A 57671-nucleotide genomic window follows, 5' to 3' on the forward strand; every position below is an offset into this window, starting at 1 on the left:
TTGGATACTTGACCGATACTTAAAAATTCGTCCTTATCCACTACATTCTCCAAAATCTAAACTTAAAGTGAACTTTAAGTATGAATTTTATCCAAACAGCATTCTAAGCACAAACATTTTCGAATTTTTTCCGGAAAAATCATAAAAAAACTTATCCAGGCTCTTTACTTCAAGTTCACTTTAACTTGTAGAATATGCTTACCGAAATAAAGTAAGGGTGTTCTATAATGTTATTAGAAAAGATCAGCACCGGCTCTAGCCTCCGATTAGGAATTATACTAGCGAGTACCAGAAAAGGAAGATTCGGAGAAACTGTCGCAAAATGGTTCGAAGAGATCTCTAGACAAGATTACAGATTTGATACGGATTTAATCGATCTTTCTGAATTTTCTTTACCTTGGGACATGTCGAAGGATATGGACTCGGACCTTCCTTTATTCTCGGAAAGAATAGCAGAAGCGGATGCTTTTGTAGTAATTACACCGGAGTATAACCACGGATATCCTGCTTATTTAAAGTTGGCAATTGACTCACTTCATGAAGAGTGGAATGCAAAGCCTCTTGGATTTGTTTCCTATGGAGGAAGTTCCGGCGGTTTAAGAGCGGTAGAACAACTTCGCAATGTATTTGCAGAATTGAGGATGACTACCATTCGAGACTGTGTTAGTTTTCATTGGGCTCATGCCAGGTTCCATAACGGAAGACCTACAGAGGAATTTCGTTATGCATCTTCGGCTGAGAAATTATTGAATGAATTGTATTGGTGGGGAAACGTTTTGAAACAAGCTAGAATGAATTTCCCACAATCCGTTCTTAGGTCCTGATTTTAAGGAATAAATATGAAATTTACGTTTAGTAAATACCAAATCTTTGTAGTCGCCTTATTGGCATTTATCCAATTCACAGTGGTTCTTGATTTTATGATCTTATCTCCATTAGGAGTTCAGGTCATGGAGCAACTAAAAATATCCACAACCAAGTTTGGACTGGTAGTTTCTGCTTATGCATTTAGCGCAGGGATTTCCGGGATCTTGGCTGCCGGTTTTGCAGACAGATTCGATCGTAAAAAGATGCTTCTATTCTTTTATAGCGGTTTCGTTTTAGGAACTGTTCTTTGTGGGATCGCACCAAATTACGAATTTCTACTATTTGCAAGGATAGTAACCGGCCTTTTCGGTGGAGTAATCGCTTCTATCAGTTTCGCGATCATTGCGGATCTATTTCCTATGGAAGCCAGAGGAAGAGTGATGGGGCTTGTGATGACTGCATTTGCCGCTAGCCAAGTTTTCGGTCTTCCGATCGGTGTGTTCTTTTCCAACATTTGGGGATGGCAGTCTCCTTTCTGGATGATCGCTCTCATTAGTGGTCTTGTGGGAGTAGGGGCGTTATTTAAGTTGGAGCCGATCGTTTCTCATTTGGGTGAAAAAACGGAGAATAAAGCGATCAAACACTTGCTTGTAACTGCGGGAAATTCAAATTATCTTCCTGGATTTTTAGCTACAATGCTTCTCGCGACCGGTGGATATATGCTTATGCCTTTCGGTTCTGCATTCAGTGTTCATAATTTAGGAATTACTTTAGAAGATCTTCCTTTAGTTTATTTTGTGACTGGGGTTGTAAGTATGGCTGCCGGTCCTTTGATCGGTAGAGCGGCAGACAAATTCGGAAAATATCCTATATTCTTGATTTCTTCTCTAATTGCTTGCGGGATACTTTTTTATTACACCGCAATGGGGATTACTCCTCTTTGGTTTGTAATATTGATCAACTCTGCGTTATTCGTAGTGATTACTGGTAGAGTAATATCTGCCCAAGCATTAAATTCTGCGATGCCTGAACTGAGAGACCGAGGTGCCTATATGGCGATTAGTTCCTCTCTGCAGCAGTTATCCGGAGGGATTGCTTCTTATGCGGCGGGATTGATCGTGGTCCAAACTCCAAGCGGATATATCCAAGGTTATCCAAACCTGGGTTACGTTGTGATTGTGGCTATTTTGATCACTGTAGCGATCATGTATAAGGTAAATGAATACGTTTCCTCTAAACATCCTGCACCTGTAAAAAGTGCCGAAACTGAATTGGTCTCGGAAACTTAAAAGATTGCATTTAATTCCGGAATACTGATCCTTCTTACTTTATGAGCGACATAGAAGTAACCGTACTCAGTACTCCGGAAAATTATAAAACAATCCTTCGTAGCAAAAATCACGATGTCATTGCCGACGAATCAAAAGAAGATGGGGGAGGAGATCTGGGACCTTCTCCACATGAGTTCCTTCTTCTTTCCTTGGGAGCTTGTACAGATATCACTATCAGAATGTATGCTCAAAGAAAGAAGATGGATCTGAAGGAAGTGATCGTAGAACTGAACCTCACTAAAGGAACAGACCATACTGAGATCCAAAGAATTGTAAAATTAGAAGGGAATTTGAGCGAGCAGGAAAGAGAAAGACTTTTGCAGGTTGCAAATGCTTGTCCAGTCCACAAAACTCTGACCCATCCAATCCAGATAGAGACTAAACTGGGTTAAAATAAAATTTTTCCAAGCCTTCTTAAACCCTGTTTCCGGAAACGAAGGTGCGGAAAACCAGGTCCAATCAATCGAAAAGCCTTTCGATTCCATGAAATTTACCATCTCTAAACTTCTATACTTCTTCTTATTTTTAAACTTCTCATTTTTAATTTCCTGTCTTTCGTCCGTAAAAGATCCAAAAGACGAGTTTGTATATGTACAAAACATACAAGGCAAAACGGAAGAAGAATTAGAATTAAACGCGAAACGTAAAATTTTAGAGAATGGACTGGGGGAATTTGTCCAAGGAACTTCTCAAGTTATAAACGGCAAATTAAAGGAGACTATCGTAAATTCTTCCGTAGAAGGATTTGTATTAGAATATTCTAAAATTGGTCCCACTCGAAAATCGGCTAGCGGCCTTTTGGAAATAGATGCCAAAGGGAAAGTGAACCAAAAAGCAGTCCAAGATGCTTTGAAAGAAAGATACAAGGATTTGGGAAAACCTAAATTTTTAGTATTTATTGAAGAGAGAATATTCGGAAAACAAAATATAAGGGAGAAGGTTGGGATCACTGAAAACGAGATTATACGAGTTTTCTCGGATTTCGACTTTTTAGATAAGAAACAATTCTATCGTGTTCTTTTTAAAGAGGGAAAAAAGGACCTTGGTACTTTTTCGGAAAATTCCTTTGAAGATAAAATATTATCTTTGGCTTCCGAATCGGATGCTCAGATTTTGCTCGTGGGTCAAACAGAGGTCACTGATCTGGGAAGGATAGAAGATACGGGACTTCATTCTTACCAATCCGTTCTTAGATTCAAAATTTTCGACGTGAATACTGCTCGTATCATCGCAGCAGATAATTCTTCCGGGGTTTCTCCTCATATCAATCCGAATACAGGTATCCAAGAATCCATAAAAAGATCAGTGGAAAAAGCTTATCCTAAAATAAAAGAGCAGATCTCTGATAAATGGAAACCTGGGAATCTGATCCGTATCAAAATAGAAGGATTGAGTTACGATGATTATATAGATAAGGATGTGCAAGGGATTATACGAACCATCCAAGGAGTCAATCGTGTGTCTGAAACTTCCGGTTCTGATCCGAATAAAGGAATTGTTTTAGAAATAGAAGCGTTATATAACGGCGGAGCTCTATATCAAAAATTAAGGGAAAGGAAAGAAGATTTCGGTCTGGAATTTTCGGGGAAAGAGATAAAGTCCACTTATATCCATTTATTCTTTAAAAAATAGGAATATTCTCCAATATTTATATCAATACTACTTTTGATCTAATGTATTACTATTTTATTTTTCTGCGTTGTTAGGTGAAAAAACGGATTGAAAGATAAAATTTTTAATTAGATAATCGCGGGGTGCAAGGCTTTTCGAATATCGACCAAGAGCCGAGTTACGGTTCCTTCTCTGAACCTTTTCCTCGCGAATCCGAAGGATTTTCTGCGGAAGATCCTATTGATAGATCCAATCAAGAAGACCAAAACACAAAAGACGAACTCTTAAAAAAGATATCGGTTTTAAATCTTCTGCAACAGGTGGCTACTGCTGCAAACGAAGCAAATGATGTGGAATCAGTGCTTCAATTTTCTGTAGATAGGATCTGTGTGATTGCAGATTGGAAATTAGGTCTCGTATGTTTAGTATTAGAAGAATCTGAAAGACCAGAATATTCTTCCATCTCCTTCTCAAGGGAAGAAAAATTCCTAAAAGAGTTTAGGAATTTATTAAGAACCAAATCCAAAAAACAAGAATCTATTCTTACTGAAAAAGTTAGGAGCGTTAGGAAACCGATACTACTCGAGAATTATCCTTCTTATTTAAAAGGAGATATAAAAGAACTTTCGTTGAAAGCAGGTATCAAAGAAGCGATTGGAATTCCAATTTTAGTAAAAGAAAACCTAGTTGGCGTTTTGGAATTTTATTCCGGAAATGAATCTACTGACCCTTCTTTTTTCGAAGCCGTTTCTCATATTAGCTCTCAGATAGGTAGGGTATTTGAAAGAAGGGAGGCGGAAAATCATCTCAAAACCTCCGGAGAACAATTAAGAGCATTATCTGCAAGATTACAGGAGGTCCGAGAGGAAGAAAGACTCTTGATTGCGAGAGAGGTCCACGATGAGTTAGGGCAATTATTAACTGTTCTTAAAATAGATCTTACATTATTAAAAAATAATTTTCAAAAATCAAAAGTTTCCGATTCAAAATTAGTATCCGAACTTCTATCCATGATCAAGGTTGCCGACTCAGGAATTGAATCTGTACAGAGGATCGCCACAGAGCTTAGACCCTTGATTTTAGAGGATTTGGGGCTTTTGGAAGGAATAGAATGGTATGCTAAAGATTTCGAGAAAAGATCGGGAATTCGCTGCGAAATCAAGATCCCTGCAGGAATTCTACCTTTAGAAAAAGACCCATCTATCGCATTATTCCGCATTTTCCAAGAAGCATTGACTAACGCAGCAAGGCACTCCAAGGCAAGTTTTATCCAGGTTTCCTGCTTGGAAGAAGGCAGATTTCTCATTCTAAAGATCCAAGACAATGGACTAGGAATTGATCCTAAAAAAATAGCCCAATCCAAATCTCTCGGATTGATCGGAATGAGAGAAAGAGCAGTCGTGCTTGGTGGAGAAGTTTCCATCACAGGCGAATTAGAAAAAGGCACAAGTGTGATCGTAAAAATACCAATCTCAAATCAAAATAAGGAGGATTTCTTATGATTTCCACATTGATTGCTGATGATCATTTATTGATCCGAGAAGGTTTAAGGAAGATCTTATCGGAAGAGGAGGATATAGAGATCGTTTACGAGGCGGAAAACGGACAACAGGTTTTGGATTATCTTGCAAGTCAATCCGTGCAAGTGCTGATCCTGGATATCAATATGCCTTTGATGAGTGGTTTGGATATATTAAAATATGTTCATAAACTTTCTCCTGATACACGGGTTCTGATCTTAAGTATGTATCCGGAAGATAGATTTGCAGTGCGTGCTTTGAAAGCTGGGGCATCCGGTTATATCACTAAGGCAAGTGCCGGAGATGAACTTATCTCCGCAGTTCGTAAGGTGATAGAAGGTGCTAGATATATTAGTCCGGAAGCAACTGAGATGTTAGTAAGAGAACTTTCTAAACCAACGGATAGGCTTCCTCATGAAACTCTTTCGGAAAGGGAATTTCAGATACTTATGCTTTTGGTGAAAGGTAAGAATGTTCGATCTATTTCCGAAGACCTTGGTTTAAGTGTGAATACAGTAAACACATATAGAGCTAGGATTTTTGAGAAGATGAGTTTGAAGTCCACACAAGAACTTGTTCGTTACGCTTACGATCATAAACTTTTGGAATAATTTACAAGATTAGGAGCAACTTGTTTTTGTAATATTTGTAAGTCTCTGTCACATTTCTTGTGACAGAAAAATTCTTCGTTTAACTTAGTCCGTACGATCTATTTATGAAATAATTTTTGTTGTTATTCCCTGTATTTTACGTCATCATTCTCCTTTGTGCTCATTAACCTTTTATTATAGGTTTAGGTCCTACCATGAAGAATGCCCCAACAATAGATCCCAAACAAGATAAAGATTCTATCAATCCAAAACAATTATTGGAAGTTCTTACTTCGTTTAAGCGAGGGGACTTCTCTAAACGAATGCCTTTGGACCAAGTAGGGATCGCAGGTAAGATCTCAGACTTAATAAACGATATCATGGACCAAAACGATAGAATGGTCAAAGAGTTTGAAAGGATCAGTAATGAAGTTGGACAAGAAGGAAAAATTTCTCAAAGGGTGAGCGGGATTTCTTCTACGGGTTCTTGGGGAACTTGTATGAATTCTATCAACTCTCTCATTGGAAATTTGGTACAGCCAAATACGGAAGTGATGAGGGTGATCGGTGCAGTGGCAGGCGGGGACCTTTCTCAAAATATGTCTTTGGAAATAGAGGGAAGACCTCTTAAAGGAGAATTTTTTAGAACTGCAAAGATCGTAAACATCATGGTGGACCAGTTGAACTCATTCGCTTCGGAGGTGACCCGGGTTGCAAAAGAGGTAGGAACAGAAGGAAAGCTTGGTGGTCAAGCGGACGTTCGAGGAGTAGCAGGAACCTGGAAAGACTTAACGGATAGTGTGAACTCCATGGCGTCTAACTTAACCGGTCAGGTGCGTGATATTGCGGAAGTTACCAAAGCGGTTGCGACAGGTGACTTGTCCAAGAAGATCACAGTGGACGTTAAAGGAGAGATCCTTGAACTTAAAAACACAATCAACACGATGGTGGACCAGTTAAACTCATTCGCTTCCGAGGTAACCAGGGTTGCTCGAGAAGTGGGAACAGAAGGTAAGCTTGGTGGTCAAGCAGACGTTCGAGGAGTTGCAGGAACTTGGAAAGACTTAACGGATAGTGTGAACTCGATGGCCTCCAACCTTACAGGCCAGGTTCGTAATATTGCCGAAGTTACTACAGCGGTAGCTCGAGGTGACTTATCTAAGAAGATCACAGTGGATGTTAAGGGAGAGATCATAGAAATTAAAAAAACAATAAACACGATGGTGGACCAGTTAAACTCATTCGCTTCCGAGGTAACGAGGGTTGCTCGAGAAGTGGGAACTGAAGGAGAGCTTGGTGGTCAAGCAGACGTTCGAGGAGTAGCCGGAACCTGGAAAGACTTAACGGATAGTGTGAACTCGATGGCCTCCAACCTTACAGGCCAGGTTCGTAATATTGCCGAAGTTACTACAGCGGTAGCTCGTGGTGACTTATCTAAGAAGATCACAGTGGATGTTAAGGGAGAGATCTTAGAATTAAAAGATACCATTAACACGATGGTGGACCAGTTAAACTCATTCGCTTCCGAGGTAACCAGGGTTGCCCGAGAGGTAGGAACTGAAGGAGCATTAGGTGGTCAGGCAGATGTGCAGGGTGTTGCGGGGACTTGGAAAGACTTAACAGATAGTGTGAACTCGATGGCTTCCAACCTTACAGGTCAGGTTCGTAATATTGCCGAAGTTACTACAGCAGTTGCTCGAGGCGACTTATCCAAGAAGATCACAGTGGATGTTAAGGGAGAGATCCTAGAACTAAAGGATACCATTAACACGATGGTGGACCAGTTGAACTCATTCGCTTCCGAGGTAACGAGGGTTGCTCGAGAAGTGGGAACGGAAGGAAAACTTGGTGGTCAGGCGGATGTGCAGGGTGTAGCGGGAACTTGGAAAGACTTAACGGATAGTGTGAACTCGATGGCTTCCAACCTTACAGGTCAGGTTCGTAATATTGCCGAAGTTACTACAGCGGTTGCAACAGGTGACTTATCCAAGAAGATCACAGTGGATGTTAAGGGAGAGATCTTAGAGTTAAAAGATACCATTAACACGATGGTGGACCAGTTGAACTCATTCGCTTCCGAGGTAACCAGGGTTGCTCGAGAAGTGGGAACAGAAGGTAAACTTGGTGGTCAAGCAAACGTTCGAGGAGTAGCGGGGACTTGGAAGGACTTAACAGATAGTGTGAACTCCATGGCTTCCAACCTTACGGGTCAGGTTCGTAATATTGCCGAAGTTACTACAGCGGTTGCAACAGGTGACTTATCCAAGAAGATCACAGTGGATGTTAAGGGAGAGATCCTAGAACTTAAAAACACAATCAACACGATGGTGGATCAGCTGAACTCATTCGCTTCGGAGGTGACCCGGGTTGCAAGAGAGGTGGGTGCAGAAGGTAAACTGGGTGGACAGGCTGACGTTCGAGGAGTTGCAGGAACCTGGAAGGACTTAACGGATAGTGTGAACTTCATGGCCGGTAACTTAACCGGTCAGGTGCGTGATATTGCAGAAGTTACCAAGGCGGTTGCGACAGGTGACTTGTCCAAGAAAATCACAGTGGATGTTAAGGGAGAGATCCTAGAACTCAAAAACACAATCAACACGATGGTGGATCAGTTGAACTCATTCGCTTCCGAGGTGACCCGGGTTGCAAAAGAGGTAGGAACGGAAGGTAAACTGGGTGGACAGGCAGACGTTCGAGGAGTTGCAGGAACCTGGAAAGACTTAACGGATAGTGTGAACTCGATGGCCTCCAACCTTACAGGCCAGGTTCGTAATATTGCAGAAGTTACTACAGCGGTAGCTCGAGGTGACTTATCCAAGAAGATCACAGTGGATGTTAAGGGAGAGATCTTAGAGCTCAAGGATACCATTAACACGATGGTGGACCAGTTAAACTCATTCGCTTCCGAGGTAACGAGGGTTGCCCGAGAGGTGGGAACGGAAGGAGAGCTTGGTGGTCAGGCAGATGTTCGAGGAGTAGCGGGGACTTGGAAAGACTTAACAGACAGTGTGAACTCGATGGCTTCCAACCTTACAGGCCAGGTTCGTAATATTGCCGAAGTTACTACAGCGGTAGCTCGAGGTGACTTATCCAAGAAGATCACAGTGGATGTTAAGGGAGAGATCTTAGAATTAAAAGATACTATTAACACGATGGTGGACCAGTTGAACTCATTCGCTTCCGAGGTAACGAGGGTTGCAAGAGAGGTAGGTACAGAAGGTAAACTGGGTGGTCAGGCAAATGTGCAAGGGGTCGCAGGTATCTGGAAAGACTTAACAGATAGTGTGAACTTTATGGCAAATAATCTCACCACTCAGGTAAGGGGTATCGCTAAGGTCGTAACCTCGGTTGCGAATGGAGACTTAAAGAAAAAGTTATATTTAGAAGCAAAAGGAGAGATCGCAGAACTCTCGGATACGATCAACGATATGATAGATACCTTAGGACTTTTCGGAGACCAGGTAACTACAGTTGCAAAAGAAGTAGGTATCGAAGGAAGATTAGGAGGCCAAGCAAGTGTGCCTGGTGCTGCCGGTCTTTGGAGAAACCTTACGGATAACGTGAACCAGCTTGCTTCCAACTTGACTACTCAGGTAAGGGCGATTGCAGAAGTGGCAACTGGTGTGACCAAGGGAGATCTATCTCGAACAGTTACTATCCAGGCTGCAGGTGAGGTGGCTGCCTTATCCGATAACATCAACGAAATGATCCGAAACTTGAGAGAGACTACTCGGATCAACACGGAGCAAGACTGGTTAAAAACAAACCTTGCGAAATTCACAAGACTATTACAGGGGCAAAGGAATTTAGTTAACGTAAGTAAACTTATATTATCCGAACTTGCACCGCTTGTTTCCGCACAACATGGAGCATTCTTCATAACGGAAAACGTAGAAGAAGGCCCATTACTTAAACTACTTGTAAGTTATGCTTACCAAGAAAGGAAAAATGTATCCAATCGTTTCTACCCGGGAGAAGGTCTGATAGGCCAATGTTTCCTGGAAAAAGAAAGGATACTTGTTACTCAAGTCCCTTCCAGTTATATCATGATCAATTCGGCTTTGGGAGAAGCTCCTCCTATAAATATAGTCGTCTTACCAGTGTTATTCGAAGGAGAAGTTAAAGCGGTAATTGAACTTGCTTCCTTCTCCAATTTCACTCCGATCCATTTGAACTTCTTGGATCAGTTGACTGAAAGTATCGGGATCGTATTGAACACGATTGCGGCAGGTATGAGAACGGAAGAACTTCTGATCCAATCCCAAACTCTGACAGAAGAGTTACAAGGACGACAAGAAGAATTGACCAATACAAACCAACGATTGGAAGAACAAGCCAAATCCTTGAAGGCTTCCGAGGATATGCTCAAGGACCAAAGGGAGGAGTTGCAGGAAAAGAACGAAGAGTTGGAAGAAAAAGCAAGATTACTCGCCAAAAAGAACAGCGAGGTGGAAAGGAAGAACAGAGAGGTAGAACAGGCAAGACATTCATTGGAAGAAAAAGCTCGCCAGCTCGCTCTCACTTCCAGATACAAATCTGAGTTCTTAGCAAACATGTCCCACGAGTTAAGAACTCCTTTGAACAATATGCTGATCCTCTCTCGTTTATTGTATGATAACGAAAGTAAAAATTTATCTGAAAAACAAACTGAATATGCAAAAACAATCCATAGTTCCGGAAATGATCTATTGCAGTTGATCAATGATATATTAGATCTTTCTAAAATTGAATCCGGTAAGATGAGTGTGGATCTGGATTCGGTTTCTATAGAAGAGTTAGGAGGATATTTGGATCGTTCCTTTAGGGAGACTGCAAGGAATAAGGATCTAAAATTCCAAGTAGAAATAGATTCCGAACTTCCTTCCAGGATCACTACCGACTTGCAGAGATTGCAGCAGATCCTCCAAAACCTTCTATCAAACGCATTCAAATTTACTCATAAAGGTGGAGTAAAATTGAGAATAGAATCATCCCCCGGCGGCTGGAGTAAGGATCATAAGATCCTAAGCCAAGCGGGAGGTGTGATCGCATTCTCTGTGATAGACACAGGTATTGGAATTTCTTCAGAGAAGCAGGGACTGATCTTTGAAGCATTCCGACAAGCTGACGGTAGTACAAGTAGGAAATACGGAGGAACAGGTCTCGGACTTTCCATTAGTAAAGAGATTACTCGTATCTTAGGTGGAGAGTTGAAACTTGAAAGTGAACCGGAAGTAGGAAGTAAGTTCACCTTATACCTTCCATTAGATTATATCCAGGTGGAAGAAAATCCAATCGAACCTGATTCAATCAAATGGTCTGAAAATCCGGACAATGATTATTCCGGTTCGAGTGATTCCTATGTAAGAAGTAAGATCAAAGCAACTCGAAGAGTTCTGGAAGATGAAACTCAAAACGAATCCAAAGAAAAGGTTTTGATCATAGAAGAAGATGAGACATTCGCGAAATCACTCTTAGAGATCGCTAAAAGTAACGGTTTTAAAGGAACGGTTGCGTTGGATGGAAAAAGTGGGATCTCTGCATTACAGGAATCCTCTTTTAATGCTGTCTTGTTGGACGTCCAACTCTCGGATATGGATGGAAGTTTGATCCTGAATTGGCTGAAACGAAATCCTAAGCTTAGACAACTTCCGGTTCATGTTCTTTCTGGAGAGAATGATTGGAGAAGAAGTTTGGAAATAGGAGCGATCTCTCATTTAAGAAAGCCTGTAGGAATAGAATCCTTAAACGAGGCATTCGAGAAGATCAAAACCTATCTGCATAAAACGGACAAAACACTTTATGTTTGTGGAATAGAGAAAGAACACTCCGAATTCCTAAAGGACAAACTTACTAGTAAGGATCTGATATTCAAGAGTTTAGAGTCTGGCCAGGAACTTTTGGAAATTCTGCAAAAAGAGATCCCTGATTGTATTTTGATAGGGAACGAATTTAAGGATATGTCAGCTTCAGACCTGGTTTCCAGGATATCACTATTGGATCCTGAAAGGACATTGATACTTTTTTATTCTGATGAGCAGAATGGACCGGAAAGTTTTCAGAAACTTCTGTCCTTTAATGGTTCGAATATTCTGAAATTTGTAAATTCTCGTGCGACTTCTTTGGAAGAGATCAAGATCCATTTACACGAACCGGAATCTAACTCTAAGTCTGGCGATGCTTATTCATTAGAAGGTCATAAGGTCCTGATCGTGGATGACGATGTAAGGAATATATTTGCATTAACGAGTATGTTGGAATTACATAAAATGCAAATTCATTATGCGGAGAGTGCGTTAGACGGAATTAAAATTTTGGAAAAAAATCAAGACATAGAGATCGTTCTCATGGATGTCATGATGCCTGATATGGACGGATACGAGGCAATGAAAGTGATCCGGTCTAAAGCTGAATTTGTAAATCTCCCTATTTTAGCGCTTACGGCAAAAGCGATGAAAGGAGATCGGGAAAAATGTATAGAAGCCGGCGCAACTGAATATATAACAAAGCCGGTTAGTGTGGACCATTTGCTTTCTCTTCTTAGGGTGTTGTTGTGCAGGTAGAAGATATGGAACAACCAATGAAAGTGAGTATCTTGCTAGTAGATGACCATGCAGATAATCTGCAGGTGATGGAGCATATTCTCAGAAGTCCTGAGTTGAACTTGATCAAAGCGGGTTCTGGAGAAGAAGCATTGAAGGCGCTTCTGGATGAACCGGACGAAGTTGCTTTGATCTTCATGGATGTAAGAATGCCCGGAATGGATGGCTTCGAAGCTGCAGCATTGATCCGCCAAAGGGAAAAATGTGCGAAAATACCGATCATCTTTCTCACTGCTTATGCAAATAACGAAACCGGAATGTTCAAAGGATATTCTTTGGGGGCAGTGGACTTCTTGGTGAAACCTACTGCACCTGAGATACTTAGATCTAAGGCTTCGGTGTTCGTCGAACTACATAAGAAAAACAAAATATTAAGGATCCAAGAGGAACTTCTTCGGCAAAGTCATGACGAATTGGAGATACGTGTAGAAGAAAGGACTTTCGAACTGCATAGAGTTAATAACGAATTGATGACTGAAATTGCAGAAAGGAAAAGAGCGGAAGAAGCATTAACCGCTTCCTTAAAAGAAAAGGAAGTCTTGCTTAGGGAAATTCATCATAGGGTTAAGAATAATCTCCAGATCGTTTCCAGTATCCTTAGTCTGCAAGGTAACTATATAACTGATCGTAAGTCCTTGGAAATGTTCCAAGATTGTCAGTCAAGGATCAAGTCTATAGCTCTCATTCATGAGTTGTTATACCAAAATGAAGATCTGGCTCATACCGATTTTCAGGAATACCTTAACAGTTTGGTTACCAACCTTCTAAGGACCTATAGGGTAAATTCAAGGATCAAGTTCGAAATACATGCGGAATCAGTTCATCTAACACTCGATACAGCAATTCATTGTGGCTTGATTGTGACTGAGCTTGTCACAAATTCATTGAAATACGGATTTAGGGATAGGGATGAGGGGACGATCCAAATTTCCATTACAGCTAAATATGAAGAGTATTCTTTGACTGTGGAAGATGATGGGGTAGGCTTTCCGGAAGAAATTGACTATCGACAAACTGATTCTTTGGGTTTACAATTAGTTAATACTTTGACCCAGCAAATAGACGGAAGTTTGATCTTGGATCGGAGCAAGGGGACTAAGTTCACCTTAGTCTTTCGAGAAAGGAGCAAAGTCCGAAAATGATCTCCAGCGAAGCAAAAATATTGATCGTAGAAGATGAGAGTATCGTAGCCAAAGATATACTTAGCAAATTGTCCGATCTAGGTTATGATTTTGTAAGTATCGCTTCTACAGGGAATGAAGCATTAAAAAAAGTTTATTTAGACAAACCGGACCTTCTGCTCATGGATATTATGTTGTCCAGAGGGAATTACGATGGAATAGAAACAGTCCAGGAAATTTTGGATAAGATGGATCTGCCGGTGATCTACCTTACTGCTTATGCGGACGAATCTACTCTTGTTCGTAGTAAACCTACGAGGCCATACGGTTATCTTCTTAAACCTTTTCAGACGAGGGAATTGCAGATAGCGATAGAGATTGCTCTGAACAAACACGGGATAGATAAGAAAAGAAAAAGAGAAAGAAGGAATATGTCAGCCATACTACATGGAGTAAAAGACCTGATCAAACCTTCTTCAGAAGGCGCGGAGGTATGACCCGGAAATATTTATAATAATATTTGAATTTAATAAATTTTGAATATTTCGGAGAAGAAATGAAAGACACAAGGATTTTGATCGTAGAAGACGAAGGGCTTGTTGCCCAGGATATCCGTCATAGACTGATAAGGATGGGGTATCCGGAACCTAGTATTGCAAATACAGGCGAGACCGCGGTCAAACAGGCAATTGCGCTCCAGCCTGATCTGATCCTGATCGATATTGTCCTTGCGAACGGATATTTGGATGGTATCGATGCTGCCAAAAGGATCCGAAAGTTTTTAGATGTTCCAATCGTATACATTACTGCTTCTTCCGATTCACAAACACTGACTAGAGCTAAATTAACGGAACCGAATGCGTATATTCTTAAACCTTTTCAAACGAGAGAACTTCAGATAGTCATCGAATTGATCCTTTATAAACATGAAGTTGAGAAGGAACTAATGGAGAAGGCGAGGCTAGTCTCTACGGAGCTTCGTAATATGCAAGAGGGGGTTATCGCTTTTGACTCCAAAGGGCAGATCTCTTTTATGAACTTATCTGCGGAGAAGCTCACTGGTTGGTTGGAATCTGATGCGATCGGAAAACTACTTGGTGATGTATTGAGTATGAAAAATCTTCCGGATATGGAAAGTTTTGAATTAGAGGATCATCTTGCAGAAAAAATCCCTTTGGAGACAGTCCCTTCCCATGGACTATTACTTTCTAAAAACGGACTTAGTACTGAAGTATTTACATTCATTAAATCAGTTCCTAAAAATAAGGAAGTGGACGTAGATCGTATCTTGGTAATACGAGACTACGTCAAAAAGTAGATCCTTAAAAAGAGGCCCTCACTGAAAGTCGTATCGATCTAGGCTGAGCAGGATGGGTATGAATATCATTATATCCTCCTTCGTTCGGGCCGACCGCTTCGTTCTTTAATCTGGAAGCATAATAATAATCGATATCGCTTACATGAGCATTCAATAAATTAAATACTTCAAAAACGATACTTAAGTCCTCTCCGAAATTCCTTCCGAACTGAAAATTTACCGTAGTTGTTGCCGGAGAACGAACAGAATTATCCTCGATCAAAGAGCGATTCCCGAAATATCTCACCCGGAGAGATCCGAAAAACCCATCAGGATTTTTTAACGTGATTCCCGATGCTAATGTATTACGGATAGATCCTGGAATATAATTCCCGGATGGATCATCATCTCTGAATCTGGATCTGGAAGTTGCAAAGTCCGCATCTATCATCAGCCAAGAATTATAAGAATAATAATTTGCCCATTCGAATCCCTTTCTTGTGCTGGGTCTACTTGCTTCGGTCGTTCCGTTGTCCCCTACGAAAAGAAGTTCTGAATTCATATCCAATTGCCAAACGGAGAATGTGGACTGCCAACCAGATATTGGTTCAGTTCTGAGCCCAACTTCTCCTCCTCTTGTTTGGACGAGAGGAACAGCGGGGTCAACCTTCTGGATTACTCCTCTTGCATCGTTACTATGGAATCCGTATCCTCCGCTTATATAAAATTCCGTTTTGCACCAAGGCCCTATGATAATACTTCCTTTGGGACTATAGATCCTTGCATTTCTTTCGGATCTTTCTTTGGTTCCCCAATCGTCTACGTTAAATTTATAATAATCTCCTCTAAGCCCTAGTACTGTCCTGAATTTTTTGGACCACTGTATCTTGTTTTCATAATACAGCCCTGAACTTAGCTGTATAATTCCGTCTTCTCTAACCGTTTCTAACCTAGCTCTTTTTTCAGTATGAAATAGACCGTTCTGGATATAATCCCTCCTAATTTGGAGTCCGATCGTATTTTCCATATGAATTCCCCAAAATTCACTGATATCCTTATAACTGGACTTGCTTCCAGCGATCGTTCTTCTATCTGCTTGTTCGTGCTGGTCTCCTCTTACTGGATCATCCAAATAATAAGTGAAGTTGGAGAATAATCGTAAATCGTAATATATTCCGTAAAATTGAGTTTTTGCCTCGTATCCTTTTTCCAGACGATGAGCTTCGAAATTAACACTTGCCCTATTTGACCATCCGCCATCGTTATGATCCACACTTTCGAATCTACTCAAACCCGAATCAGGAGCTAACCATGAATCTCCCATTCTAAGAGCTCTTTTAGGCGCCTGTCCTGTGGAATGCCAGCTCCCTTTATAGCCCATAAGACTGATACTAAATCCTTTTTGTTTATCTCCTACCGAATAACTTGTTACACCATTCACTCTTCTGAAATTGTCAGAAATTGTCCAAGGGCCGTCATTATGAGAAGCCTCGAATGCGTATAAAAGATCTCCAGGTCCGACTTTATGAGATTTTGCGATTAGTGTCCGCGCGTAACCTAAGGTTCCACCTTCCACATTGGCTATACCTTTTGTTAAACTTTTAAAATAAGAAATATTGAATGCACCAGCTGAAGCAAAATCTCCTTGGTCTGCGTAATACACTCCTTTTTTGTATTGCATTTGTTCCACAAGTTCTGGAATAAGAAAGTTTAGGTCCGTGTAACCCTGTCCATGAGCATGACTAACGTTATTGACGGGCATTCCTTCCACATTGGAGGCAAGATCGGTTCCGTGATCCAAATTGAAACCTCTTAGGAAGAACTGGTTTGCTTTGCCTCCACCGCTATGTTGGGTTACAATCACTCCTGGGATTAGCTCCGCAACTTCTCCCTGCCTCATAATAGGTCTTGTTTTAATTTGATCGGAACCTACCACACCTTCACTTGCAGAGGAAGCGATCCCTATTAAGTTGGATCTTCTGTCTCTGATCACGATTGCATCCGGTTTGTATTCAGAGATCTTTTTCTTAAGCTCTAATTTTTCTGTTTCCGTTCTTTCTTTTCCGTTAGTCGGCTTTGTTTCCTGATCCTGAGAAAGGATAGGGGAGAAGACCGCGCATATAAAGTACGGTATGGATATGCCTATAACAGCAATCCGAAGAATGTTTTGCCTCATTTTTTCGTCCGTTTTCTTTGGAAAACTTCCGAAACAAAGATAAGCTAACGAATGTTAGTCTAATTTATGTCAAAATGCGAATATATAAATATTCTAATGTACAAAATTAGGAATTTACCCTGGTTTGCGGGAGCCCCGATTTTTAACTTCCGGGGCCCTTCGCGAATGCACGGACGTGCTTGGCGAGAATGCTAACATACCTAACCTCGAGGTTTTAGTCTGCAGGGAGATCTGGCTTGCAGAATAATAACAGAAAGTAATACTTTCTGATCTATTCCGATCACAGTTGCGGGTCAGCGTGGGAGTTACACCCAACTTCATCCTGAAAGTTAAGTCGATCTTTTGGATCGTCTCGTTTTATTCAATGAAAAAAGTTTTAGCATCTTCAAAAAAGGTCGTTCTAATTTATCTTATTTATGAATAAATTTTTTCCGGAACCTCTAACGAAATAGTTAATTCCAATACTTCACAATTTCCAAGTTTAGAATGGGGAAATTCCTGTAATGAAAAGTGTGTATAAAATCTAGAAAGAACGAATCCGTGGCTGCAAATTGCAATTTTCCTTCTTCTTGATATTTTCAATAAACTTAATATAGTTTGGACAACCCTTAATTCTGCTTCAGATTTACTTTCTCCTCCCGGAAATCGGAACTGGTCATTCATTCGATCTGAACTTTTCCAGGCAAAATAGGATTTTTCTCCAAATTTATTAGAAAGTTCCGATTCTAGGATTCCTTGGGCTTCTCCTAAATGTATCTCTCTCAGTCCGGGATGATATATGATCTCTAATCCTAAACTTTGAGAAATCTGTTCTGAAGTTTGTTTTGCTCTTTTTAAGTCGCTGCTAAAGATAAGTTCTATTCCTGAATTCTTCAATTGATCCGCTAATTGTAAGGCTTGTCCTTTGCCATATTCGGAGAGAGGCGTGTCGGTTTGTCCTTGTAACCTTCTTTCTTTATTCCATTCCGTTTCTCCGTGCCTGATTAGAAAAAGTTGATATTCTTCTTTTTTCATAAAATAAGTTTAAGATTGGAAGAAGTTCCTATATAGTAAATAGGCCGCTTGTACTAATCCCAAAAACAAAATAGAAGAAAGGATGGAGGTTAAGAATATGATCCTATTTGCATCTAAGATCAGATTTGGGACTAATTTTCGATCAGGATCTCCCAATTTTGGTTTTTCGCTTGGAATTCCCGAGTAATAGTTTCTTCCACCTAATTGTATTTTTAAAGCTCCGGCTAAGGCTGCCTCACAAAGGCCTGAATTAGGGCTTGGATGCTTTTTTCCGTCTCGGATCAGTATTTTAAAGGATCTTAATGGATGAAAACCTAAAATAGCGGAAGAAATACAAAGTATAGGAGCCGTTAGTCTTGCAGGAATATAATTTGCAAGATCATCCATTCTGGCTGAAGCCCAGCCGAATTTTAGATATGTATTATTCTTATAACCGAAGAGCGAATCTAAAGTGTTGATGGAACGATAGAGCATTGCAAAAGCCGGTCCACCGAGAGCTGCGAAAAATAGAGGAGCAGTGATCCCATCCACCAAACTTTCTCCCACACTTTCCAGGCCAGCCCTGACAATCTCAGGTTCTTCTAAATTTACTGTATCCCTTCCTACAATTCGACCTACCATAGTCCTTGCTTTCGCTATATCGTTTTCTTGAAGTGCAGAATATACGTCCTTACTATGATCCAAAAGATCTTTTAAGGCGATGCTTGTATAGATGATAAATGCAGAGACCAGTTCTCCTAAAAATGGATGAAGGTGACGAAAAATTTCTATAATAAGCCAGGGAAATATAGAGGAAAGTGAATATACGGAAAGAGCTGTTATGATTCCAGCAAATCTTTCGGAAGATATATACTTTCTTGTCAGCTTCTCCATATACCTTGCAAATTTTCCGATGAATCTAACTGGATGAGGAAAACCTTGGGGATCTCCAAAACCAAGGTCCAGAAGTAGAGAAGCGGGAAGGATCCAGAAAGAATTCATCTTAGTCCTAGGATCTTGTAAATTTCAGTCATGTTCACTGAGTTCCTAACTTCGTTCGCTAGACGGTCTAGATTGGTCTCCAATTCATACCTTGCTTGGACTTTCCCCAATGGGCTCATTCCTTTTCTCATTCTGATCTTATCTAAGAAGGACCTTCTGAACTCATCTTCATCAAACACTCCATGCAGGTATGTTCCCCAAACTTTTTCTGAATCTCCTTGGTGGCCTAAACTTTCTCCGGAGATATCTTGGAATATGGATTTTGCTGATATCTCTTTTGTATTTCCGTGATGTATTTCGTAACCCGATACTTTTTTTCCGGAGAGAAGATGTGTTCCTTCCGTCTGTTTGAGCAATTTTTCTTTTTCTAATACGGTTTTGACTCCGATCAGATTTAAACCTATTGCGGATCCTAAATCGCTTTCTATTTGGAATGGATCGTGGACGGATTCCCCCAGCATCTGGTAGCCTCCGCAGATCCCGATAATTTCGGTTTTTCCTTCTTTATGAAAATCTAAAATAGTTTCTGAAATCCCCGATTCTTTCAAATAGTTTAGATCAGTGATTACGTTTTTACTTCCCGGTAAGATTATAATATCCGGATTTCCAATTTCTTCTTTTCTTTGAGCAATTCTCACTCTTACATCCGGTTCTATCCTCAGTGAATCCAGATCCGTATGATTGGAGATCCTAGGTGTATCTATTAATACAATATCTATCCGGTTTCCTAAAGGAGAATTATCGCTTAAACTTCCGGATTTGAACTCTAGTGAATCTTCTTCAGGCAATCGTAGATCATTTAAGAATGGAACAATTCCAAATACATTCTTGCTAGTAGTTTCTTCCAAATATCGGATACCTGGATCGAGTAGACTTTTTATTCCTCTGAATCTGTTTATTAGAAAACCCGAAACTAATTTTCTTTCCCATTCTGACATCGTTTCCATGGCGCCAACAAAAGATCCGAAAACCCCTCCATGATCTATATTGCCGACTAATAACACTTTTGCCTTCGCGTATTCCGCCATTCTCATGTTTACAATGTCTTTGTCTTTTAGGTTGACTTCTGAAACTCCTCCGGCTCCTTCTAAAACTACCATATCGAATTCTTCAGAAAGTGAATTGTATGATTTTTTTACCTCATCGAAAGCGCTTAATTTGAATTTCATATAGTCCCTGAAATCCATTGCCTCTACCGGTTTTCCATTCAGTATGACTTGGGAATCTTTTTCGCTGGATGGTTTGAGAAGGATAGGGTTCATTCTGTAATCGGCTCTGATCTTGCATGCCTGAGCTTGTAATGCTTGTGCTCTGCCGATCTCTGCACCTTCATACGTTACAAAGGAGTTTAATGCCATATTTTGGGATTTGAAAGGTGCAATTTTGAAACCGTCTTGTGTAAATATCCTGCAGAATGCAGTTGCTAATATACTTTTACCCACATTAGAAGCGGTGCCTTGAAGCATGAGTGCAGGTTTTTCTTTTTTTATTTTAGAAGGTTTTTGGCTTTTCTTATATATGGAACGAAACGCTTGTATAAACGTTTCGTTCTCTTTCGGGGTTTTAATCGCTATCCTTATATAATTATTTTCTAATCCTTTGAAATTGCCACAGTTTCTGATCCCTATCTTGAATTCTTTAAGAAGAAGGTTCTCTAATTCAGAAATCCCTCTTTTTGTTTCTAAAAATTCTAGAAGAAGGAAATTTGCATCCGTATCGTAAATTTGAAAAATTTTAAGATCTTCTAATTCCTTTTTAAATATATTCTTCCAATCCGAGATTTTTTCTTTGGTTTTAAAAAGAAAACCTTGGTCTTCTCCAAATTTTTCTATAATAGAAGCGCTTAAACTATTTAAAGACCAACTTGGAAGAAGTTCAGAAATTCTGGAAGCTATCTTGGGATTAGTCAGTAAAACTCCTATCCTAAGTCCGGGAAGCGCCAAAATTTTTGTCAGGGACCAGAGGACAGCCAGGTTTTCAGATCTAAAGTTTCGAAAAGAATACTCTTCCGAGCAAAAATCTATAAAAGATTCATCTATTACAAAAAACGAATTTTTATATTCGGAAGAGATCTTTAGGATCTTTTCTCTATCCAAAAGTTTTCCAGTAGGGTTATTCGGGTGACCTAGCAGAACTAATATTTGTTTTTCAGGGCTTCTTTGAAAAACCTCGATCAGTTCTTCATAGTTTAATTCAAATTTAGATTCCTTTTGGAGAAAAATTTCTTGGATCTTAAGTCCGGCTAATTCTATACTTTTTTGATAATCAATATAAGAAGGTTGGGCAATCACTGCCAGATCGAACTTTTTGATCTTAGGGAGAATATGTATTAATTCAGAGGCTCCATTCCCGAAAACAATTTCATCGTTTGGAATATTCCAATGTTTTTCTAAGGAGATCTTGGCCCTTGTATAATTTGGGTCCGGATAATGTATTAGATCGCTGATCCTGGAATTGATCAACGGACGAACCCAATCAGGAAACCCGAGAGGATTTAGATTAGAAGAAAAATCTAAAATTTCAGTAGGATCAACGCCGGCAATACTTGCCATCTTAAATAGATCGCCTCCATGCGGACTAATATTTTCCAAACTCATAAATTGATCCCGGGAGAAGGTTTTAACACAATAGGGATCCCACTTACTAAAAAATATACTTCTTTCGCGATTGATGCGAATGTTTGATTACAGATACCTAATAAATCTCTATATAATCTTCCTTCCTTATTCTCTGGAACAAGGCCCATTCCAACTTCGTTCGTGACCAAAAAGACATCTTTTATTTTTGAATCCAGAATATGTTTTCCTAATTTTGTACAAGTATCTTTGATTTGGTCTTGGGTAAGGCCTATACTTTTGTTATTTGCATCAAATAGCAAGTTATTGATCCACAAGCTCAAACAATCGACTAATACGATTGATTCAGGGGGAATAGAATCTATAGCTGAAGAAAGTTCTAATTCTTCTTCTATTGTATTCCAGCCTATTCTTTCTTGCTTGTGTCTTCGGATCCTTTCATCCATTTCTGAATCTATACGAGGACAAGTGGCCAGAAAGTATTTTTCTCCTGCTACAGAGTCCGCCGTCTCTAATGCAAATTTACTTTTTCCACTTCTACAACCGCCTGTGACTAAAATTATCCCGGCCATTCGCATCTCCTTGTTGAAGAAATTCTAATAAGATCAGTTAGGACTGCCTGACCATTTTTGAATACATCTAAGTAAACAAGGGTAGATGGAGAAAATTTGAATTTCGTATAGAAGGAGGCTGGAACGTTCAAGAAAGAACAGAGTAGAATGGAGAGAATTCCCCCATGACTGAGAATTAAGATATTAGGATCTGAAGAAGAAAGAATATAATCCTTAAATACTTCCGCTCTTGTTTGGAATTCTCGTAAACTTTCTCCATTAGGAAATCTGAAAGAAGGAAAGAAATCTGAGAATTTTTTTAAACCTTCTAAATTTGTTTCTGCGAGTTCCGAAAAAGTTCTACCTTCCCAGTCCCCAAAGTCTAACTCTTGCAATTCTTCCTTGAATTCTGCTTGGGATCCATTCGGGAATTCTAATACTTCTAAAATTTCCTTACATTGTTTTGCTGGGCTTGAATATATTTTCCCTCTTAGAAACTTTTTCTCTACTTTTTCTTTTATTCTTTCTATTTCTTGAAATCCATTTTCGGAGAGAGAAACTTCTTTTCTTCCCAAATATTTTCCTCCATATTCGGAGGAAATATGAGGATGTCTAAGTAAACATAACGATTTTTTCATATGTTTACGGAACTCTGATATGCAGGAGGAAATAGGTTTTTGGCCTTTTTCCATTTATGGATACCTTGTGTAATCGCTTCGTATGCAGTTGCTCCGATCAAATGGCCGAAAACAGTATGTTTTCCTACATAATCGATGCTACTCTCACCAGTGGGAGAGATGATCCCGATACAATCTGTTCCGGTGCCGGTCGCAAAATTATTTTCATTTTGTATCAGGATCTCTGATTCTAAAACCGCTAGGGTCCTTGCCTCGGACGCTATCGAGATCGCTTCTATACTTGCTGATAAAGTGAGTGTTTCGGAAGTTTGAACGAGTAAATTGATTGTCCCTATTTTTTTATTTTGTTTTGGAATATCTCCAACTCTGACTGCATTTCCTAATCCAACTGTCGCAATAGATCTAACGTGTAAACCTTCTAAACTTTTTTCCGATACGGAATAATTCAGAAGGGAAGCGCTAGTCATAAAGCCTAGGACTTCTTCTTTTTCTCCTTTATCTACTAATCTATTTCTGTAAAATTCTTCGGGAATAATTTCAGGACTTAAGTCTGAATTGGAAACTTTCAACCAATATACTTTGTTTGTGGATATATATCCCCCTCCTACGACTGCCCAGCTCAAAGAAGAATGAGGTCTTGAAAGTTGGAGTTCCAACCAAGTTTCGGAAACTTCTATTTCATCTGTCTGAAAGTAGCTCAAATTTTAAATCTCCTACAAGACGCTATAAAGTTTTTTGGGATTTCCGGATTGGAAGCCCAATGTGCATGCACATAACTCGCTAAAACATTTGAAATTGTATAACCTTCCCTAGTCGTTCGTTCAGATTTACGTTTTCTAATATGATAGGAAAATAATGACTCATCTTCATTTTCTAAAATTAGATCTGAATATCTGAATTGGTGTCCTCTGAAACGTATTCCAGCTTCTCCTATGATGGTTCTTTTTTCGGTATGAACTTCTACATAGCCTAAACTTTTTAGTTTAGGCCCCATGATCGCTTTTCCCGGGATAAGCCCCACCATGGGAAAACTTTGTCCTTCTATGTTTTGGATCTCGGAAGAAAGATACATTAATCCTCCGCATTCTGCATAGATAGGTCTTTCTGAACTTGCAAAACTTCTGATATCTTCGGTTAGATCTTTATTTTTTGATAAACTGTCTGCGAATAATTCCGGATATCCACCTCCAAAATATAAACCATCTACTTCCGGGAGTTTTGTATCCCTTAAAGGAGAAAAGAAAATAAGTTCTGCTCCTTCTTCCCTTAATTTTTTAAAATTCTCTTCATAATAAAAGTGGAATGCTTCATCGTAAGCAACGCCGATCTTACAATCTTTATCTTTGCTTTGAACAGCCGCTAACGTTTCTGAAAGGATCGATGGTGCAGAATTTGCGATTTCCAAGATCTTATCTATATCCAGCCAATTTTCAGATAGACTCTGCCAGAAAGAAAGTTTTTCTTCCGTTAGAATATCCGGACCGGCAGTACGAAGTCCCAAATGTCTTTCCGGGAAGGAATGTTCATAAGACTTAGGAAATCCCCCTAGGACAGGCAATGGAATACTTGCAGTTTCTATAATGGAAAGATGGCTTTTACTTCCTATAAAATTCGCAACAAAACCTTGGATTGGAACTTGAGGATCATAATTTTTTATACCGGAAGCGATAGCGGAGAAAGTGGCCGCCATTCCGGATGCATCTATCAATATGATAGTGGGTATTTGAAGCCATTTTGCAATTTCTGCAGTGGATCCTGCTTCCGAATTCGGAGAATGACCGTCGAATAATCCCATTACTCCTTCTATGATTGAAATATCTGATCCTTTGCTTGCACTTACAAAACTGGAGATTACGGATTCTTTTCCCATCAACCAGCCGTCCAGATTTTGGCAGGTTTTGCCGGTAACGAAAGAATGATAGCCGGGATCTAGATAATCGGGTCCACATTTGAATACGGAAACTTTGAGGCCTTTGGCTTGTAATGCTTTAGTAAGCGCTATTGTAAATGTGGTCTTTCCGGTTCCGCTCCCGGTTCCGGAGATCAATATTCTAGGTATTTTGATCTCTTGTATCATGTTTTTTTAATAATCGATCCCAAGTTGAGCTGGGATCCCATTTTTATAAGGATGTTTGGGAGATTCTATAAGAGTAACTAGGTCGGCCATATCCGTCAAAAGGGTGGGACAGTTTCTTCCTGTAATTATAATATGTAGATCTGTAGGTTTTCTGAATAGAACATCCGAAACTTCCTCCGGAGTAAGCCATCCGTAATGGAATGCGTAGGTGATCTCATCTAATATTAGTATTTTATAATTTTCAGAAAATATCATATCACATGATTTTTCCCAAGCTGACCTTGCGGCCTTCTTGTCACTGTCCAGATCATCACTTTCCCAAGTGAAGCCGAGTCCCATTACATGGAAGTCCAGATCTGCAATTGTTTTCGCAAATTTTCTCTCTCCCGTTTCCCATTTTCCCTTTAGAAACTGGACAACTCCACATTTCATTCCTCTTCCTAATGCTCTAAATAGAATTCCAAGGGCTGCAGTAGTTTTACCTTTTCCAGGACCGGTGAATACTAATATAAGTCCTTTTTTATCGGGAGAAGAACTCATGTGGTTTCCGAAATGGTTTCTTTTTTATTAGCTTTTCTGAATTTATGAGAAAAGTCAGAAGCATAAAGCCTTGAATCTGCAAAATCATGACAGTCCAGTACTTTGCCTACGAAGATGATCGCCGTTGCAGTGATTTTTTCTTCTTTTACCTTAGATACTATAGTTTCCAGGGTTCCGGTTACAATCTTTTGTTCCGGCCAAGTCGCCTTCTGTACAACGGATACGGGACAGTCTTTGCCATAATGGGGAATGAGTTCCTCTACAATTTTACGAATATGTAAAACACTTAGAAAGAATACTAGAGTTGCTCCAGTGGAGGCGAAAGTTTCTAACTTTTCTTTTTCCGGCATAGGAGTTCTTCCTTCTGCCCTAGTGATCACTACTGATTGAGAAACTTCGGGAAGAGTAAGTTCCTTTCCAAGCATCGCAGCAGCCGCAGTAAAAGAGGAAACTCCGGGGATGATCTCGTAAGGGATCTCCAACTCATCCATTTTTCTCATTTGTTCAGCTGTGGATCCGAAAATCGAAGGATCTCCCGTATGAACTCTTGCAACGTCCTGGTCCTTCTTCTTGGCTTCTTCCAAGATGGAAATGATCTCTTCCAAAGTCATTTTAGAAGAATCTAATACTGTAGCGGTTGGAGCCGCTCTTTCTATTACTCTTTGAGGTACAAGAGATCCTGTATAAAGAACGATAGGGCAGGTTTCTACGAGTCTCGCTCCTTTGATTGTGATCAGATCCGGATCTCCCGGACCGGCGCCAATAATATATACTTTCATAATATTTCTCTCAGTCGCATTTTAAAATATTATCTCTGAAAGAGGACCAGACTTGTTTTGGGGAATGTCCCAACCATCTTGCATCCGTATATTGATTACTCTCCCAGAGAATCTTTTTGCTATTATCTAAAACATAATTCCAAAGTCTTTCGCTGATGGACGAATTCCTATATATGGAAAATAGATCATAAACTTCTTCCGGAGAATCTTCCGAAGAAAAAGAGATCAGAATATCGAATTGATTTTGAGAAACGATAGAATCGTCTTTAATATTCAGTTTTGTCCACTTTTGATCTTGTTCCGCTGAATTATAAAAACCAAATGTTTCTAAGTCAGTAGGACGTTTTAGTTTTCCGATTAAATAGTAATCCTCTTCATTTCGATAAAGAATTGCCCCACCAATTCTGCCTAAATATTGGATTTTTTCTTCGGATCTTAATTCTAAGATCTGAGCATCCTTCTTTTTAGGAGAATTTTCTAAAAAATTTAATGCTCTTAGCGCAGTTGCCACGGAAGAATCGTGGGCTTCGACAATTTCTTCTTTCTCATGTTCAAAAACAGTGGTGCTTGTTTTGACGAATGCACCTTGTATTTTAGTAATATTTAAATTAGGAGAAGGTGATTCTTTCGGGATCCTACTTGCCAGATCATTTTCCGTTCTCAGGGATACTGCTCTGTTTTGTCCGGGTTTTAATGAACCGTCATCAAGAGAGTATTTGTTTCCGTATCCTCTGGGAGTTACAAAAAATCCTTCATACACAAAAGATTGTGAAGATCCTATGATTACTGTAGTATTCATCCCGATCTCGAATTCCAAAAAATGATCTAGATCAGAAAACTGAATATTCTCTTGTCTGCGATATGCACTCTTTACAAGAGCGACGGGTGTTGTCCCCGGCCTATATTTTTTGATGATACGAGCAGCTTCCACAATCTGTCTTTGTCTTCTGCCGGAAGCTGGATTATATAAATTAATTACAAAGTCTCCTTTGGCTGCTGATTCTATACGATTTTCGATCACAGTCCAAGGAGTCAAAAGATCGGAGAGAGAAATTCTTGCAGAATCATGGACCATTGGAGCTCCTACAAGGGAACCGCAAGAACTATCGGCACTTATCCCTGGGATCATTTTGATCTCAGGTGAATCTCCTTTTTTCCAACCAGTCTTTCGTAAAACTTCAAATACAAGACCTGCCATCCCATAAACGCCTGCGTCTCCTGAAGATATCAACGTTACAGTTTGTCCTGACTTTGCAGATTCCACTGCGGTTTGAGCGCGAGTGATCTCTTCTGTCATTCCTGTGCGAGTGACTTGTTTTCCGCTCAGATGATGTTTTACAAGATTGATATAAGTAGTGTATCCGATTATTGAATCTGCTTCTTTGATGGCCGCTAATGCAGCAGGGGTAATATGCGAATCGTTCCCTGGGCCTATCCCAACAATATTCAATTTTCCTTTTGGAGTTTCGTTCATACTTTTTCCAAACTTGGCGAGTGAATTTCTAATCTTGTAGCAAAAGGTATTCTCGCAATCGCTACCGTTAAATTTTTTCCACCTTCTGTTTCTTTATACTTTTGCTTTGTTACGAGTAATTTATCAGAACCGGAAAGAAGAAGTGCAGATGCTTCACTTACGGACCGCGTTCCTACATATTCCGAAGCGGCTTTAGAAATTTCTGAAATTCCTTCTACTTGATCTAATTTTTCCGAAGGGAAGGTTGTAAATTCCCATCCGTATTTTTTTGAAATTTCTAAAAATGCAGGTTCTTCTTTTTTGGCATCTACACTTGCGATTGCCTTTATACTTTCAAAAGAGAGGTTATATTCTTTTAATACTTTTTGGATCCCATTTTCAACGACTTCGGTTTGGATCCCTTTATCACATCCTAATCCTAAAATCAAAGATTTAGGTCGATAAATTACTGAATTGGAATATATATCAGGAGTTTTAGTCTTGATATCTGTTCGATCGCTCGCAATTAATAAGATTTCATAATCTTTAGGATTTACATTTTCTAAATTATTAGAATACTCTACTCCCTTAGGAAGACCTTTTTCTAAAGACCAAAAATGAGGTTCGCCAGTTTCCTGAACGAATAGGACCTTTGTTTCATTTACTACTGCAGCGCAAGCTCTGGTTACATTTCTATCTTGGTCTTCTAAACTCCAACCCAGGTCCCTTCCTAGAATGTCTACAGTCAAAGTCCCTGAAACATCGGATGCAGTTGTGATTACCGGAATATTCTCAAGGAGATTTGAAATTTTCTGGGTAAAAAAATTGCCTCTTCCTACATGGCCAGACAAAACACAGATGGTAAACTTTGCCTGATCATCTATACAAAGAACAGCGGGATCCGTTTTCTTACTTACCAGAAGAGGGGAGATCATTCGAACTACGGCACCCACGCTGATCACGAAAATATGACAATCGTATTCCATGAAAGTCTCTCTTAATGTAGGCTCCATCGGAAGACTTAAAAGTTTAGATTCTTTTGGAGCTTCTGAGATGAATTTAGGAGAAACGAATAGATCTGCTTCCTTTAAAGAATGGAATAATTCCGTCCCTGTCTTTAGGCCGTGTTTAGTTATTACGTATATCGCGTAAGGTTTTCTATTCTGAATCATCTGAAATCCCTCTTAGCACGCCTTTTCGTTTTCGAATGGAAATGACAACCATGGAAAAATAATCACAGGTTTCATTCTTAATAGATTCGATATCTTTTACGATCCTTTGGCGATCCGTAGTTCCGTAAGAAACGTAGGTTGCATTTTCTAGAATATTCTGTTCTTTTAATATTCTTATTAATTCCGGGACTACCTGTCCTACCTTGGTCAGAACAATCGTATCAAAATCTTGGATAAGTTTTTCCAGATCTTCCAGACCGTAGGTTGCTGGAAGAACACAAAATCTTTCTCTTCCGTCAGCAAGAGGTGTAAGTAAACTTGCCGGGATAGCTGTAATGGAAGAAACTGCCGGAACAATTTCTATCTCGATACCTGGCCATCTTTCTGGAGCTTCATCTAATAGATAGCTCCAGGAGCTATATACGGAAGGGTCTCCTTGTGTGATGAATGCAACATCCAAACCTTTTTCTAATCTAAGGCCTATTTCTTTGAATGCCTTATCCCAGGCCGGAATAAGTATATTCGGATCTTTAGTCATTGGAAAATGTAAGAATAATTTTTCTTGTGTTTCATTTTCTTGAACTACAGGGGAACATACTCTCCAGGAAAAAGAAGGAAGTGATTCGCTACTTTTCGGAATCGCAAGAACCGGAACAGTATTCAGGACGTTTACCGCTCTAAGAGTAATGAGATCAGTTGCACCTGGACCAACTCCAACTCCGTATAATTTTCCGTATTTTGTTTTTACATTCATAAAATGTATTATGATTTCCTAATTTTAAATATATGGATTGGGTTTAGCGCCTCATATCTGAGATAATCCGCGAGTTTTTGTCCTCTTGAAATATTGATTAGGCTCACTTCCGGGATTAAATCCATGTCTCTGAAAGTTTTGTAAGCTTCTGATACATTGTCTAAGGTGATTGCATTTGCAACTAAGCAGCCTCCCATGCTCAATCTTTGAAAAGAAAGTTCTATGATCTCTTTCATATTCCCTTTCGATCCTCCTATAAATACACAATCTGGGGCAGGGAGGTCGGCCAATACCTGAGGAGCTTTTCCATGTATTAAATGAACGTTATCTGTTTTATGCGAGAGAATGTTTTGCTGGCAGATCTCTATTCCTTCCGAATCAACTTCGATTGCGTATACTTTTCCTTCTTTAGCGATTCTTGCTGCTTCTATGGAAACCGCTCCAGAGCCTGCACCAATATCCCAAACCAAAGAGTCTGGCCGGATTTCCAACGCGGAGAGTGAAAGTATTCTAACTTCCTTTTTAGTGATTAGTCCTTTTTTAGGCAGGCGTTTTGCATATTCATCTTCCGCTAAAAAAGGAAGAAGAGGAGAAGGTTTCCAATTCGGATCTTTTCTAATTAGGATAATAACATTTAAATCTGAAATATCGGAAGTCTCTGCCAAAGTTTCTAGTTCGAATTCACGGACCTTTTCTTCCTTTCCTCCTAAGTTTTCACAAACGAATGCTTTCCAATCTGTTTCAGAATAATTTAATAAATATTTAGCGATCTTGGGAGGTGAATTTGTTTCGTCGGTTAGGCAGGCAATCTTAGATATACTTTGTAATTTTGTAATAAGCCCTTCTATCGGTCTTCCGTGTAAGGAAAGAAAGGAAGCGTCGTCCCATTTAACCCCAATTTTAGAAAAAGCATTTTGAACGGAACTTGGAGCAGGAATAAATTCAACATGATCTCTTCCTACTTTTTTTAAGATCAAATTTCCGATCCCGAAAAACAAAGGATCCCCTGAAGCAAGAACACATATCGTATGCTCCGCAGAAAGTTCTGCAATTTTCTCTGCAGTTCTAACAATATCATTTTTAATAATGATCCTTTCTCCATCAAATTGAGGAAAGAAGTCTAGGTGTCTTTCACCACCCGCGAGAACTCTTGCTCTTGCAACTGCCCCCATTGCTTTGCTGGAGAGTCCGACACAACCATCATCTCCTATACCTATAACAGTGACTGCTTTCAAAATTTTTTCTCCGTTGAAAGAAGTAAGAGTGCATGTATAATAGAAACTGCAATCGTGCTTCCTCCTTTTCTTCCTCGAGTTAGAATATAAGGAATCGAATATTCTGATTGGAATTTGAGATCCAATAATGCTTCTTTAGATTCTGCAGCTGAAACAAATCCGACTGGAACTCCGATCACTAGGGAAGGACGGACTCCTTCTTCTTGTACAAGTCTTACTATCTCTAAAAGAGCAGTAGGAGCATTTCCTACTGCGATCACACTTCCATTCAAAAGTCCTAAACTCGCAGCCTTGCGCATGGACTCTATCGCTCTTGTAGAATTATTTTCTTTTGCTCTCTGGATAACTTCCGGGTCGCTGATAAAACTATAAGTTTTGCAGCCGTATGCATTTAAACGTTCGCTATTCAGACCGGCAATGATCATCTGCACGTCACAAATAATAGGACATCCATTCTTCAGCGCTTGGATCCCGTCATGTATTGCATTCTGATGGATCTTCGTTAGATCCCTATATTCAAAATCAGCCGTAGCATGAATGATCCTTCTGACGACTTCCCAATCGCCCGGGGGATGAGAATGATTTCCTGCTTCTTCGTCTATGATCGCAAAAGAATTATTTTCGATCTCCCTTCCTAAGGAAGTCATTTGTCTCATATCGTTCATTTATTCCGCTTCTCCTTTAATTCCCCAGCCTTCGGGAGCTTCAAACTTTCCTAATAGAGTACCGTCAAAATCCACCATATAAGTGGAGACTCTTAGGCCTAATCCATGTTTGGAACAATTTTCGGAAACGATCTCGCAGATCCTGGTGGTGATATAAAAATGTCCGGATTCTTTACAAATATCTAATACATGCCTTGCTGTATTTGCTGCTTCAATATTTGTGCAAACTGTTTCCGGGATCTCCAGAGATCTTGCGATATTTGCAAGCATCTTCGTGTTTACGGAGGAACCTCCTCTATGGGTCATCATGACTCCATCCGCCATCTTGGAGAGTTTTCCGATCATGCCGACTATGATCACATGGTGAATGTCTTCTTTAATAGAGGTCTTGATCCCGGTCCCTATAAAGTCTCCAACTTGTATGAATGCGATCTCATTCATACTCGGGAGAAGGTCCATAGCGAACTTTTCAGACTTTCCGCCTGTTGTTAAAATGATACTTTGTTCTCCATATTCTCTCGCTACCTGTATTGCCTGTATTACACTTGCCTTATATGCTGCTGTGGAATATGGTTTTACTATCCCAGTCGTGCCTAAGATTGAGATCCCTCCGATCAAACCCAGGCGTTCATTCATCGTTTTTTTGGCCATTTCTTGACCGCCGGGAACGCTGATCGTAACTTCTGCTCCTGAAAATGCGGAACCGATCAATTCCTCTAATATCATTTCCGTAATATTCTTCCTGGGAACGGGATTGATAGCAGGTTCTCCGATCTCTAAGCCGAGCCCTGCTTTTGTAACTACTGCAACTCCTTCGCCACCTTTTAATACGATCTTGTTTTCTTGGTTGAGTTTTACTAGTGCGGTTAACTCTGCACCGTGGGTGCAATCCGGATCATCACCGGCGTCTTTGATGATGCTGCAAACCGCACTATCATCGGAGATCTCACAACGTTTCAGTTCAAAAGTGACTTTTCTTTTATTCGGAAGGGTAGTTTCAATTTCTTTAATGGTTTGGCCTAAGATCAGAACTCTGACTGCTGCTTTAGCTGCAGCCGCGGAACAAGCTCCTGTTGTAAATCCTTCTCTTAGTTCCTTGGTCGCCATTTAAACTTATCCGAGAGTTACAACCGGTGAAGGATTTCTTTGAGTATTGAAGAATGCTTCCATTCCGATCCTGGATTCTAATGTTCCTAAACGAACTAGTTCGGATCTAACTTCTCTTAAAATATTTCCGTCCCCGCTTAAGAATGCGTTCTCTGGAACGGTGCAATCTCCTAAGATCGATTTCAAAATTTCTAATACAGTTGGAACCCGATCAGGGGCTGAAATTGGAGGGATTTGGAATATATTTGGAAAATTGGGAACTCCTAAGAGAATTTTTCTTAATTCTTGCTCGGAAAGAAAATCTTCCTCTTTTGTTTTGAGCCAAACTGTTATTGTGCTGTCCAAACTTTTTGCGAATTTTTTGGAAAGAAGAAGTCCGGCAAGAGAAGTAATCCCGGTATCCGTTGCCAGAATGAGAGAAAAGCCAGGAGGAGGCCATGTTGGATCTCCTACAAATTTCCCCCAAGGACCTGAATATTCCAATTCCGATCCTAATTTTAATTCGGGTAGAATACTGGAAGCTTTTCCAGTTCCTAAACGTTTCACACAAATCTGAAAAGAATCCGTTTTGGAATCTGAGGATAAAATGGAATAAGCCCTCTTAATCGCCTTTCCATCACCATCATTTCCGGTATTTAGGATAACGTATTGTCCTCCTACAAATTCGAAAGGCAAACCATCTGCTCTTTCAAAATGGTAGATATCTGAAGAAGGACTTACGTTTTCCTTACGGATTAGTTTGAGAAATTTCTGGCTCAATGTTCCTCCTAAGAAGGATAGATCTCATGCACGAAATCATGCATTTCTTCTAAGTCAAGATACAGTGTTTGGAATGACTTAGCGGAATTTTTGAGATCTAATTCTACTTTTTTGGTAAGTATCAAAAGAGAAGTATAATATCCGGATTTAGGATCTCCGGAAGGAAGTTTCGAAATTGTTTGTTCTAATTCCACTAAACTTGCTTCGAAAAATCTGATCAGATCATCAAAGTTATTTGCAGTCGTCAAAGACTGGATCGGTCCTGGAGAAGAAAGAGCTTCTGTCCCTATCTCATTTTTTTCATGTTGGATGACGGATTCGTCCTTGATCCCAAGAACATTCATCATTCCTAATCTTAATGCTGCGATTTCATGACATGCCATATTATATTCCTATTGCATAATATTATCAACTAAACGTGAAACGAGTCTATCTTGAAGAAGATGTTCCGAAACAAGGTCCTCCGCATCTTCTACATTTACTTTTTGGTACCATACTCCGTCTGGATAGACTACCACTACCGGACCTTCTCCACATCTTCCCATACAAGAAGAACGGGAAATTTTAAAATCTAAATGTTTTCCTTGTAGTTTCAAAATGGATCTCATACGAGCAACTAAGGCGGAACTTCCTTTGCTTGCGCAGTCTATATTATCGCAAACAAATATATGTTTTTGTAAATTACGATGAGGGAATAGATGAGGAGCTGCTTGGTTGTGAGTCTCAAGATGGCGGATACTCCAAAGAAGTGCCTTCAATCCTCCTACTTTTTTAGAAAGACCCGGAAGTTGTGTCCTATATTCGCAGGTATCACATGGAAGAGAAAATTTTCCGGAGATACAATCTTGGATCCTTTCATCTATGACAGATAATAATTCAGGATCAGGTCCTAGATAAGAAGTAAGTTCCGTTTTGATCCATGGGAATTTTTCGGAAAAGTTTTGGACCAAAGAGGAAATTTTTTGGATCAATAAACCTCCGAATAAAAAGTAGGGGACCACCAGGAGTTTTTCAGGTCTTAACTTGGAAGCCATCTCCAAAGTATCAGGAAGAAGAGGGTTGGTGATCCCTATGAAGGAAGGAAGAACAAAGGAGAAATGATTTCCTTCTTGGAATAAACGAACTGTTTTGTAAAAGTCTCCGTTTGCATCCGGATCGGAGGAACCTCTGTTTACTATGATCACTCCAGTTTTAGAGGATTGTTCTTTGTTTAGAGGTAAATATTCTTCTGCCCGCTTTCTAAGTAAGGATACCATTTTAGAATGGATGCCCAAACTATTTGCTATTTTATAAGAATGATCCGGAAACTCTGTTTTAATCCTATCCAGAACGATCGGAATATCATTTTTAATATGACCTGAAGTGTATAAAAACAAAGGAAATATTATGATATTAGAATATTCCTTACTAAGGTTTCTTAGAGCTGTTTCTATATCCGGTTTTGCGAGTTCTACATATGCGTAGGAAATATTCAGATCCGGACGGGTATCCGAATATGCGTCCACTAAGGAAACAAATTCAAGGTTGGAATTTGTTTCCCTACTTCCATGACCCAGCACTAAAACCGCAATTTTTGGTTTCATTTGAACCCTAATACCTGCTTCGGCTTCCAGAATAGGAAAAATAGGGAGGATAATAAATACCAGAAGATGAGATTCGTGAGCAAGCTCACATATTCGAATTGTATTCTTAATTGTTTAGGAGCGGCAAAGTCTTCGGAAATTTTAGGCACTCCGATATAGAATGGAAGTCCGACAAAGAGTAAGACCGTTATTATAGCAAAAGTCCATTTTAGTAAATTATGAATCTTTAAATAAGATAGAAGTATCCGAGATCCTAAAACACCAATTAAGCTGGATCCGACGCTAAGATACCACCAGGCCTGTCTTTCTGGATAATCATAAGCCCCGGATCCCCTGCCGGGTAATTCTGGAGGAAGTCCTAGAAATGGGACCCCGAAGAATATCAGAAATCCGCTGACAGCAAAAAAGATACTTAAGAGGATTGCCTTGGATAGAGAAGGGTATTCTAAAAATCCATTTGGAGGAAAGAGGGCGATCCAAATAGAAACCAAAACTCCAAAGGAAATTCCTAATAGAATAGAGCCGATTACTGTTCCTAAATTTCTTTTTTGCCAGAAGTTTTCACTCTCAGCTTCTTCGGTAGAACTAGATTCCACTTTTGCATGAGAATGAGCTTCTCCATGCGAGTGAGAATGAGTGTGGCCTGTATTCGAATTCTCTGAAGTAGATTTGGATTCAAACTTCTCTGCTTCTAAGATGAGAGGAAGATTCCAAGCGCAAACTAAGATTCCTAAAACAAGACCGGACACCAGACCGGAAAATATTCCGCTTCGCAATAGATCAGCAAATTCTGATCTTAGTGGCATGGAAAGCCTGTAGCATGTCTTATATCATGGAAAGTATCGTGCAAATACACCATGGGTTCCAGACCTACTGCATAGATTGTAGAAAAAGCAAGAAACCCGGCTAAAACCAGAACAGAACCTCTAAGCCATAATTTGGCTCCCGAAAAATCCTTCGAAACGGAAATCGAGCGCATAAAAATCCCTCCTAAGAGATCTTCACCTAACAAGATATAAACGATATTAGGGCACAAAAGAATTGGCCAAAACATCGTATAAGCAAAAAGTTTTGAGTTTAGTTACGCGATTGTCTTACATCCGAGACTGGATCACGTAGCTTCAGGATTTTTGTAAGGTCGTTTTCTGACTCGAGATCGTCCTACTCAGCACGTCTTCCCAGGTTTTACACCCAGTGACATCATGTGCCTTTTGTCCCTCTTACAGCGGCGGGTACCGTGACGGGATTGCACCGTCTTCCCATAGATGAGACCATCTATGTTCCTACAAAAATAGACTGAGATTTCAGGATCTATTTAAGTGAGTGATTTTGTATAGTATTTTATTTTCGATCGAGCAAAATTCTCTATACCGAAGTTATACTTTTTGTTTTTTCTTATCTAGCCTAGACTGGGCTGCTTTTAATTCAGAATCCGTAAGTTTAATACTGAATTCAGGAAAATGTCTAAATAGAAAATATTGGAGCCAGGAATCCCAGCCGGTGTATCCGATGAACTTTTTATTAGGGATCCACTTTAGAATGGCCTTTGCTACGGAATCAATTGCATGAATTCTATTTAACGCGGAGCCCATTTCAATTTCCTTACTCAATTCAGGCTTGTCGGTGTTTTCCTTTTCCAAACCAGGAGTATCGGTTGTGGGTGGTAGAAATAATTTCACCTTCACTCCGTGGAGCATCATCTCTTGGCGAAAACCTTGAGCAAAACCTACAATCGCAAACTTACTAGCTGAATAAGCTCCGTAACCATAAATGGAAAAAAAAGCAAGAGTAGAGGCTAAGAATACAATCTCTCCGCTTTTTTGTTTGGAAAAATGATCACTAAATGCGAGTGCACTATTTACATGGCCGAAAAAGTTTACATCCATTAAATTTCTGTAAACTTCGTCGTCTAACTCGGAAGCTTCTCCTGCTTTTGCAAAACCGCTACTACAGATTAAAAGGTCTAATCCGCCTAATGTCTGGATTGCCTTTTTGGCCTCTTTTTCGATGGCCTTTTTATCTGAAACATCCAAAACTGCGAATCCGAATACTGCTGTTGGAGCTCCTACAGCCTTCAATTCCTGGACTGTCTTTTCTAAATTAGATTTTCCTCTGGCGGAAACGATTACACTTGCTCCAGCTCTAGCTAATTCGAGTGCAATTCCTTTGCCTATACCCGCGGAACCGCCTGTTATAAATACTTTTTTGCCTTTGTATCTGCTAAATGACATATTGAAAAATTCTCTTCGATGCGGGCAAGGTTTCCCTTTTTAGGAAACTATTCAATACAATTCGAAACTTTTTGTAGAAAGAATTCGAGAACTTGTTCCAAAATTTTAAATTCCTGGTTTGATCTCAAAACAAATCTTGCCTTTTCATTCCCATAATAATGAATACGTGAGAATTCAAGGCCTAAGATGCATTCGATACCTTTACTGGAAAATTTAAGGAAGAAGGTTCCAAGTTTGGAAAAAAATTGGGACCGTTATACTTCCATGTTAAAAGAAAAGAAGGTTCCGGCGAAAACAGAACTTATAAAAAGGGGAGTATATACTAAGAACATATTCATCGTTAAGAAAGGATGCCTACGATTAAAATTCGAAGATAAAGGTCGTGATATCACAATTGCTTTCTTTCCGGAGAACAGGGCAATTACTTCTATTCATAGTTACAGAGGAACTTATAAGACTAGCCAACTTGCTGTGGAAAGTATAGAACCCACAGAATTATACATTCTAAGCGGGGAAGACGCAGAAATTATTTATAGAGAGAATGAAGGACTTAGAGATTTTTTATTGGAATATGTTGCAGAAAGATTTGATACGTATATGAATTTGTTTCTATCTAGGATTAGGGATAGTCCTGAACAAAGATATTTGAATCTGATCAAAGAACAGCAAGATATTGTAAATCGTATTCCTCAGCATTATATTGCGTCCTTTTTAGGGATAACTCCTGTCTCCTTGAGTAGGATCCGAAATAGGATCTGGAAGGAACAGAAATAACCTCCTAATAAAATCTCGAAAGGGTAGAAGGAGCTGAATTTTCCTTTATTCCAGAACCGGAAAGTAAATGGAGAATTTTGTGCCTGACCCAAGTTCACTCTCTACCTTGATCTTTCCTTTATGATTTTCTAAAATACCATAAACGATGGAAAGTCCTAGGCCAGTCCCTTTACCAGGCTCTTTAGTCGTAAAAAATGGATCGAATATTTTACGAATTGTTTTTCTATCTATTCCGGTTCCACTGTCCAAAATTTCTATCACTGCTGTCTTTTGGTTTTTTTCAGGAGAAATAAATTCTCCTTCTTCCATCTTAAGCCTTATGGAAAGTAATCCTCCATTTGGCATTGCGTCTTTTGCATTTAAGAATAAGTTCAGAAAAACTTGATGTATCTGAGCATGATCTGCCTGGACCCAGACTGGGTCCTGAGCAATATCTGAAACCACTCTGATCGATTTTGGAAAAGTAGAAGAAGCTATATGGACCGCTTCAGAGAGTAAATCATTCAAAGCAGAAGTTTTAAGATCGGATTCTACCTTTCTTGCCAAGGTCAAAAGTTGTTTGATTAAAGAAGAGCCTCTTTCCGCCGTTTTTTTAATAATTTCGGAATATTGTAAAATTTTGTCAGGATGTTCCGAATTCTTTTCCAATAGGGTAGTGTATCCTAAAACTACTGTTAAAATATTATTAAAATCGTGAGCAACTCCTCCTGCAAGAGAACCTATAGATTCCATTCTTTGGGAGTGTATAAGTTGTTTTTCTAATTCATGATGTTTTGTAATGTCTTGGAATTGGACCGCAAAATAATTCGGATCTCCTTTTCTATTTTTTATTAAAGTTGCATCCACTTGGACCCAAAGATGATGTCCGTCCTTATGAATATACCTTTTCTTCCTTTTGAAGATGGATATTAACCCTTTTAAAAATTGATCTCTATATCTGAGATCTTCTTCCAGATCATCCGGATGAGTTATAAGGTCGAAACCCATTCCAACTAATTCATTTTCAGAATAACCTAAAATTTGAGAAAGAGCAGGATTCGAACTGATAAATCTTCCTTCCAAAGAAATAATCGCGAATCCATTTGGAGAATGATATAGTATGTTCTTAAATTGTGCCGCCTGGCAGTACCATTCATCCCATCCCATTTCTTTAGGTAAAAAGTCCTTTTCTAAATAACCGGAGGGTTGGTTTATTTTTGGAGGAATTTCATCGCAGTTTTGCATAACCTTCTCTTCCATGCTATTTAAGACAGAGAGGGGAAAGGTTTTCGTCTTAACTATTGTTAATAAATTATGTAACTATTTTAAACTCCAATGAGTAACAAATCGCCGTCTAACTTAATCTAAGGAATATGAAGAAGTTCAGCTTCTCCGAGAAAAAGAAAGGAGAGGTCGAAACTTCGACCCCTCCCAAGGAAAGGATTGCCTTATAGGGAGGCGGAGACCATGAGATAAAAGAACTTAGAAGTATCGTCGAATGTGTATCTATTATCAGGATTAGAAGCATATGGATTTGTTCTTTCGTTTCCGATCGCTTCTTTAGCTTTTACGACAGAAATTCCCATCCAGATAGAAACGGATTCAGTGTAGTTATAGATCCAAGTAAAATCATACTGATAGAATAATCTTCTTCCTAACCTAGAATTATCATAAGAGAACTTATCGTTTGAATAATTTTCCGTACTAGCACCAGTATTCGGAACCCCGGAAACCTTATACCAAGCATCTTGTAGATTTGCTTTTTGAGTATCGTAGATGGCAAATATGAACATTCCATATTCTGTTTTTAGGTTTGCTCGGACTGAATAAGATTTTATATTCTCAAATCCTGCCATCAAAGATTGGCCGTTCATAGTATTCCAATTTGGAAACGAACCTGCGATCTGAGGAAATAAACTCTGCCAAGTCCCTACCTTCGAATCGGATCTATTCGGATCTCCGGATGCGTAAGTATAACCTAAACCTAAGCGGATCCAGTCATTTACCTTGATACCTGTATCCAAAGAGAGAAGTCTCGTATCATACTGAACCTTCTCCGTATAAATATTTTTACCATTAGCCGCCTTTTGGTCTAAAATATCCCAATCAGCCTTTACTCTGTCCCCAGTCATTCCTGACTGCCACGCGGATTCTATTGTCCAATCCCAGATCTTTCCGGCAGGTAAAAGGTTATTATTCGTTCTATTGGTAAATCTAAAACCGGTAGTCAATAGATCGTCTCTTTGTTTTAAACGATTATCGAAGTCTATAGGATTTGTATTAGGTATCCATTTTTTAGAAACTTCGAATACATATAGGTCTAGATGAGCTTCTTCTCCAAACTTGATCGTATTATAAGCACCGAAAAAGTAAGCCTGGTCTATAGAGCCCTTGGATCTTCCATTGCTCGTGGTTAAGCCGTATGGAGCATCGTACTGGTTGGATAAGATCGTTCCAAATACATGTGATCTAAACCACTGAGAATCATGCACAAATCTAACCCCATCGAATGCAAAACCTGTATGCAACCAATTTAATGGACCTACAATTTTCAGATCCCCGAAAGCAAACACCTGTCTTCCCACAAAAACGGAAACAGGAAGTTTATCAGTTTTTTTGAATACTATATAGGCTTCTCTAATATCCGTATTGTTTCTGATATTCGTATTGGTAGAAGTAGTCGGAGTCAAAGTAGTTCCGGAGCCTGTGCTGAGTCCGTAAGTCCAATTGCCGGCATTCTGAGGAGTCTGGCTTCCTCCCCAAAGTCTACTATCTTGCATAGTAACTTTGATTGCATAATAGGGAGAAGGGTCGAATAAGAACCAGAGCTGAGTGTTCTGGCCTACAAAAGAAGTATAATCATCCGTTTTCTTATTAAAGTCGGGATTTTCTCTGGCTTCAAATCTGGGACGGAGAGAAGCTCCCAATTTTAAATTATCCAACCAAAATAGATCGGATTTTTGAGTGTCTTTCATTTGTTCGGGAGTTACCAAAAGAGTTCTAAGATGATCTACAGGAATATTTCCCTTCCAAGGAGAATTGTATTTAGGTTCTTGCTTCTTAATTTTCGGATCAGTACCTTCCGTCTTATTCGTATCGGAAGAAGAGGGTAGAGGGTTCTGGATCGTTTCCTTGGTATTCTTATTCGGATCTTCTTCAGAATATGCCGGTATACTAATAACAATAGTTATTAAGAGAAATAGGAAATTAAACTTTAGTTTCGGGATCGTATACATTCAAGAGTTGCCCACAGTAAAAGTATCTTTCTGAAACTTTTAGCAATTACTGTGCCAATTATATAAAAATATATGAATGTTGAATAAATTGGCGAATTAGGAGGATTTGTTGGGAATAGATCCAAGTAGATTCTTTAATGTACGGTGAAATTATATGCGTAGTGTATAATTTAGGTACGTTTTCTAGGAAAATTACTTCTGTAGTAACTTCGACATCTTTAGGGCGAGGGTAAATTAATGACTGAAATTGCTATTTTGGAAAATATTTAAAATTTGGCACAAAATTTGCTTACTAGGAGATGATGTCTATACTCAGTTTTTTACGGAAATTGAATCCGTAATGTTCTATCAATTCCAGTTCGAGTTCGTTATTGAAGCGGATTATACTCTTGGCAGTTTCTTCCAGTGAAACTAATAGAGGACCTTTTCTTCCTTCTTGGATTTCCTTTTGCAGATTCCAGAAGTATTTACTGTTTTGGAGGGACTTCTTCTTATCCGTTTGTTTACTTTCAGAAACTCTTTTGTAAACCGAAACTAGTTCACTCGGAGTTTTTATATTTATATCCACTTTTTTTAATTCGTAAGAGAAGTCGGGATCGTGCCCATTTTCGGATGCCTGTTTTGTTTTTGAGATCACGGAAGGGAGAAGTTTAGAAATGTCTTCATAGATCGGAAAGGCTGCAAAGATCCAATTCACTAGATTTAAGCAGGAAAGTTTTGCAGGAGATCTTTTGTATTCCGCCCAGACCTCTTCTAAGAAATCCGCTTGGGAATAGAAAAAAAACAAAATTTCATGCTCGTTCTTCTCTTTCATTTTATGGGTTGGAGCTTGGGGGACCCGTCAGTATCCAAGGGAACCCTTTTCTTTATATGCACGATAAATGCCAGATCTAAAAAAGAAAGGCAATTCGTTTCTGATCACCTTGAATCTTGATTCCAGTGTATATTCTGCGCTTGTGGCTTGAAATAGAAAGCAAATCTTGGTCGTAATAGTTTTGTCGAAGATACTACATTGCAGAGATTCTATACAAACTGCCTTAGAACCGAGGCTAATTGAGGCCCTTCTTCTTGAAAATAGATTCCAAAAGCCTCATTCCTGCCCAGTTTCCAAATAATCCAGGATCTGGCGTGATAATTGCATGACTATGAGTATGCAAAACTCCGAAACTTTTCAGACTACCTGCCCATACTGCGGGGTGGGTTGTGGCCTGAAGGTAGAAAAGTCTGGCCCTCTGGATATTTCTGTGAGCGGCGACCCGGATCATCCTACAAACAGAGGGATACTCTGTTCGAAGGGGATGAATTTGCATTATTCCGCCATGGATAGGACGGACAGGCTTTTGTTCCCTATGATGAGGGAAGATCGTTTTGCTCCTTTAAAAAGGGCAAGCTGGGACAAGGCTCTCGACTTCGCGGCGGAAAAATTCAAAAGTTTTATCAGAGAATTCGGTCCGGATTCGGTGGGCTTTTATGTTTCGGGACAACTTCTAACAGAAGAATATTATATTATAAATAAGTTAACTAAGGGTTTTCTCGGAACGAATAATATAGATACGAATTCCAGACTTTGTATGAGTTCCGCAGTCACAGGATATAAAATGGCATTCGGAGAAGATGCTGTCCCTGTCGGTTACGAGGACTTGGATCTTGCGGATTGTTTTTTGGTGGCAGGTGCAAATCCTGCCTGGTGCCATCCGATCGTGTTCAGAAGGATTGAAGCGAGAAAAAGAGAAAATCCGAATATCAAATTGATCGTGGTAGATCCTCGTAGGACTGAATCTTGCGAACATGCGGACATTCACCTCCAAATAGCTCCTGGAACAGACATTTATCTATTTCATGCAATTGCAAGAATTCTAATAGAGAAGGACTGGATAGATCCTAAGTTCATCCAAGATCATACGGAAGGATTTGAGGAATTAAAGACAAAAGTTTTTGAAATTTCTGTTTCTAAAGCTGCAGATATCTGTGGGATTTCTTCCGAGCTCATTTATAAAACAGCAGAATATATTTCTAAAGCAAATGGTTTTATTAGTCTTTGGGCCATGGGTTTGAACCAGAGTGTGGTCGGGGTAAATAAAAATTTAGCTCTGATCAATCTTTCTCTTCTTACTGGTCATATCGGAAAACCTGGCTCAGGTCCATTCTCCTTAACTGGACAATCTAATGCGATGGGAGGAAGAGAAGTCGGCGGACTTTGTAATCTTCTTCCTGCACATAGGGATCTGGAAAATCCGGAACATAGAAAGGAAGTCGCAAAATTTTGGGGAGTGGATTCTATTTCAGAGACTCCAGGTTATAGTGCGACTGAAATTTTTGAGAAGCTTGCTTCCGGACGAATGAAAGCTGTTTGGATCATTTGTACAAATCCTGCGGTAAGCCTTCCTGATGTGAGGGCTGCGGAGTCGGGTCTTCGTTTGGCGGAGTTTGTAGTTGTTCAAGATATTTCAGCCGATTCAAGTGTAATACCTTTCGCGGACCTTGTTTTGCCTGCAGCGGGATGGGCAGAGAAGAAGGGCACGATGACAAGCTCTGATCGGAGTATTTCCGTTCTTTCTAAAATTTTAGAACCTCCAGGAGAAGCGAGAGCAGATTCTTGGATCATACAAGATTTCGCAAAGCGAATGGGATTCGGTTCCTCTTTTCAATACTCGGATGAAGAAGAAATTTTTCTAGAACATTGCAGACTGACTGAAGGGACTAAGATAGATATATTAGGTTTAGATTATGAAGAAATTCGTAAACATAGGACCATAAGATGGCCTTATCCTCAAAAAGGACATTCGGATAATATAAGACTATTTGGTGACGGAAAATTTTATAGAAAGAATGAAAGGGCAAGGATCCATTCTGTAAGATCCGAAGATGACTCGGAAAAGCCGGACGAAGATTTTCCTTTAGTGCTTACCACAGGCCGGATCAGGGACCAATGGCATACGATGACTCGGACCGGTAAGGTCAAAAAATTAAGAGAACATAGACCTGAACCATTTTTAGAGATCCACCCGGATGATGCTTACAAATACGATATCAAAGATGGAACAGTGGTAACTATTTCGAGTAGGAGAGGATCTGTTCGTGCAAAAGCACTTCTGACTGAATCCATCAAACGAGGCGTTGTGTTTTTACCGATGCATTGGGGAAGAAAGAATGGGACGGATATATTCAGATCTAATAATCTTACAAGTTCCGCTTCTGATCCTTTTTCCAAACAGCCTGGTTTTAAAATTTCTGCAGTCCGTATCACTCCTTATAAAAAACCGAAAGAGAAAATACTCATAGTAGGTGGTGGAACTGCTGCTTACGCATTCCTGAAACAGTATAGGGATCTTGCTCCCGGTGACGATATCACAGTTATGTGCAGGGAGGAAAATCCGTTTTATAATAGAGTGCTTCTTCCTGATTATATTGGAGGAGAGAAGGAATTTGACGATCTGATGCCGACTGATCCTGACGAAGTCAAATCCTGGAATTTGGATCTGTTCCCAAATAAATCGGTCCAGATGATCTATACGGAAGGGAAGAAGGTCCGTGATACGGAAGGAACATTATATTCTTATAATAAACTTGTGCTTGCAATGGGAAGTTCTCCCGTTTGGCCTGCTAAGGTGCCTCCTGAGATGCAGGGAGTATTTAGTTTAAGAAGTAAGGCCGATGCGGATCGTATCAAAGGTTTTTTTGTTCCAAAATCTCATGCTCTGATCGTAGGTGGAGGGCTTTTAGGATTAGAACTTGCTGCCGCTTTAAAAGGTGTAGGAGTGCAAGTGACTGTTCTTGTTAGATCGGATCGTTTGATGTCCCAAAAGTTGGACTCAGTTGGAGCAGATATCTTAAAAGAAGAAATACTTGCGAGAGGGATCGAATTAATATTTGAATGTGAGATCTCTAAAATAGAAGGAACTGAAAGGGTTTCTAAAGTTCAACTTACGAATGGGAATTTTATAGAACCTGACGGGATCATCTTTGCTATCGGGACCAAGCCGAATTTCGAGATCGCAGTTAAAGGCGGATTGGATTGTAATAGCGGGGTAGTGGTGGATTCTTTCTTAAGATCTAGTGACCCGGATGTATATTGTATAGGAGAAATTGCGGAACATAAAACCGGGACTTACGGAAATATTTCTGCAGTAGATGACCAGGCTAAAATAGCTGCTCAACATCTATTCGGTTATGCATTTAACGAATACACCGGGTCCTTGCATGCTCATATCTTAAAAATCCCAGGCTTGGAACTTGCTACCATCCGTCTTCCCGATGTTCCTATGGAAATTCCTAAAGACAAAAGAGGAGAATTCGAAGAGATCATATTCTTAGATCGTAAAAAGCATTTTTATAAGAAATGTATTATTCGAAACGATAGATTGGTAGCTGCCATACTGATTGGAGATAAATCTTCTTTCAGTAGAATGAAAGACTGGGTTTCTTCCGGCATTGAATTAGGAGATCGCAGAAAACATCTTTTAAATGACGGTGAGATGATGAAACCTCTCCAAGGAAAGGTTGTCTGTTCTTGTAATGGAGTAGGTGAAGGTAATATTAGAGAAGCCATCCAGAATGGAGAAAGGACCCTGGAGGCTATTGGTAGAAGGACAGGAGCCGGAACAGGATGTGGAAGCTGCCGTTTGGAAGTGACCACTATCCTGAAAAGTATGTTAAAAGAAGTTTAATGAATTAATCTTGTTTAAACTTAGATGCCGTTAATAAAGCTTCTGCTCTTACTTTGTTTCCATTTTTATAATGTAGCTTACTTAAATGTTCCAGGTTCTTAGAATGGGACGGATCTCTCATTAGAAGAACTTCTCCGAAATCGATCGCCTTATCGTAATTCCCAAGTCTTGCAAGTGCATAAGAAACCCAAAGATAGACAGCGCTATCATCCGGATATTTTTCCAAATACTTTTGGCCTTCAGAGCCGACGTAGATATAATCTTTCTCTTCTATCGCTGTTCTGAGCGCTTTTCTGCGATTTGCTTTTTCGGAAATTGTATCCGGAGCCTGTTGGTTTTGGAAAGGATCATCCAAAATATCCGCAACAGAAGTCATCTCTTCCTTATAAGAAATTCTTACAAGGCTCAAGTCGTCGATGATATCACCTCTAGAATGAATCAGAGCTTCTATTTGTAGTAATTCTGCTTTTGCCTCTTCTACATCTCTTAAGAATGCTCTTTCGTCTTCGTTGATAATCTGGTTTCCGTCTTCGTTGATCCCAAGTTGTACATCGTCTCTTCCGTCGGAGCCGATTAAGATTACATCGTTCGGTTTGAGTTGGAGTGTTTGTACTACGAAAACTTCTTCCGGATCTTCCACTCCTACTTTTCTTAACATTCCATTTTCGGATAAGAAGTCTGCTCTTCCGTCTCTATACATCACTACTTGAGGATGTTCTGCATTTACGAAATACATTAGACCCGATTCTTCGTCTACGATACCTACTACCATGGAGATCAACATTCTACCATCGAAGGAAACGAATACGCTCTTCAATTCATGATAACATCTTCTGAGCCAATGTTCCGGGAAGAGTTCCTGCATTTCCGCAGTGTTTTGGGTCCTTGTGACTATGGTCTTAAAAATGGTTCCCATGATGAGAGCTCCACCGGCTCCCTGCATGGATTTTCCCATAGCATCACCATTAAAGAAAACTAATACAGGTCTTCCTTTTAATTTTAAGGAATATACTGCGCATAAATCTCCGCCCAATTCTCCCTGCCAATTTCTGAACTGGAACCTTTTCTTTTGGCGGCAAAGTATTTCTGCTCGTACGATATCGCTATGTCCATAGTTCCCGGCTAATGGTTGCATCAACTGAGAGGTTAGGAAATAATCCCCATCTTGTTGGTGTTTGAGTTCTTTTATCTCGGTTAGGCTTTTTTGAAGGTCATTCGTTCTTTGGCGAACCTTTTCTTCAAGACTAGCGTTTAACTCCTCTACCTCATTGTGAACACGAACGAAACGATTTGCTAATATGAATGCGATCCCTAATATAAATGCCAGGAATGTAAAAGGCATGATAAGCGCAGAATTGATAAGCCTATTCGTTACCGCATAGTCATGTAGACCGCCGAGGGCGATTAATGCAACTCCACCTAAGAGTAGCCTTGCATCAGAATTTCCCTTCCAAGCGGATCTTCCCGTAATGAATGAAATATAAGGAAGAACAAAAACTACTGTAAGTCCGGCAATGATGGTAAGTAATAAATCTCTAATGTATTGGTTTACAAATATATCTAAGAAGCCTACAATTCCATAAAGTGCAGCGGAATATACTGCAAATTTAGGATGTTTTCCTTGGAAGAACCTCGCAATAAATAAAAGAAGGCTTCCTATGAACATCATTAGAGAGAACTGATCTACTTTAGACTGTAATTGTCTATGGGATCCGAAAAGTATCTCCGCAGTGGAATTATTAGTAAGATGGAATATGGAGAAGAAGATAGCAAACAATCCGAAATATAAATTAAATATATCGCTTGGTCTTCTGATCGCTAAAAGAAGATGATAAAGTCCTACGCTGATATAAACTGCAGCTAGTAAGAATGCAACACTCAACTCCAATCCGAATTTTTTAAAAATAGATTCCGAAAGTCCTAAAGAAACTTTAGGTCCGCTCCAATGGAAAGGTTTTCCTGGGATCTTGCAGATTTTTGCATAAATATAATTTTCGCCACCCGGGCGGAATGCGGCGGCAGGAAGAACGGATACAATTCTTCCGTCTTGTCCGGAAAGATAAGGATCTCTTCGCCCTGTTTTTCCGATCAGACCTAATTTAGAAGTTTCGTTTAAATAAAATTCTGCAAAGTCCGAACTGTGACCTGAGTCGATTGCAACCGAGGTCTGCTGATTCATCCAGGAACGGACCTTCTCCGGTAGCGCATGACGTATCGAAATACATCCATCAAAATTTTGATAAACATCATCCGAACTAAAATCAAATGGGACAGTGATCTTAGTTCCTTTTTTGAAATCGGGATTTGTATTATTATCCGAGATAAATTCCCATTCTCCATTCAAGGAAAGAATAGAATCTTCTGCGATCCAAGAGGCCCTCTCACAATTACCAAGGAAAAAAACTAGGCAGAATATAAGAAGTTTTTGTGAGACAAATCTGTGTAAATTGGATGGAATGAGAAATTTCAGTTTGGTCATTACGATTCTTGTAAAAAGTCAGCTGCAGGGTATAATACCCCAATTTATTGGCAAGAGCTAAATCCTAAGACGTAGCATGATTGTAATTTTCGACCGGGAAAGGTCGGAAAATTATTGAAAACCGGAAATATCTCTAACGTGCGAATTTTTCTGTGAGTAATTCCACTCTTTTACGTAATACTTTTGTTTTTGGAAGATCTGCAGAAAGTCCTTCCAAGGCCAGGAAAAACACTTTTGCAGTTTCTTTGTCTCCTAATATCTGTTCCGCGAATTTGATAATTTGGCGTTCGTATTTTTGAGTGCTCTTTGGAGATAATTTAGAACAGGTTTCATAAAACTCTGAGGTCTTGGGCTTTCCTTCTATTTTAGCCCAGGGCTCGATCAATACTAACTCACAGACGCGCAGGAGTTTTTGTTTAGAGGAAATATTTTGGCTTAAAATCTTCTCCGCTTCTTCATAACTTCCTTCCAAGGTATAATCGAAGATCCCTTCGTATAGATCTTCCTTGTTCTTGAATTTTAAATATAGAAGAGGGCGAGACAAATTCGCCTGCTTGGCGATATCATCCATGGAAGTTTTGGCATACCCAAATTGAAGAAAACAGTATAAGGCGGCGTCTAAAATTTCCTTTTTTCTTTCCTCATCTATGAGAGATATCTTTCGGGTCATAAGATTATTTGACAAATTCATAAAAAAATGTCAACTTTATCCGGATTCCCAGGTCTGAAAAATTGACAAGTTAGATTAAAATTGTCAAAATGTAAGAATGATCTATTTCCGGACTTCGGGAGATCCATTCTAAACGAGGAAATAATAAAAAATGAAGAAGGTACACAGCTCTCGAAAATGGCTCTTCCCGGTCCTGGTCGTCCTCCTGGGTGGATCATTTTTTTATACCTGCCAAGCAATGGGTAAAAAGGCGGAAGGAGAAAGACTGATCAGAATACAAGCCTCTCCTCACTGGAAGGATGGGCAATTCGTAAACCCTCAACCTCTGATCAACGATTTCTGGATGGCATTGGGTAGTATGTTCAGACAAAGTGTGGATGTAAGTCCTAAAGATCCTGTCCCGGTTGTTTATGTGGAAAAATCAAGATTTTCTAAATTACCTGAATCTGGTTTGAGGGTCACTTGGTTTGGACATTCTTCTACATTGATAGAATTAGATGGAGTTAGGATCCTGACTGATCCTGTTTGGTCCCAAAGAACTTCACCTTCTTCATGGATTGGTCCTAAAAGATGGTATCCTCCTTTGATTTCATTGGAAGATCTTCCTGAAATTGATCTAGTATTAATTTCTCACGATCATTATGATCATATGGATTTCGGGACAATTTCAAAACTAAAAGATCGAAACATACTATTTGTAGTTCCGCTTGGTTTGGGAGCGAATCTTTCCTATTGGGGAGTTCCGACAGAAAAGATCATGGAGATGGATTGGTGGGAAACTGCGAAGATCAAAAACTTAGAAATAGTAAGCACTCCTGCAAGACATGCGTCCGGTAGATATCTTCTAGACAATGATGAAAAACTTTGGTCCAGTTATGCTCTTCTTGGGCCAAAACATAGAGTTTATTTTTCGGGAGATACAGGATTATTCCCTAAGATGAAAGATATCGGCGAAAAATACGGACCTTTCGATCTTACTATGATTGAAACAGGTCAATATAACCAAGCTTGGCCGGACTGGCATATCGGGCCGGAACAAGCAGTCATCGCTCATACACAACTCAAGGGAAAGGTCCTTCTTCCGATCCATTGGGGGCTTTTTGCTCTTGCTTCTCATGGATGGACTGAGCCTATAGAAAGAGTTTTAGAAAAATCTAAAGAACTTGGGGTTACGGTGATCACTCCTAAACCTGGAGAAAGTGCGGAACCTGGTTTACAAAAAGATTATATTGCCTGGTGGCCTAAACTTCCTTATAATTCCGCAAAGGAAGATCCTATCTTATCCAGCCAATTGGAAGAAAATACTGCGAGCGCGAGGTAATCATATGAAATTAAAAGTAATCATCACAGGTTCCACAGGAATGGTGGGAGAAGGTGTTTTGTTAGAATGTTTAGAAGATCCGAATATAGAAAAGATACTTCTGTTGAACAGAAAACCTTATGGCATTTCTCATCCGAAAGTAGAGGAGGTCCTACATTCTGATTTTTCAGATATTTCCGCAATCAAAGAGAAACTGAAAGGATATAATGTATGCTTTTTCTGCTCGGGGGTTTCTTCTATTGGATTAAGTGAAGAAGAATTTTTCAAACTCACTCATACATTGACATTGCATGTAGCGAGCACATTAGCTTCTTTAAATCCTAATATGAGTTTTTCCTATATTTCCGGAGCAGGAACAGATAGCACTGAAAAAGGAAAAACAATGTGGGCAAGAGTAAAAGGTAAAACAGAAAACGATCTATTAAAACTTCCTTTTGCAAAGGTGTATAATTTCCGTCCAGGTTATATGCATCCAACTCCTGGAGCAAAAAATACTTTATCAGCTTACAAATATATTGGTTGGAGTTTTCCAATCTTAAGAACGATTTTCCCAAAACGTGTTTCTACTCTGAAACAACTTGCCGTTGCTATGATACGTGCGAGTGAAAATGGTTATAGTAAGAATACTATAGAAGTGGAGGATATTTTGGAGTTGTCCAAGACCTAAAATAACCTTTTAGTTTTTGCTTGCAATTTTCCTAAAAATGTTCGGACTTCAATTGGATGTCTAAATCGGCGGGGAAAGTTCCTTTGATCCATTTGTCCGAAATTTCGGAAAATGTTCAGGATAAAATATTCTACGCGGGTAGGTTGGAAGACCTACCTCCTAGTTTTTCTGAATATGATAGCTCTCACAGACATTCTTACTTTGCGGTTTTTTATTTTTCGGAAGGAAAAGGAACTCATAAGATAGATTTCCAAAATTTTGAAATAGAAAAGAATTCGATTTTCTTCTTAAAACCCGGACAGGTTCATTCTTGGAAATTTGATAAGAAACCAAAAGGATTCGCTCTAAAGATCAGTCCTGAATTCTATCTGGAACAGAATGAAAAAAATTCCGAACTTAGAAATTATCCGTTTTTCGGATATGAACCCGGGTTATCTAGGATCTTACTCAAAAATCTCTCAAAACTAAAGTCAGACTTTATCAGATTGGTAACCGAATTCGAAGAAGGTTCGGAACCTAAAATTTTATTTTTACTCAGCCAATTGATCTTATTGCAGATCAAAAAAGAATACGATACTTCTTCCGAATTATTCATAAAGAAGAATCGACCCGTTTTCGAATTTCAAAGTTTATTAGAAAAACATTTTCTAAAAGAAAGAGGGACTTCTTTTTATTCCAGAAGATTGGGCCTTGCTCCTAATACTTTAAATCGTCTTTGCCAAAATATTTTAGGAAAATCTGCCAAGTCCGTGATCCATGATAGGGTTTTACTTGAATGTAAAAGATTATTGATACATTCGGATCTGAATATCACTCAGATCTGTTTTGAGTTGGGATTTATGGATAATGCATATTTCAGTAGATATTTTAAAAAACAGACAGGTGTGACCCCCGAACAATTCAGGGAGTCTGGACGAAAAGCACAATAAAATACATCTTTCGTCCATTTACTTTTTTTAGACTTTTCATATTCTTCTTTATGGAACCTTAGGGATCCATATTAGGAGATTTTAATGTTAGAGAAGTTTTTTGCAACCGAGCCGAATTTTATTTTTACGGTAGCTAGATTGGTTTTGGGGATTGTTATGATCCCTCATGGCGCTCAAAAATTATTCGGATGGTTCGGCGGTTATGGTTGGAGTTCTACTCTGGGATTTTTTTCCTCGCAGGGAATTCCTACCCTCATCGGAGTTCTTGTGATCTTGGCAGAATCTTTCGGAGCTTTGGGATTGATCTTGGGATTTTGTACTAAATTATCCGCTTTTGGGATAGGTATCACAATGTTGGGAGCGGCGATATTCCAAAGACAAAACGGATTTTTTATGAACTGGTTTGGGAACCAAGCAGGAGAAGGTTATGAATATCATGTCTTAGCAATGGGACTTGCGTTTATCCTGACATTCTCCGGCGGAGGAGCTTATTCATTAGATACGGTATTTTCCGAAAAATTGAAATAGATAGATGTAATATAGATATGTTCCTGGACCATTTCCGGAACATGTCTATATTAAGAACTTATGATTTACGTCTCTCTATTTTGAATTCTTTCCATCCTAAATATAAATTCCCCAAGCCTGATATTAAAAATCCAATACCGGTCCAGAAAACGATCGTAAATATTCCTATCAAAGGAAAGAACAATACGAATATCGCAAAAAGTAAGGTGGAAATACCTAACACGAGAACATATCCCCAATGAGAGTTTCTTAACCTGCGTATTTCGATAGAGAAGGATATTAAGGAAACGGACCGAAATATCAGTAAAAATCCGAATACAAATGGGAGTGTGACTGCGGTGATTTCCGGATGGAGGAATAATAAGGAACCTATCAAAATGTCTAGGATTCCTACCACTAAATTCCAGATGAATATCTCGGTGTGTTTTTTATTATATAAAGAAAAGATGATATGGCTTGCCCCGGTGGCAGCTAAGATTACGGAAAAAGCAAGAGCCAATACTAAAAAACTTTGTCCTGGAAAAAGCACGGTTGCGATACCGGTTGTGATCCAAAGGACTCCAACTAATATTTGGATCCACCAATGTTTGGAATCTTGAAATGTTATGTTTGTCATGAATTGTCTACTTGATTGTAATCGATAAAAAATCGGCGAATTTGAAATGGATTCGCCTTATTCGGCCCTTAGGAAGGGGGTTCCATTCATTTCAAATACTCTTATATCAGTTTTAAGCCAATTTTTAGGGTCAGTCAACAGCGGAAGGGAGAAACAGCACGATCCAAAAAGGCAAAAGCAAACCTACAGGGTTTTCCGCTTGATTATGATTGCGGAGAAACTGATATTACGTAATCTACCGATGACTTACGCAGAGATATTACTATTTAGGAGTATATGGAAAACGAAGTTAGAATAAAAAAAGTTTTGGATAATATGCCTATCCTATTCTTTTCCTTGGATGAGAACCTTAGGCCTGTTTCCTGGAACTATGAATGTGAAAGAGTTTTAGGATTTTCTTCCGAAGAAATTCTAAACGATAAAAACTTCTCCTTTAAAAATCTAATCCAGGTAAAAGGGGAGGGAGAATCTTCCGGATTCAATCCTGAACTTTTGAACTCTGAGTTCAAAAATTGGGAATTGGATCTAATCTCTAAGGATGGAAAAACAAAGTTAGTCTCTCTTTCTAATATTTCGTCTGAGTCAGGCTCCATAAATTGGTTTGTGGGTGTGGATATCACAAGGACCAAGGAGATCGAAAGAGAATTAACGAGTTCATTAAAGGAACTTTCCGATTTTCAGACTGCACTTAATGCGGTTTCGATCGTTGCGATCACGGATAAAGCCGGTACGATCATTTATGTGAACCAAAACTTCTGTGATATAAGCGGTTATTCAAGAGATGAACTTTTAGGCCATAACCATCGTATCATCAACTCCGGGTACCACCCTAAGGAATTTTTTGTAGATCTCTGGAAGACGATTGCAAAAGGAAAGATCTGGAAGGGTGAGATTAAGAACAAAGCAAAAGACGGAAGATATTACTGGGTGGATACAACCATTTCTCCTATCTTGGACAGTAATGGAAAACCTTACCAATACCTTGCGATCCGAAACGATATTACCGAAAGAAAAGAAACAGAGGAGAAGGCGAGACACGCAGAGAATAATCTGAAAATCCTACAAGATAGGATGAGCCCTCATTTCCTTTTTAATACTTTAAGTATTATTCATTCTTATTTACAAACAAATCCCGGACTTGCTGATTCTGCAATTTTGATGCTTGCAGATAATTATAGATTTCTAATGGACCAAGCGAATCAGCAACTTGTCCCGTTCGATATAGAATGGGAGTTTATGGAAAATTATCTCCAACTTTTGAAACTCAGATTTTCTGATTTCTTGGAAGTAGAATCTGAAAAGTCGGGAAATTTTAGACAATGCCAAATCCCTCCCTTAACTTTGCAACCTCTTGTGGAAAATTCTTATATTCATGGTTTAAGAGATAGGAAAGGAAAAGGTAAGATCAGCGTAAAAGCTTCTATCGAAGATGGAAAAACTTTAGTGACCATCCGAGATAATGGAAAGGGCCTAAGTGATGCAAATATTCATTCCAGAAGTATTGCAAACATCTCGGAACGTCTGAAATTTTATCTTTACGATTCCGAAGTAAAAATTGAAAATCATCCTGAGGGTGGCGCGATAGTCACTATCGGTTTTAAATCAGCGAAAAATTAGAAACGTATGACAGAATGGAAAACACTAATCGTTGAGGATGAGGCACCTACCAGGGAACTACTCGTAAATTATTGTTTAGCCCGACCGGAATTAAAATTAGTAAAAGTCGCTAAAGATGGGGAGGAAGCGTTAGAATATCTTCAGAATGAAGAATTCCATCTTGCGTTTTTGGATATCAATCTTCCTATTCTTTCCGGTTTAGATATTTTAGAAAGACTGGAAAATCCTCCTTACATTATTTTTATCACTGCCCTAAGAGACAAAGCAATCGAAGCATTTGAATTTGGAGTGATAGATTATCTTCTCAAACCATTTTCTAAAGAACGATTTTTTAAGGCCGTGGATCGTGCATTAGAAATTTTGGGGAATGAGGCGGATAAACCTTCTAAGAATATTTTTAATGAACATGGGCTTTTTATTTTAGAAAAGGAAAATCATTTTCTAATTCCCTATGGAGAGATCATCTATATTTCTTCCAGAGATAATTTTAGTGTGGTCCATACCGAAAAAAGACAGTATGTAACTTATAAATCCTTGAAAAGTCTCGAGCAAAAACTTCCTCCTGGCAAGTTTTTGAGAATATATAAACAATACATAATTAATCTGGAAAAGTTATCTCATTTACAAAGTGATAATATGGGAAATTATTCAGTTCATTTAAAAGATGAGGATGAAACACAACTTCCTGTAGGAAGAAAATATATCTCCAAGATTAAAGAACTTCTTTAATTTCTCCCTGTGATTCTGCCGTTTAAGAACGGATTTCCCCGTATTCCATCTCCGCCATTGACTTAAGAACGAAATTTACTTATCCTTTTCCCTTTGCTGCTAAGCAGGAATAATCACGCCAAAAGGGGAATATCAGGTGGAGAAGCAGAAAGAGGATCGTCTCGCAATTTTACAATTTTTAGGAGGAGTGGGAACGGTTACCGGTTCCAAATATCTCTTAAAAGTATTCGGTAAAACTATACTGATAGATTGCGGGCTTTTTCAAGGAGAGAAAAAGTTAAGACTTTTAAACTGGGACTCGGACCAATTTTTTCCAACCGAAATAGATCATATTCTTCTTACCCATGGGCATTTGGACCATTGCGGATATTTGCCAAGAGCGGTCAAAAAGGGATTTAGAGGCAAAATATTCGGTACAAAACCTACATTAGATGTAGCTAATATAGTTCTGAAAGACAGTGCAAAACTGCAGGAAGAAGACGCAGAACTTGCAAATGCTGGCGGATATTCCAAACATAAACCCGCTTTTCCTTTATACGATAGTGAGGATGCGGAAAAAACGATCAAATTATTCCAAGCAGTGGAGATTGGAGAATGGTTCGAACTGGAACCGAATATACGATTTCGTTTCAGGTATAATGGCCATATTTTAGGAGCTAGCTTCATAGAGTTGAAGGTCGGAAATAAGACCTTAATTTTCTCAGGAGATATTGGAAGAGATGAGGATGCTCTTTTATTTGCTCCGGAAAAGCCCGAAGAAGGGGATATTATCCTAATTGAATCCACTTATGGAAACAGGATCCATAGGGGAAATCCGATCAAACGTTTGGCCCAGTTGATCCATGAATTCTCCACTTCTAAAGGGACAATTATCATTCCTTGTTTTGCCGTAGAAAGAATTCAGGCAGTCATGTATTTGATTTGGAAATTAATGAAAGAGGGTGAGATCCCTAATATTCCGGTGTATATGGATTCTCCCATGGGTTCCAAAGTTTTAGATTTATTTAATGTATACGGAAGTGAATGGCATAAATTAAAGGAAGAAGAGTTAGCCGAACTTAAAGAAGATATATTCTGCATCACTGAATCTTCCGAGACCAAAAAAATAGCTAACAAACGAGGTCCTAAAATTGTGATCGCTGGAAGTGGAATGGCCACAGGGGGGAGAGTACTTTCTTATTTGGAACATTCTTTAGGAGATCCTAATTCTTTAGTATTATTCGTAGGTTACCAGGCGAAAGAGACCAGGGGAAATAAACTATTAAGGGGGGATACGGAGATCAAGATTCGAGGCAAATACCACCAAGTTAGATGCGATGTCCAGAATATAGATGGACTATCCGCTCATGCCGATCAAACGGAACTGATCAATTGGTTATCCAAGATCAAAACACCACCTAAAGAAGTGTTCATTGTGCATGGGGAAGAGGATGCAAGTCGGATCTTGGGAAATAGGATCCGCAATGTATATGGTTGGGAAACAAGAATCCCGGAAAGGGGAGAAGTTTTCGAATTCGAGGTGTAATCAGGGATTTAGGGCCTAGAATTTTCACCCTGGAAATCCGCAGGAAATCACCTCAATCGGTAGGATATCCCACCGGCCCTTGACCTTTGCTTTTTTCTCACGTATGGTAAATACATCGAGATAGAAAAGGGACTTAAAACATGACTAGCGCAGTAAAAATCGAAGCTGAAACAAACCGAGTTTTACCAAGAGAAATTTTTCCAAAAGAAAATATTCTACACCACCATGAACTTAATTTTACCCGTAGGAAGATTTCCAAAAACGAGATCTTATTCTCTCAAGGAGAGCAGGCCAACGGATTTTATATAGTCGAGACCGGCTCCATCCGATCTTATAGAACTTCCGGTTCCGGAGAAAAACAGCATACATTCAAAATTTACCATCCAGGTAACTGGGTAGGGATCAGAGACGCTGCTATCGGCGGAAATTATCTGCACCATGCTGTTGCACTTGTTGAATCCACTGTTTTATTTGTGGAAGAAGAAGAACTCCGCAGACTTTTAAATTCTGATTCTGAATTCCAAAATTCAGTATTTAGACAAGTGACTATAGAAGCAGTAGAAGCGGAGAATAAGATCTATTCTTTAGGAACTCGTCAGGTTCACGCAAAACTTTCAGAATTTTTATTACAATTATCAGAGTCCCAAGACTCGGAAGAAGATCTTCCATTCACTCGTGAGATCATGGCATCCATGATCGGTGTGACTACAGAGACCTTGGTACGTGCCTTGGCTGATTTCAAAAGCAGAGGTTGGGTGGAGATAGACAAAAGAAAAATAGTTATC

48 protein-coding genes and 1 riboswitch (1 of these 49 running past the window's edge) are annotated in these 57671 nt (G+C 39.4%); of the genes, 20 read left to right on the forward strand and 28 right to left on the reverse strand.

The genetic code is table 11. The features are described from left to right. Positions 1 to 227 precede the first annotated feature (227 nt). The 10 genes from EHO65_RS11725 to EHO65_RS11770 all read left to right on the forward strand — a co-directional run bounded on the left by EHO65_RS11725 (position 228) and on the right by EHO65_RS11770 (position 14879). The gene (locus EHO65_RS11725) at positions 228 to 824 is read left to right on the forward strand and encodes an NADPH-dependent FMN reductase (protein ID WP_135774521.1); all 597 of its coding nucleotides are present in this window, start codon (positions 228 to 230) and stop codon (positions 822 to 824) included. A 15-nt stretch (positions 825 to 839) separates the two neighbouring features. Further along, positions 840 to 2096 carry an MFS transporter gene (locus EHO65_RS11730; protein WP_135774522.1) on the forward strand — a complete coding sequence of 419 codons (1257 nt, stop codon included), beginning with the start codon at positions 840 to 842 and terminating at the stop codon, positions 2094 to 2096. Between the two features lie 41 nt (positions 2097 to 2137). Next, positions 2138 to 2530 carry an OsmC family protein gene (locus EHO65_RS11735; protein WP_135774523.1) on the forward strand — a complete coding sequence of 131 codons (393 nt, stop codon included), beginning with the start codon at positions 2138 to 2140 and terminating at the stop codon, positions 2528 to 2530. Between the two features lie 91 nt (positions 2531 to 2621). Further along, positions 2622 to 3770: a hypothetical protein gene (locus EHO65_RS11740; protein WP_135774525.1), complete on the forward strand. Its 1149-nt coding sequence runs from the start codon at positions 2622 to 2624 to the stop codon at positions 3768 to 3770. Between the two features lie 122 nt (positions 3771 to 3892). Then, positions 3893 to 5251 (forward strand): GAF domain-containing sensor histidine kinase, encoded by a 1359-nt coding sequence (locus EHO65_RS11745; RefSeq protein ID WP_135774527.1) that lies wholly within the window; start codon positions 3893 to 3895, stop codon positions 5249 to 5251. Then, positions 5248 to 5880, forward strand: a complete 633-nt coding sequence (locus EHO65_RS11750; RefSeq protein ID WP_135774529.1) for a response regulator — start codon at positions 5248 to 5250, stop codon at positions 5878 to 5880. The genes EHO65_RS11745 and EHO65_RS11750 overlap by 4 nt, the downstream gene beginning before the upstream one ends. A gap of 194 nt (positions 5881 to 6074) precedes the next feature. Further along, positions 6075 to 12401: a hybrid sensor histidine kinase/response regulator gene (locus EHO65_RS11755; protein ID WP_135774530.1), complete on the forward strand. Its 6327-nt coding sequence runs from the start codon at positions 6075 to 6077 to the stop codon at positions 12399 to 12401. Positions 12402 to 12406: 5 nt separating this feature from the next. Further along, positions 12407 to 13582 carry a sensor histidine kinase gene (locus tag EHO65_RS11760; RefSeq protein WP_244243519.1) on the forward strand — a complete coding sequence of 392 codons (1176 nt, stop codon included), beginning with the start codon at positions 12407 to 12409 and terminating at the stop codon, positions 13580 to 13582. Then, the gene (locus EHO65_RS11765) at positions 13579 to 14058 is read left to right on the forward strand and encodes a response regulator (protein ID WP_135774532.1); all 480 of its coding nucleotides are present in this window, start codon (positions 13579 to 13581) and stop codon (positions 14056 to 14058) included. The genes EHO65_RS11760 and EHO65_RS11765 overlap by 4 nt, the downstream gene beginning before the upstream one ends. A 59-nt stretch (positions 14059 to 14117) precedes the next feature. Next, a complete protein-coding gene (locus EHO65_RS11770; protein WP_135774534.1) occupies positions 14118 to 14879 on the forward strand; it encodes a response regulator in 762 nt (253 codons plus the stop codon). Positions 14880 to 14883: 4 nt separating this feature from the next. Here the strand turns inward: EHO65_RS11770 and EHO65_RS11775 are convergent, their stop codons facing one another. The 22 genes from EHO65_RS11775 to EHO65_RS11880 form a co-directional block, all read right to left on the reverse strand. Next, positions 14884 to 17034, reverse strand: coding sequence for a TonB-dependent receptor (locus tag EHO65_RS11775; RefSeq protein ID WP_135774536.1), 2151 nt, complete (start codon positions 17032 to 17034; stop codon positions 14884 to 14886). 414 nt (positions 17035 to 17448) lie between these two features. Continuing rightward, the gene (locus tag EHO65_RS11780; protein ID WP_135774538.1) at positions 17449 to 18048 is read right to left on the reverse strand and encodes a histidine phosphatase family protein; all 600 of its coding nucleotides are present in this window, start codon (positions 18046 to 18048) and stop codon (positions 17449 to 17451) included. 9 nt (positions 18049 to 18057) lie between these two features. Next, positions 18058 to 19029, reverse strand: a complete 972-nt coding sequence (cbiB, locus tag EHO65_RS11785) for an adenosylcobinamide-phosphate synthase CbiB (RefSeq protein ID WP_135774540.1) — start codon at positions 19027 to 19029, stop codon at positions 18058 to 18060. Continuing rightward, entirely contained in the window at positions 19026 to 21626 is a 2601-nt protein-coding gene (locus tag EHO65_RS11790) for a cobyric acid synthase (protein ID WP_135774542.1), read from the reverse strand. Before EHO65_RS11790 ends, cbiB begins: the two co-directional genes overlap by 4 nt. Continuing rightward, positions 21623 to 22177, reverse strand: coding sequence for a bifunctional adenosylcobinamide kinase/adenosylcobinamide-phosphate guanylyltransferase (gene cobU / locus EHO65_RS11795; RefSeq protein ID WP_135774544.1), 555 nt, complete (start codon positions 22175 to 22177; stop codon positions 21623 to 21625). Before cobU ends, EHO65_RS11790 begins: the two co-directional genes overlap by 4 nt. Next, positions 22165 to 22794 (reverse strand): histidine phosphatase family protein, encoded by a 630-nt coding sequence (locus EHO65_RS11800; protein WP_244243520.1) that lies wholly within the window; start codon positions 22792 to 22794, stop codon positions 22165 to 22167. Before EHO65_RS11800 ends, cobU begins: the two co-directional genes overlap by 13 nt. Then, entirely contained in the window at positions 22791 to 23495 is a 705-nt protein-coding gene (locus EHO65_RS11805) for an adenosylcobinamide amidohydrolase (RefSeq protein WP_135774547.1), read from the reverse strand. Before EHO65_RS11805 ends, EHO65_RS11800 begins: the two co-directional genes overlap by 4 nt. Continuing rightward, a complete protein-coding gene (locus EHO65_RS11810; RefSeq protein WP_135774549.1) occupies positions 23492 to 24871 on the reverse strand; it encodes a cobyrinic acid a,c-diamide synthase CobB in 1380 nt (459 codons plus the stop codon). Before EHO65_RS11810 ends, EHO65_RS11805 begins: the two co-directional genes overlap by 4 nt. A gap of 6 nt (positions 24872 to 24877) precedes the next feature. Next, positions 24878 to 25411, reverse strand: coding sequence for a cob(I)yrinic acid a,c-diamide adenosyltransferase (gene cobO / locus EHO65_RS11815; protein ID WP_135774551.1), 534 nt, complete (start codon positions 25409 to 25411; stop codon positions 24878 to 24880). Then, on the reverse strand, positions 25408 to 26190 hold the full coding sequence (gene cobM / locus EHO65_RS11820) for a precorrin-4 C(11)-methyltransferase (RefSeq protein WP_135774553.1): 783 nt from the start codon (positions 26188 to 26190) through the stop codon (positions 25408 to 25410). The genes cobO and cobM overlap by 4 nt, the downstream gene beginning before the upstream one ends. Before the next feature lie 10 nt (positions 26191 to 26200). Then, complete coding sequence (cobJ, locus tag EHO65_RS11825; protein WP_135774555.1) at positions 26201 to 27664, reverse strand: precorrin-3B C(17)-methyltransferase; 1464 nt, start codon at positions 27662 to 27664, stop codon at positions 26201 to 26203. Next, positions 27661 to 28815, reverse strand: coding sequence for a cobalt-precorrin 5A hydrolase (locus EHO65_RS11830; protein ID WP_135774557.1), 1155 nt, complete (start codon positions 28813 to 28815; stop codon positions 27661 to 27663). Before EHO65_RS11830 ends, cobJ begins: the two co-directional genes overlap by 4 nt. After that, the gene (gene cobI, locus EHO65_RS11835) at positions 28802 to 29569 is read right to left on the reverse strand and encodes a precorrin-2 C(20)-methyltransferase (RefSeq protein WP_135774559.1); all 768 of its coding nucleotides are present in this window, start codon (positions 29567 to 29569) and stop codon (positions 28802 to 28804) included. The genes EHO65_RS11830 and cobI overlap by 14 nt, the downstream gene beginning before the upstream one ends. A gap of 8 nt (positions 29570 to 29577) precedes the next feature. Next, positions 29578 to 30804: a precorrin-6y C5,15-methyltransferase (decarboxylating) subunit CbiE gene (cbiE, locus tag EHO65_RS11840; RefSeq protein WP_135774561.1), complete on the reverse strand. Its 1227-nt coding sequence runs from the start codon at positions 30802 to 30804 to the stop codon at positions 29578 to 29580. Continuing rightward, positions 30801 to 31469, reverse strand: coding sequence for a precorrin-8X methylmutase (locus EHO65_RS11845; protein WP_135774563.1), 669 nt, complete (start codon positions 31467 to 31469; stop codon positions 30801 to 30803). Before EHO65_RS11845 ends, cbiE begins: the two co-directional genes overlap by 4 nt. Continuing rightward, the gene (locus EHO65_RS11850) at positions 31470 to 32576 is read right to left on the reverse strand and encodes a cobalt-precorrin-5B (C(1))-methyltransferase (protein ID WP_135774565.1); all 1107 of its coding nucleotides are present in this window, start codon (positions 32574 to 32576) and stop codon (positions 31470 to 31472) included. Positions 32577 to 32582: 6 nt separating this feature from the next. Next, positions 32583 to 33335: an FAD-dependent oxidoreductase gene (locus tag EHO65_RS11855; protein ID WP_135774567.1), complete on the reverse strand. Its 753-nt coding sequence runs from the start codon at positions 33333 to 33335 to the stop codon at positions 32583 to 32585. Positions 33336 to 33343: 8 nt separating this feature from the next. Then, positions 33344 to 33718, reverse strand: coding sequence for a DUF3209 family protein (locus tag EHO65_RS11860; protein WP_135774568.1), 375 nt, complete (start codon positions 33716 to 33718; stop codon positions 33344 to 33346). A 9-nt stretch (positions 33719 to 33727) separates the two neighbouring features. Continuing rightward, a complete protein-coding gene (locus EHO65_RS11865; RefSeq protein WP_135774570.1) occupies positions 33728 to 34918 on the reverse strand; it encodes a CbiX/SirB N-terminal domain-containing protein in 1191 nt (396 codons plus the stop codon). Beyond that, a complete protein-coding gene (locus EHO65_RS11870; protein WP_135774571.1) occupies positions 34915 to 35724 on the reverse strand; it encodes a CbtA family protein in 810 nt (269 codons plus the stop codon). Before EHO65_RS11870 ends, EHO65_RS11865 begins: the two co-directional genes overlap by 4 nt. After that, complete coding sequence (locus tag EHO65_RS11875; protein WP_135774572.1) at positions 35715 to 35897, reverse strand: CbtB domain-containing protein; 183 nt, start codon at positions 35895 to 35897, stop codon at positions 35715 to 35717. The genes EHO65_RS11870 and EHO65_RS11875 overlap by 10 nt, the downstream gene beginning before the upstream one ends. 139 nt (positions 35898 to 36036) lie before the next feature. Continuing rightward, positions 36037 to 36220: riboswitch (cobalamin riboswitch) on the reverse strand. 74 nt (positions 36221 to 36294) lie between these two features. Further along, the gene (locus tag EHO65_RS11880; protein ID WP_135774573.1) at positions 36295 to 37149 is read right to left on the reverse strand and encodes an SDR family NAD(P)-dependent oxidoreductase; all 855 of its coding nucleotides are present in this window, start codon (positions 37147 to 37149) and stop codon (positions 36295 to 36297) included. Between the two features lie 234 nt (positions 37150 to 37383). Between EHO65_RS11880 and EHO65_RS11885 the strand changes: the two genes are divergently transcribed. Beyond that, positions 37384 to 37923 (forward strand): Crp/Fnr family transcriptional regulator, encoded by a 540-nt coding sequence (locus EHO65_RS11885; RefSeq protein WP_244243521.1) that lies wholly within the window; start codon positions 37384 to 37386, stop codon positions 37921 to 37923. Between the two features lie 45 nt (positions 37924 to 37968). Here EHO65_RS11885 and EHO65_RS11890 read toward each other — a convergent pair whose 3' ends face one another. From EHO65_RS11890 to EHO65_RS11900, 3 genes are all read right to left on the reverse strand, one after another. Further along, a complete protein-coding gene (locus tag EHO65_RS11890) occupies positions 37969 to 39147 on the reverse strand; it encodes a two-component system sensor histidine kinase NtrB (RefSeq protein WP_167482030.1) in 1179 nt (392 codons plus the stop codon). A gap of 203 nt (positions 39148 to 39350) precedes the next feature. Continuing rightward, positions 39351 to 41138: an alginate export family protein gene (locus EHO65_RS11895; protein ID WP_135774576.1), complete on the reverse strand. Its 1788-nt coding sequence runs from the start codon at positions 41136 to 41138 to the stop codon at positions 39351 to 39353. Positions 41139 to 41430: 292 nt separating this feature from the next. Continuing rightward, positions 41431 to 41952 carry a hypothetical protein gene (locus tag EHO65_RS11900; protein ID WP_135774578.1) on the reverse strand — a complete coding sequence of 174 codons (522 nt, stop codon included), beginning with the start codon at positions 41950 to 41952 and terminating at the stop codon, positions 41431 to 41433. 337 nt (positions 41953 to 42289) lie between these two features. On the opposite strand from EHO65_RS11900, the gene EHO65_RS11905 reads away from it, so the two are divergent. Beyond that, the gene (locus EHO65_RS11905; RefSeq protein WP_208744072.1) at positions 42290 to 45805 is read left to right on the forward strand and encodes a nitrate reductase; all 3516 of its coding nucleotides are present in this window, start codon (positions 42290 to 42292) and stop codon (positions 45803 to 45805) included. Positions 45806 to 45809: 4 nt separating this feature from the next. On the opposite strand, the gene EHO65_RS11910 is transcribed toward EHO65_RS11905, so the two are convergent. Together EHO65_RS11910 and EHO65_RS11915 are read right to left on the reverse strand one after the other, a co-directional pair. Next, on the reverse strand, positions 45810 to 48284 hold the full coding sequence (locus EHO65_RS11910; RefSeq protein ID WP_135774582.1) for a SpoIIE family protein phosphatase: 2475 nt from the start codon (positions 48282 to 48284) through the stop codon (positions 45810 to 45812). A gap of 133 nt (positions 48285 to 48417) precedes the next feature. Next, entirely contained in the window at positions 48418 to 48954 is a 537-nt protein-coding gene (locus tag EHO65_RS11915; protein WP_135774584.1) for a TetR/AcrR family transcriptional regulator, read from the reverse strand. Positions 48955 to 49105: 151 nt separating this feature from the next. On the opposite strand from EHO65_RS11915, the gene EHO65_RS11920 reads away from it, so the two are divergent. The 4 genes from EHO65_RS11920 to EHO65_RS11935 all read left to right on the forward strand — a co-directional run bounded on the left by EHO65_RS11920 (position 49106) and on the right by EHO65_RS11935 (position 52399). Then, the gene (locus EHO65_RS11920) at positions 49106 to 50275 is read left to right on the forward strand and encodes an MBL fold metallo-hydrolase (RefSeq protein WP_135774586.1); all 1170 of its coding nucleotides are present in this window, start codon (positions 49106 to 49108) and stop codon (positions 50273 to 50275) included. Between the two features lie 4 nt (positions 50276 to 50279). After that, positions 50280 to 50942: an NAD-dependent epimerase/dehydratase family protein gene (locus EHO65_RS11925; RefSeq protein WP_135774588.1), complete on the forward strand. Its 663-nt coding sequence runs from the start codon at positions 50280 to 50282 to the stop codon at positions 50940 to 50942. 56 nt (positions 50943 to 50998) lie between these two features. Further along, complete coding sequence (locus EHO65_RS11930; protein ID WP_135774590.1) at positions 50999 to 51871, forward strand: AraC family transcriptional regulator; 873 nt, start codon at positions 50999 to 51001, stop codon at positions 51869 to 51871. 84 nt (positions 51872 to 51955) lie between these two features. Next, positions 51956 to 52399 (forward strand): DoxX family protein, encoded by a 444-nt coding sequence (locus tag EHO65_RS11935; RefSeq protein WP_135774592.1) that lies wholly within the window; start codon positions 51956 to 51958, stop codon positions 52397 to 52399. Positions 52400 to 52457: 58 nt separating this feature from the next. Here the strand turns inward: EHO65_RS11935 and EHO65_RS11940 are convergent, their stop codons facing one another. Beyond that, a complete protein-coding gene (locus EHO65_RS11940) occupies positions 52458 to 53015 on the reverse strand; it encodes an HdeD family acid-resistance protein (protein ID WP_135774594.1) in 558 nt (185 codons plus the stop codon). 276 nt (positions 53016 to 53291) lie between these two features. Between EHO65_RS11940 and EHO65_RS11945 the strand changes: the two genes are divergently transcribed. The 4 genes from EHO65_RS11945 to EHO65_RS11960 all read left to right on the forward strand — a co-directional run. Beyond that, entirely contained in the window at positions 53292 to 54632 is a 1341-nt protein-coding gene (locus EHO65_RS11945; protein WP_135774596.1) for a PAS domain S-box protein, read from the forward strand. Positions 54633 to 54638: 6 nt separating this feature from the next. Beyond that, complete coding sequence (locus EHO65_RS11950) at positions 54639 to 55361, forward strand: LytR/AlgR family response regulator transcription factor (RefSeq protein ID WP_135774598.1); 723 nt, start codon at positions 54639 to 54641, stop codon at positions 55359 to 55361. A gap of 136 nt (positions 55362 to 55497) precedes the next feature. Beyond that, the gene (locus tag EHO65_RS11955; RefSeq protein ID WP_135774600.1) at positions 55498 to 56886 is read left to right on the forward strand and encodes an MBL fold metallo-hydrolase RNA specificity domain-containing protein; all 1389 of its coding nucleotides are present in this window, start codon (positions 55498 to 55500) and stop codon (positions 56884 to 56886) included. A gap of 140 nt (positions 56887 to 57026) precedes the next feature. Beyond that, a protein-coding gene (locus EHO65_RS11960; protein WP_135774602.1) for a Crp/Fnr family transcriptional regulator crosses the window boundary here: on the forward strand, positions 57027 to 57671 show its 5' portion. Its footprint extends 36 nt past the window's final position; 645 of the gene's 681 nt are visible here — the first part of the coding sequence; it begins with the start codon at positions 57027 to 57029; the stop codon falls past the right edge of the window.

Origin of the sequence: Leptospira andrefontaineae, from assembly GCF_004770105.1 — a bacterium.
Lineage (GTDB): Bacteria > Spirochaetota > Leptospiria > Leptospirales > Leptospiraceae > Leptospira_B > Leptospira_B andrefontaineae.

Excerpts from the sequence above, each read along its gene's own strand:
- EHO65_RS11920 (WP_135774586.1), top strand. The coding sequence starts at position 49,106 with ATGAAGAAGGTACACAGCTCTCGAAAATGGCTCTTCCCGGTCCTGGTC.
- EHO65_RS11880 (WP_135774573.1), bottom strand. The coding sequence starts at position 37,149 with ATGTCATTTAGCAGATACAAAGGCAAAAAAGTATTTATAACAGGCGGT.
- EHO65_RS11755 (WP_135774530.1), top strand. The coding sequence starts at position 6,075 with ATGAAGAATGCCCCAACAATAGATCCCAAACAAGATAAAGATTCTATC.
- cobO (WP_135774551.1), bottom strand. The coding sequence starts at position 25,411 with ATGAGTTCTTCTCCCGATAAAAAAGGACTTATATTAGTATTCACCGGT.
- EHO65_RS11930 (WP_135774590.1), top strand. The coding sequence starts at position 50,999 with ATGTCTAAATCGGCGGGGAAAGTTCCTTTGATCCATTTGTCCGAAATT.
- EHO65_RS11740 (WP_135774525.1), top strand. The coding sequence starts at position 2,622 with ATGAAATTTACCATCTCTAAACTTCTATACTTCTTCTTATTTTTAAAC.
- EHO65_RS11850 (WP_135774565.1), bottom strand. The coding sequence starts at position 32,576 with ATGGCGACCAAGGAACTAAGAGAAGGATTTACAACAGGAGCTTGTTCC.
- EHO65_RS11725 (WP_135774521.1), top strand. The coding sequence starts at position 228 with ATGTTATTAGAAAAGATCAGCACCGGCTCTAGCCTCCGATTAGGAATT.
- cbiB (WP_135774540.1), bottom strand. The coding sequence starts at position 19,029 with ATGAATTCTTTCTGGATCCTTCCCGCTTCTCTACTTCTGGACCTTGGT.
- EHO65_RS11915 (WP_135774584.1), bottom strand. The coding sequence starts at position 48,954 with ATGACCCGAAAGATATCTCTCATAGATGAGGAAAGAAAAAAGGAAATT.
- EHO65_RS11830 (WP_135774557.1), bottom strand. The coding sequence starts at position 28,815 with ATGATTCAGAATAGAAAACCTTACGCGATATACGTAATAACTAAACAC.
- EHO65_RS11945 (WP_135774596.1), top strand. The coding sequence starts at position 53,292 with ATGGAAAACGAAGTTAGAATAAAAAAAGTTTTGGATAATATGCCTATC.
- EHO65_RS11760 (WP_244243519.1), top strand. The coding sequence starts at position 12,407 with ATGGAACAACCAATGAAAGTGAGTATCTTGCTAGTAGATGACCATGCA.
- EHO65_RS11875 (WP_135774572.1), bottom strand. The coding sequence starts at position 35,897 with ATGCGCTCGATTTCCGTTTCGAAGGATTTTTCGGGAGCCAAATTATGG.
- EHO65_RS11910 (WP_135774582.1), bottom strand. The coding sequence starts at position 48,284 with ATGACCAAACTGAAATTTCTCATTCCATCCAATTTACACAGATTTGTC.
- EHO65_RS11770 (WP_135774534.1), top strand. The coding sequence starts at position 14,118 with ATGAAAGACACAAGGATTTTGATCGTAGAAGACGAAGGGCTTGTTGCC.
- EHO65_RS11800 (WP_244243520.1), bottom strand. The coding sequence starts at position 22,794 with ATGAAAAAATCGTTATGTTTACTTAGACATCCTCATATTTCCTCCGAA.
- EHO65_RS11775 (WP_135774536.1), bottom strand. The coding sequence starts at position 17,034 with ATGAGGCAAAACATTCTTCGGATTGCTGTTATAGGCATATCCATACCG.
- EHO65_RS11935 (WP_135774592.1), top strand. The coding sequence starts at position 51,956 with ATGTTAGAGAAGTTTTTTGCAACCGAGCCGAATTTTATTTTTACGGTA.
- EHO65_RS11865 (WP_135774570.1), bottom strand. The coding sequence starts at position 34,918 with ATGAAACCAAAAATTGCGGTTTTAGTGCTGGGTCATGGAAGTAGGGAA.
- EHO65_RS11735 (WP_135774523.1), top strand. The coding sequence starts at position 2,138 with ATGAGCGACATAGAAGTAACCGTACTCAGTACTCCGGAAAATTATAAA.
- EHO65_RS11845 (WP_135774563.1), bottom strand. The coding sequence starts at position 31,469 with ATGAACGATATGAGACAAATGACTTCCTTAGGAAGGGAGATCGAAAAT.
- EHO65_RS11895 (WP_135774576.1), bottom strand. The coding sequence starts at position 41,138 with ATGTATACGATCCCGAAACTAAAGTTTAATTTCCTATTTCTCTTAATA.
- EHO65_RS11810 (WP_135774549.1), bottom strand. The coding sequence starts at position 24,871 with ATGATACAAGAGATCAAAATACCTAGAATATTGATCTCCGGAACCGGG.
- cobJ (WP_135774555.1), bottom strand. The coding sequence starts at position 27,664 with ATGAACGAAACTCCAAAAGGAAAATTGAATATTGTTGGGATAGGCCCA.
- EHO65_RS11925 (WP_135774588.1), top strand. The coding sequence starts at position 50,280 with ATGAAATTAAAAGTAATCATCACAGGTTCCACAGGAATGGTGGGAGAA.
- EHO65_RS11790 (WP_135774542.1), bottom strand. The coding sequence starts at position 21,626 with ATGAGTTTGGAAAATATTAGTCCGCATGGAGGCGATCTATTTAAGATG.
- EHO65_RS11900 (WP_135774578.1), bottom strand. The coding sequence starts at position 41,952 with ATGAAAGAGAAGAACGAGCATGAAATTTTGTTTTTTTTCTATTCCCAA.
- cobU (WP_135774544.1), bottom strand. The coding sequence starts at position 22,177 with ATGGCCGGGATAATTTTAGTCACAGGCGGTTGTAGAAGTGGAAAAAGT.
- EHO65_RS11730 (WP_135774522.1), top strand. The coding sequence starts at position 840 with ATGAAATTTACGTTTAGTAAATACCAAATCTTTGTAGTCGCCTTATTG.
- EHO65_RS11940 (WP_135774594.1), bottom strand. The coding sequence starts at position 53,015 with ATGACAAACATAACATTTCAAGATTCCAAACATTGGTGGATCCAAATA.
- cobI (WP_135774559.1), bottom strand. The coding sequence starts at position 29,569 with ATGAATGTAAAAACAAAATACGGAAAATTATACGGAGTTGGAGTTGGT.
- EHO65_RS11890 (WP_167482030.1), bottom strand. The coding sequence starts at position 39,147 with ATGCAAAACTGCGATGAAATTCCTCCAAAAATAAACCAACCCTCCGGT.
- cobM (WP_135774553.1), bottom strand. The coding sequence starts at position 26,190 with ATGAAAGTATATATTATTGGCGCCGGTCCGGGAGATCCGGATCTGATC.
- EHO65_RS11750 (WP_135774529.1), top strand. The coding sequence starts at position 5,248 with ATGATTTCCACATTGATTGCTGATGATCATTTATTGATCCGAGAAGGT.
- EHO65_RS11905 (WP_208744072.1), top strand. The coding sequence starts at position 42,290 with ATGCAAAACTCCGAAACTTTTCAGACTACCTGCCCATACTGCGGGGTG.
- EHO65_RS11765 (WP_135774532.1), top strand. The coding sequence starts at position 13,579 with ATGATCTCCAGCGAAGCAAAAATATTGATCGTAGAAGATGAGAGTATC.
- EHO65_RS11780 (WP_135774538.1), bottom strand. The coding sequence starts at position 18,048 with ATGAAAAAAGAAGAATATCAACTTTTTCTAATCAGGCACGGAGAAACG.
- EHO65_RS11860 (WP_135774568.1), bottom strand. The coding sequence starts at position 33,718 with ATGGCATGTCATGAAATCGCAGCATTAAGATTAGGAATGATGAATGTT.
- EHO65_RS11870 (WP_135774571.1), bottom strand. The coding sequence starts at position 35,724 with ATGCCACTAAGATCAGAATTTGCTGATCTATTGCGAAGCGGAATATTT.
- EHO65_RS11950 (WP_135774598.1), top strand. The coding sequence starts at position 54,639 with ATGACAGAATGGAAAACACTAATCGTTGAGGATGAGGCACCTACCAGG.